This window comes from Pseudomonas sp. yb_9 (genome assembly GCF_043103635.1).
Lineage (GTDB): Bacteria > Pseudomonadota > Gammaproteobacteria > Pseudomonadales > Pseudomonadaceae > Aquipseudomonas > Aquipseudomonas monteilii.
Window position 1 is genome coordinate 1 of record NZ_JBICKA010000098.1, and the last position, 55,991, is coordinate 55,991.

Genomic DNA, 55,991 nt, shown 5'->3' on the forward strand with positions numbered 1-55,991 from the left:
TCAGATTGCTCCTCTGGGGGTACCTGACCCTCGGGCCAATCAGGAGCCTCAGTTTCAGGTTGCGGGACAGGCTCTCCAGGGTTGTGCGGTATTGGATCAACATAGGGATCAAGGGGAAGATCGGTGGTTTCCTTTGGTTCAGCCATGGTTCTTACCTCATTAGCCATGCGGCGACTGCTTAAGGTATTGAGCTGCTGAACCACACTCCCGTTCATTATTCTTCTGCCGAAGAGGGCTAGTCAGGCTGCTCGGGTCTCATCGAAGTTGAGAAGCGCAGCGTTGGCTTGCCGCACTAGGTGAATCCATTGTCGACGACTGATCATCCCGGATAACTCCAGATCTTCAGCGCTACGGCACGCACTCTCGTATTCATCCTCCCTGAGTGAACCTGCCCTCAAAAAACGGTTACGCCAAGCCAATATTGCGGCAGCGGCAATGTTGCAGCATTCCACGTTCAGCGACTCCTGAAACTAGGTAGGGAGGGGGATGGGTGGAAAAAACGGCGGCAGATTACACCATTCCATGAGTAAGAAAATTGGAAGGCGATAATCGGCAAGGGCCAGCAAAATGGCATTGCGAACACAGCGCTGAGCATGCTCAAAGCCGCTTGAAAATCGTATTGCTGAGGCAGTTGATGGCAGTCGACTCGAGACTGGCTGCCAGGATGGCGAGTTCCTAACATCCGATCAGCGGCGTTGAAACGTATGGCCGGTCTGCCTTACTCAGATTTCACCCTATGGAGACAGCGATGAGAACCAGAGGCCAGACATACTTGAATTGGGTGGACACCCAGTTGCATTGCCGAACTCACAATGAGGTACTGGATTCCGGGCTCACAATTGATGTTCAGGTGCGCCTTTCTCGAGTCGGAGCTACCCAGTTGTTTATCGGCCTCTATGGACAAACTGGGTTACCCATCCATGAGGAGGCGTACCAGACGCGTCCCGGACAATCCATGACGACGGCGCTTCTGTGGGGCGTTTCTCGGGCGCGGGATGTTGCCGCGTCTCAGTCATTTCCTGGTGCCGCATCCGGGAGATAGCGCGACCGGCGGTAACAACTCTAGTCGAACGAGGACTTCAGCGGATCATCCAAAAGGTGTGGTATCACGCATTTCTTCCGAGGTATGCAGTAATGAGCACCGATCCGAGAAAGCAAGGTGACTTGAATCGCGATGGCCCCACACCGCCTGACCCTGTGGAAAACGATCCGCTCATGGATGATGATTCAGAGGACGATGAGAAAAGCAAAAAGCAAGAAAACCCTGATGAAGGGATGGGCACCCCAAGAGAGTGATATCTTGATTGACTAGGTTACGCCAAGCCCAGTTGGATCTGGGCTTGGGTGGTGTAAGCGAGTTACGGGTGAAAGAGCTGCCTTACGCGTTTGAGCAGTTCCAAATTGGTGGGTTTGACCACTACGTGCTGCAGCTCCTCTAAGGTGAACCAGCGACACTCAATGATTTCATCCGATGGCGTTGGGCGCATGGAGACGGTGACCGGCATGCGGTAAAGGTAGTGCTCCTCGCTTTCAAAGGCGAAGTGTCCCAGGAACTGTTCACCTCCCAGGGGCAGTGTCGTTTCTTCCCGCAACTCTCGGCGGGCTGCCTCTAATGGTTGCTCGCCCGGCTCAATCTTGCCGCCTGGCAGAGACCATTCGGGTGCTTGCTTGCGCACGAACAGCAACTTTCCATCCCGCAGGCAGATGACGGTGGAATGCATTTCTTTCATGTGGCTCATGATTTTGCCCTCCCTCTGAACAAAGGGCACTTGGGGACGCAATAAGTTCAGGCGGAGCGTCCGTTTGACGCTGTAAGTTAAGCATATTGCTAACCCACCTTGCAGCCCGGGCATATCAATTGCATGGGTAGCGGGCGTGGTTTAATTAAAATTAAAGGGCAGGTTTCTAGTGAGGCCGAGCACCACCGGTACGGGGGAAACTGACGCAGAAGGATGTGCCATTTTCGTTTGTAGAGTCGACGGCCACATCGCCGCCATGGGCCTTAGCTATTTCTCGTACTATGAAGAGCCCGAGACCTACGCTTCTCAGATCGGTGTCCAACTCGCTCACTCTCGTCATCGGCTCGAAAAGGTTACCCAGCGAAGATTCGGGTATGGCTGTACCTTCGTTATGAACCGATAGGATGGCCATCTCTCCCCGCAGGGCAGATGTGACCGTAATGGGCTGACCAGGATCCCCGTAGGCCACACTGTTAGCCACCAGATTTCCAACGATCTGATGGATCCTGTCAGCGTCAACCTCTGCCATACCTGCGCCAACCTGGGTATGGATCATTCTTGCTTGCGGGAAGGCAATACGTAGCTCGCTTACGCTTCTCTCGATGACCAGGTGCAGGTCAACCGTACTTCGTGTGATGCCGATTCCACGACCAACTCTGGCCAAGGCAAAGTCCAGAAGATCTGCGATCATCCGCTGAGCACGCTCGGAGGACTGATTGATGTGGTGAAGTAGTTCTCTGTCTCTTGGTGTGCGTTCGCCTCGTGCCAGCAGTTCTCCAGCCATCTTGATCGCGGTTAGAGGATTCTTGAGATCATGGCTTGCAATAGCCACCATTTGCTCAGCAAATAAAGCTCGCTGTTGGGATTTTTCATACGCAAGATCTAGCTCCACATTTGCCTGCTGTAGCGCTGCTTCTGCGCTGGTTTTCTCCCATAACAGCTGTTCGGCACGCTGGCGTGCCTCCACAATCTCGCGCTCATACCTGTCCCGATCAGTGGTCCCGAACAACGCCATTTCGTAATAAACGCTATCGGCATGAACACGCCTTACGCCATTGAGCAGCATGGTGACTGTCTGCCCACTGGCGTTTTTGAGGTCAAGTTTCACCTCCGCGACGGAACCCTGCATGCGCATGAGGGGCGCCCAATGGGTCTGATGAAAGATCCTCCCGCCCATTGTCAGGAGATCCTGAAATCGACGCTGGGCAAGATCCGCTTGGCTGATGCCCATCCAGATGCTGAATATCCGATTGCTGCGCAGGATCGTGCCATTTTCGTCGGTGACAACAAGCCCGCACGGGGCACCATCGAAAAGATCTTCGAACACTGGCAGTAATGGCTGATCAACCGACATTTTCGCCTACCCAAGGCTGAAGGAAATCGTCCATTGCTTTGGCACACGCTTCTGGAGCGCTCATGTGCGGGCAATGTCCCACGTTATCAACGAGATGAAGAACACTATAGGGCAAGGTTGCATGCATGTAGCGGCCCACTTCCATCGGAGCAATTAGGTCATCGGTGGATTGCAGGATGAGCGTTGGGGTAGCCAGACCGGCGATGTCTTCGCGATTATCGGATAAGAAGGTCACGCGTGCGAACTGCTTTGCGATCTCCGGATCTGTGCGGCAGAAACTATTGGTAAGTTCATCGCCCAGTGCTGGCTGCCCTGGCGAACCCATGATGGTAGGAGCCATTGCGCTCGACCATCCCAAATAGTTGCTGTCCAAAGTGTGGAGGAGCGAGTGAATGTCTTCGAGCTTGAATCCTCCCACATAGCCATCGGAATCGATGTAGCACGGAGAGGGCCCGACCATGACATGAGCGGCTATGCGATTTGGGGAAAGACGGTCGGCCAGCGCTCCGATCATCGCACTCACCGAATGACCGACAACGATCACGGGGCCGTGCCCAAAGTGATCAATGACTTCATTCAGGTCTCGAGCATAACCGGTCAGTGAGCTGTATTTTCCGCTTTGATACGCATCCCGATCCGATCTACCTGCGCCGACCAAGTCATACAACACTACGCGAAAGCGGCTGGTGAAGTGCTGGAACAGGTAATGCCACATGGTCTGATCGCAACCGAAGCCATGAGAGAAGACCAGAGTTGAAGTGCCTTCGCCATGGACTCTGACGTTGTTCCGGCGCTGAATGTCCATGCATCACTCCTTTTAGCCAAGCGGGTTTGGCTGTAGGAATGGATAGTGCCGCTGAGGCAATCGAAGGGCAAGATTTGCGATGCGATGCTGACATTCTGTAGGGATAGGTAGGCGCTGTAGCTGATAGCCGCTCGCCTGTCCCGTTTCACCATAACTCACAATTCGTCATATTGATTGGCCATTATCCGCTCGGCGGCGCTGTGGTTTCCGCTTCGCTGCGCTATGGTAGAGGCACCCCACATATAAGACTAAAGTCGTAGGAGGGCGGCATGCGGATTCGCGGTGATGTGTTTTGGAAATGGGCTGATCCATCGCTCCACCATAGAACTCACGATGAAACTCTTGACGACGGCACAAGCATGGATACCCAGGTGCGGCTGTCGCGGACGGGCCATACGCAGTTGTTCATTGGCGTCTATGCCGGCTCAGGAATGGCCCTTCACGAAGAGGCTTACGACTCTCGCCCGGGAGAGTCGATGACACGCGCATTGGCATGGGGGGTAGGCCGCGCAAGATGCTTGGCGACCGAGCAGCGCCCTGTCGAGAAACATGTAGCGTAGAGGCCTATTCAACGGATGGGTGGTCGCTGGCAGTAGTATCAGCGACCCCCACCGTGATGAATCCACTGTGCATATGCTGACTTCAACGCTTGGGGAAGTTGAGGGTATTCCGGCTTCAATTCTGCGTATCCGTCAGGGCCTCACACGCACTCCGTTAGCCACGCGATCAGCAATGGCCGAGTAACAGGGCAGATACCTACCTTCTCCGAAAACCGCGGTGAAGCGCATTCCATTACACATCGAACGCTTACCATTGGGCCCGTTTAATAGCAGGCAAGCGGACGGGCTTGGCCCCCGCCCGATCTACAGTACTTTGTCGAGCGTGATCGGGAACTCCCTCACACGCTTGCCCGTGGCATGGTAAACCGCGTTGGCCACCGCGGCTGCCACCCCGACGACGCCGATTTCGCCCACGCCCTTGGACCCCAGTTCGTTCACAATGTCGTCGTGCTCTTCGACGAATATCACGTCGATATCCCCGCTGTCTGCGTTCACCGGGATGTGGTACTCCGCCAAGTTGTGATTGACGATGCGGCCCAACCGATGGTCAGTCAACGCCGCTTCGTGCAGGGCCATGCCCACCCCCCACACCACGCCGCCCAGGATCTGACTGCGCGCGGTTTTTGGGTTGACCACCCCTCCTGCCGCCACAGCGCTGACCACCCGAGCTACCTTGATCGTCCCAAGGTCCTCATCAACGTGGACTTCCACGAACACCGCCGAATGGGTGGCGGTGGAGAACGGTTGGCGCCTGGCGCCTGGCTCGGCGTCGATCTGCACTTCGAACGCACCTGCGGGGGCGCTGGCGACGATGTCCGCCAATGCCAGGCGATGGCTGCCCGCGTGCAGATAGCCGTCGGCGAAAACGATCTGCTGCCGGGCAGTGCTGGCCACCTGGGGGTACAGGTTACGCGCGTGTTCCAGCACCTTGGCGCGCAGTACCCGGCACGCCTGGCGCACGGCCGAGCCCACCGACGACACCGTGAACGAGCCGCCCTGAAGCGGAGCGGTGGGGAGTGAGGAGTCACCCAACATGAAGGTGACATCCTGCACCCTGACGCCCGCTGCGTCGGCGGCGATCTGAGTCATGACGGTATAAGTGCCGGTCCCGATATCGGTGGTGGCACTGCTGACGGTAAGGTGGCCCTGGGCATCAATGCGCGCCTTGGCGCTGGCCTTCATCTGCAGGGCTTCCCAGACGCCGCCGGCCATCCCCCAGCCGACCAGTTGGTTGCCATTGCGCATGCTGCGCGGTTGGGGAGTGCGGTTATGCCAGCCAAAACGTTCGGCACCTTGCTGGTAGCACGCCAGCAACTCCTTGCTGGAGTAGGGCTTGCCCTCGTTGCCATTGTTGGCGGCGAAATTGCGCCGGCGCAGGTCTACCGGGTCGATCTGCGCAGCACAGGCGAGCTCATCCATGGCGCATTCCAGCGCAATCACCCCGGACGCGGCCCCAGGCGCTCGCATGTCCAGCGGGGTGTACACATCGAGCGGGGCCAGGCGATAGCTGAGCGCAACGTTGTCGCACTGGTAGAGCATACCGCTCCATTCCACCAGGTGCTCGGTGAAGTCCTCGAAGCGGGAGGTCTGGCCAAGCGCATCGTGACCGATCGCCAGCAAGCGCCCGTTTGCGTCTGCACCCAGGCGCAAGCGTTGCTCGGTGCGGGGTCGGTAGCCAAAGGTGAACATCTGCTGGCGGGTCAGGGTAACGCGCACCGAACGCTTCAGGTGCAACGCCGCCATCACTGCCAGCGGCAACTGGTACTGCGGGCGCAAGCCCGAGCCGAAGGCGCCGCCGACGAACGCCGCACGCACACGAATGTTTGCCTTGGGCAGGCCGAACACCTTGTGCAGGTAGTCTTGGCAGTTCTGCGTGCCTTGGGTCTTGTCGTGGATTTCCAGGGTGCCATCGGCCTTGTAGTGCACGGTCGATGCGTGGGGCTCCATGGGGTTGTGGTGCTCGTTGGCTGTTAGGTAGGTGGCATCCACCTGCACTGGCGCCCCGGCAAACTGCCCGGCGAAGTCGCCACGTGGCGCCGGTGTTTCAGCGGGTGCCGCATGCGACTGTTGGCATGCGCCCAGGTCTGTCTGGTGAGCCTCCTCGGCATAATCGATTCTGATCAGCGAGCCTGCATACCGGGCCAGTTCGAGGGTTTCGGCGATCACCAGTGCCAACGGTTGCCCGCTGTACAGCACTCGCTCATTGAACAAGGGCCGAAACGGCGAGCCCTCGGCAGCGTCGGCATCGCTGTAGTCGTCGTCATAACTGGATATATGCGGACGATGGCCATGGTCGAGCACGGCGATTACCCCGGGCACGCGCATGGCCTGCGTACTGTCGATGTCGAGTACCCGACCGCGGGCGATGGTACTGGACACAACGCTGCCGTGTAGCAGGCCCGCCTCGGGGTATTCGCCCGCATAGCGCGCCTGCCCAGTGACCTTCGCCACACCGTCCACGCGGTCCAGGGGTGTGCCGACTATTGGTGTGCCGTTGATCATGGTCGCGGCCCTCTGTCAGCGGCGCCGCGCGCCGCGTCATCCAATGCACGCACAATTGCCCGCTGGGAGAGCGTTACCTTGAAACCGTTATGGCTCAGAGGTTGTGCACCTTGCAGCAACGTTTGCGCGGCGCGGGTGAAGAGTGCTTGGCAGGGCACCTGGCCGGCCAGCATGCGCTCCACCACCGGGTCCCGCCACGGCTTGTGGGCAACGCCGCCCAGCGCTAGGCGCGCTTGCTGGATCACCTCGCCATCGAAGCTCAAGGCGGCAGCGACGGACACCAGCGCGAACGCGTAGGAGGCGCGGTCGCGTATTTTCAGATATCGATAATGGTGTTCGAACACCGGGGGTGGCAGCTCGATGCCAGTTACCAGCTCAGCGACTGCCAGTTGATTGTCGCGTTCGGGAGTGTCCCCGGGCAGACGATGGAAATCCGCAAAGGGTATCTGCCGTTCACCGGACGGCCCCTGTACGTGCACCACGGCTTCGAGCGCTGCCAATGCCACGCACATGTCCGAGGGATGGGTCGCGACACAGGCGTCGCTGGCACCAAGAATGGCATGGATGCGGTTCATGCCTGTACGCGCAGGGCATCCGCTGCCCGGCTCGCGTTTGTTGCACGGGGTGCCGGTGTCGTAGAAGTAATAGCAGCGGGTACGTTGCAGCAAGTTGCCACCGGTACTGGCCATATTCCTCAACTGCGGCGATGCCCCCGCCAGGATCGCGTCTGACAGCAGTGGATAATGCTGCTCGATCATCGGGTGCCAGGCCAGGTCGGCATTGCTCACCCGTGCACCGATCAGTACGCCGCCGCCGGGGGTGGAGTGAATACCGTTCAGCCCAAGGCCGGAGATGTCGATCAGGCGCTCGGGGCGCACCACGTTTTCCTTCATCAGGTCGACCAGGTTGGTGCCCCCGGCGATGAAGTGTGAGCAGGCGTCAGCCAGGTTCACCGCTTCGCTGACCGAGGCGGGCTTGTGGTAGCTGAAGGGCGTCATGGGTTCTGCCCTCGTTGGGGCTGGGCCCCGTCCGTCATCAACGGTAAGGCTTCTTCCACCGCTGCGACGATGTTGCCGTAGGCACCGCAGCGGCAAAGATTGCCGCTCATCTGCTCGCGAATGGCCTCGCGGGTGTTGGCACGTCCCTCGTGAACCAGCCCGACCGCAGAGCAGATCTGCCCCGGTGTGCAGTAGCCGCACTGGAACGCATCGTGGGTGATGAAGGCGCGCTGCATGGGGTGCAGGACGTCGCCGCTGGCCAACCCTTCGATGGTCACCAGGTCGGCCCCGTCGCACATGATGGCCAAGGTCAGGCAGGCATTGACGCGCTTGCCATCGCGCAGCACCGTGCAGGCGCCGCACTGGCCATGGTCGCAACCTTTCTTGGTGCCGACCAGGTCCAATTGCTCACGCAGCAGGTCGAGCAAGGTGACCCAAGGATGCACCTGCAGTGTTCGGGGCTGACCATTGAGGGTCAGACAGATGGGGTGCTCTGCAGCCCCGTTGGAAGCGATCGCGCTCATGGTAGGTCCTCACGGTCAGGGTTCGCGCAGTCTGCTGCGTCTCTGTTGTGCGACCGGGCCGGCTGATCAAACGTTCAGCCGGCTCGCCGAGGTGCCGATCACTTCTTGCCAGGCAGCACCGAGCTGAGCACCTGCTTGGCTGTCTGCACGATGATGCCCGCCTGGTCGGGGTCGCTCTTTAGCAAGGTACTGGCAAACTTCTTCGCCTGCTCCAGCTTGATGTGGGGTGGCAGGGGCGGCACGTTCGGGTCGGTCTTGAATTCGATCAGTACTGGCCGATCAGCAGCCAGCGCGCGCTCCCACGCAGCGGCAACGTCCTCTTCGCGATCTACGTAGATACCTTGCAGGCCAATGGAAATGGCGAACAGATGGTAGGGCACGTCAGGGATCGACTGCGAAGCTTCGAACTTGGGGTCGCCCTCCATGACCCGTTGCTCCCAAGTCACCTGGTTGAGGTCCTCGTTGTTGAACACGGCACAGATCCATTGCGGGTTGCCCCACTGCTGCCAGTATTTGGCCACGGTGATCAGTTCGGCGAGGTTGTTCATCTGCATCGCCCCATCGCCCACCAAAGCAACTACCGCCCGTTGCGGGTGGGCGAATTTGGCTGCGATCGCATAGGGCACGGCTGCGCCCATGCAAGCCAGGCCGCCGGACAGCGAACACTGCATACCCTGGCGGATCTGCAGGTCGCGGGCAAACCAGTTGGCACAGGAGCCGGAGTCGCTGGTGATGATGGCGTGGTCGGGCAGGCGAGGGGACAGCTCATGGACCACGCGTTGCGGGTTGATCGGGTCAGCCTTGACCAGGGCACGCTTGGCCACGGTCTTGTCCCACTGCGCACGCCACGTCTCTACCTTGTCGCGCCAGCGCCGGTCGGTCTTGTGCTCAAGCAGCGGCAACAGTGCACGTAATGTTTCGCTGGCGTCGCCGACCAGGTTGACCTCCATCGGGTAGCGCAGGCTGAGCATGTCGGGTTGCAGGTCGATCTGCACGCCACGCGCCTGGCCTTCCTTGGGCAAAAACTCAGAGTACGGAAAGCCGGAGCCGATCATCAGCAAGGTGTCGCACTCGGTCATCAGCTGATAACTGGGTTCGGTGCCGAGCAGGCCGATCGACCCGGTGACCCAGGGGAGGTCGTCCGGCAGCACAGCCTTGCCCAGCAGCGCTTTGGCCACCCCGGCGCCGAGTTTTTCGGCAATTGCAATGACCTGCTCTGTCGCCTGCAGTGCGCCGGCACCCACCAGTATCGCCACCTTGTGCCCGGCATTGAGCACCTCGGCGGCGCGCTGCAGGTCTTCGTCGAACGGCAACACCCTGGGCTTGCTGTAGCCGATGCCGGAATGCACCGTACCGTGGGCCCTCGGCGGTTCGTTGTAGGGCAGGTCCTGCAGGTCGTTGGGCAGGATGACGGCGGTGACGCGGCGTTCGCCGACGGCCGTACGCACCGCACGGTCGAGCAGGTGGCGCACCTGCTCCGGTGTCGATGCCTGCTGGACGAACGCACCGGCGACGTCCTTGAACATCGACAGCAGGTCCAGCTCCTGCTGGTAGTGCCCGCCCAGTGCCGCACGGGCCTGTTGACCGACAATGGCCAGCACCGGCTGGTGGTCCATGCGTGCATCGTACAGGCCGGTGAGCAGGTGCGAGGCGCCCGGGCCGGAGGTGGCCATGCAAACCCCGAGCTCGCCGGTGAACTTGGCATGCGCGCTGGCCATGAAGGCGGCCATTTCCTCATGGCGGGCCTGGATGAATTCAATCTTGCCGTTGGCCCGGCTCAGCGCGCCGAACACCCCATTGATGCCGTCGCCGGGGTAACCGAAGATGCGCCGTACGCCCCATTGATACAAACGCTCCACCAGAAAGTCGCCTACCGTGCCGGTCATTGCCTGCTCCCGTTCTGTTATCGATAGGTGTCTGGACTTGGCACGTTCGGGGAAAGTTTCAACGGCATGCGCACCGGTCTGCTGGCTGGAACCTGGAAACAGCCGGGTGTTCAAAGGTGAACCGATAACCGCTCAGGGTGCGCATCATGACGCTCATGAATACACAAGATGCCAGCGTGCAGGCCTTGTACTTCGAAGACGACGGCACCACGCCAAACAGCCGCTTTCCCGTACTGCTCTACCGGTTGAGGTTCGATCCGTCAGGGGACGATGCCAGCGCATTCGAAACGCTGTTTGCGGCTCACCAATGGACCCCGCTGTGGCGCGACGGAATCTTCGATTATCACCACTTTCACCCTAACGCTCATGAAGCGCTGGGCATTACCTGTGGGCAGGCGCGATTGACGCTTGGCGGGGAATCAGGGTACAGCGTTAGCGTGGAGCGGGGCGATGTGCTGGTGCTGCCAGCGGGTACGGGCCACCGCTGCATCGCGTGCAGCGATGACTTCCTGGTGGTCGGCGCCTATCCCCATGGGCAGGAAGACTACGATATCCAGCGGCCCGACAGCGCAGCGCACCCGCGTGCCGTTGCACGCATCGCCAAAGTACCGCTGCCACAGCAAGACCCGGTAAGCGGCATTCAGGGTGCGTTGATGACGCACTGGCGTTGAGTACCCGGTCAGTGGGCCTTGCGCTGCGCCGATCCTCTCCCGTCATCCCCGTTTTTGCAAGGCTTCAACCAGCTGGGACTTGTTCATGGTCGAGCGCCCCTTGATGCCTTTGCTGCGCGCCTCTTGCATGAGGCTTTCCTTGCTTTGCGAGCTCAACGACTCCTGCGAAGTGCGCGAATGACCCTGGCGAGATTCAGCGGAGCGTTTGGCCGAATCCGAGCGTGCAGTCTTCTTCTCGCGCGACGGAGTCCTGCTCCCCGAGCCTCCCGGCTTTTCACCGCCCCCGGATTGTTTGTTGACGGTGGCCCAGGCGCGCGCTTCGGCTTCGTCCTTGCCCACGCCCTTGTCCTCGTAAGTTTGCTCGATGTGCTCGGCCTTGCGTTTCTGTTTTTCCGTGTACTTGTCCTTATCCCCGCGTGGCATGGCATTTACTCCTGCGTGGGTGCATGAACTGTTAAAACCATGGGAGAACCGACGAACCGGGCGTTGGACGAGTGATTCATTGCCGTCAGCCATTTCAACTGCCGGCTGAGCCACTACTACCATTACCCGAGCCTGTCCCGCTACCATCAGAGCCATTACCGCTGGTTCCTGGGCCGCTGTTGGTACCGTCACCTCCGGTATTATCCGTCCTATTGTCTTCAGTGCCTCCATCGCCTGTACCCATGCCGTCGCCTGGTATTCCTGAGCCCGTCGCATCGCCTTGGCCGTTCATTTGGCCATTGTCGTGCGGCTGCACGCCAGGGGCGCGTTGACCGTTCAGGTCTGTGGCGGCCAATGCAAGTGGGGCAGCGAAGCCCAGGCACAGTGCAAGCAGTACCATAGAAGGTTTAGCTAGTTTCATGATGAAACTCCTATCGGGTTGTTCACCTTCTATTCGGCCTGCCGTTGGCGTGGGGGTGCCCGCTAAGCGACGTAAGGCTCTGCTGCAAGCTGACAGTGGTTGCCATGAGCGGTCGCCTTACGGGAAGCGCTGTTAGCTTCCTGGTGCCAGAACAGGCCGTCGCTCAGGATCTGCAACGTCTGCTATCGATCCGGGCTGTGTCAAAACCCGAACGGATCTCCAAAGAGCGCGACCGCATGTACATTCCGCAAAGGCTTGACTTATCAAAACCATAATTCGAGTAGAAGCGTGAAATACTGATCGTTTTCTAACCTGTCGGATGGCGCGGAAGGTTTTCAAACAGATAGGGACATTTCCCTGTCACGTGGGTTCGAATTCCTACGCTTCCGCCACTATTTTTCATTAAAGCCCTGATTTTTCGGGGTTTTTTTGTGTCTGGGTTTTTTTGGTCCCCCATCTGGTCCCCCATTTCTCTATTGGATTTCCCGAGCGCTCTGCGGATTTCGGTGCGCTCGAAATGTCTTTCCAGAGGCGGTCAGCTTCGTCAGTGGAGAGACTGCGGGCGGGTCAAGCCTACCCTCTTTGTCATCCCATCTAAAGTGACTTAAGGCATTTGCTATCCTGCTCCCTGCAAAGTGGAGGAGGGTCATACTTGTCAAAATTCTGAGGCAGAGCTTGAGCGCCTCCGTCTAAAGGTTGATAACCGATTTCGGAGGTTAGGTAGACGTCAGCCTCATACCCGGAGGGTCTTCGGGACGCTAGATCTGGGCCCCCACCTTTGCCCTGGGGAAAGTTGCCTCCGTCGATACGACAAATGTGATCGTGGACGTGGAGAATGTCGACCAGCTCAAGAGGCTGCAGGTTAACCACCTGGCGGTACTCCAAAGCAGCCGGCCCGGCCAACATCTCATCGGTCTCATCACCCAGGTGACCCGCAAACGCGGCATTGAAGGCTTGGTGAATGAAGGGATCAATGACCAGCCTTCAGAATTGAATCTGTGCCGCATCGCCCTGATCGGAACCATGCTGGATCGAGACGGCGCAAAAGAAAACGTGTTCCGCCGCACTCTCGAAAGCGTTCCTGAAATCGACGCAAACTGCTTCTCGCTCGAAGGTGACAATCTCACGGGCTTCATGCGCACGCTCTCCAGCGTCTCTGCTGACGGAAACGCACTGACGCTAGGCAAGTACACGCTCGACGAGCATGCCGTTGCCTACCTCAACGGCAACAAGTTCTTCCAGCGTCACGCTTTCATTGGTGGCAGTACTGGCTCGGGCAAGTCCTGGACGACTGCCAAGATCATCGAGCAGATGTCGAGGCTCTCCACGGCGAATGCCATCGTCTTCGACCTCCACGGCGAATACGCACCATTGGTAGGGAACGGCATTCAACACTTCAAGGTGGCTGGTCCCGCAGACGTTGAAGCGAAAAAAACCATCGGCGACGGTGTGCTCTACCTGCCTTACTGGCTGCTGTCCTATGAGGCGCTAGTGTCGATGTTCGTGGATCGCAGCGACCAGAATGCGCCCAACCAAGCCATGATCATGGCGCGCGAGATCAACCAGGCAAAACGAAAGTACCTGGAAGATGGTGGCCAGCAAGACGTACTGAAGCACTTCACGGTCGACAGTCCGGTTCCTTTCAGTCTTGATGTCCTCATGAGCCGGTTGAACGAGATCAACGTCGAGATGGTTCCCGGCGCTCGCGGTGACAAACAAGGCGACTTCAACGGAAAGCTGTCCCGGATGATTTCCCGGCTGGAGAACAAAATTTCTGATCGACGCCTGGGATTCATGTTCAGCGGCGGCGGAGACGTGCTCGATTTTTCCTGGCTTGAGAAATTCACCACGGCCGTGCTCGGCAGCACTGGTGAGAACAGCAAAGCTGGTATCAAAATCATCAACTTTTCCGAAGTGCCTTCAGACGTTCTACCGCTAATCGTCTCCCTCGTTGCGCGGGTCACGTTCTCGGTCCAGCAATGGACGCCTTCAGAGTTGCGCCATCCAATTGCGCTTTTGTGTGACGAAGCGCATCTCTACATGCCTCAGCGCAACATGGCGGAATCTGCCGATGATATATCCCTAGACATCTTCGAGCGCATAGCGAAGGAAGGCCGCAAATACGGCGTCAGCCTGGTGGTGATCAGCCAACGTCCGTCTGAGGTGAACAAGACCATGCTCAGCCAGTGCAGCAACTTCGTGTCCATGAGGCTCACGAACGCAGAGGATCAGGGTGTCATCAAACGACTGCTGCCTGATAGCCTCGGTGGGTTCAGCGATATCCTGCCGACCCTCGATACCGGCGAGGCCTTGGTTGTCGGTGACGCAAGCCTTCTGCCAAGCCGGATCAGGATCGACGAGCCTCTAAACAAACCGAAAAGCGGTACGGTCAATTTCTGGGATGAGTGGCAAAAGCCCGTCAATGATAAGCGCCTGTCGATTGCCGTCGATAACTGGCGCAAGCAAAACATCCAGTAACCTTGCGACTCGCAAACCACAAAGGCTTCATGCCCTTGTGGTTTCTTCAGCCACGCTTCCAGGGCACGTATGAATGATTGCCCCAAGCTTTGCTATATTCGGCCCACACATGTGCGTCCTTCCAGAGGATTATCCCAGTGTCACAATTGGCTGAATTTTGTGCCGCTGAACGCGCAACGCAAGAGCTGCTTGCTCAACTCGAAGCGAGAAATACTTTGTGTCTCCAGCAGATCCAGCAAAACTATCAGCGGCACCAGTTCTGATTGCCACATCTCACACGGTTCGAAAATGAACGAATAGATAGTTGAGATATTCAAGGCATCAAAGTCAAAAACGGATTATTGTTGGGAAGCTCACCCGAAATTGACCTGGCATCGCGTAGCAAGTAGCCATTCAGCGAACTGGCGCTGCGAGAGCCTCTAACTGTGCATGTCCAAATGTTAAGGCCATTGGGCGTCTTCTTATGTAGATTCAGCTTCTCAAAGTGACGTTGAATACGACGCCATGGTTCGATCTTGTCGTCCCTTCCGGCATGCTCTGGATGCTCCGCGGCGTAGCGTTGGAAAATGCCCGGTGTGACCAGGAAGAAAGTACCGTCCACCGTATGGACCTTGGCCTTGCTGTCATTGATCACTAAGCGATGACTGTGAACTCCCTCGCGCAGCCACTCGAGAAAGGCCAGCCCCACGGCATCCTGTGTTGGAGCAGTGGCGGATTGCGTCTGCTCAACGGCTGATCCACTCTCGCGTTCGCCCGGCACTTGCAATATGTCCATGAGGTCGTCAAGGTAGTCGAACTCCTTATCTCGCAGCACGGCGACGGCTTGATTGACTTCTGGTGCCGCTGGATGCCGATCCGGAGACGGCTCATTGATTTCACCAGCCGGCAGGGAACCTTCTATTATCGGCTCAACCTTGCCCCTAAAGCAGGTTGGTCGCGGCGCATCTGCCCAAATAAGGCTCGGTTGCAGGCGGAGAAAAGTAAAGCGATGTTGCCAGTCATCGTCTGTTACGTTGGCATTCCATACCGCTTTGCCCCCAGGTGTCGCGTCTACCAAGCCATGTGATTGCAATTCATCGAACAAGGCGATGTTGGAGGAGGGGATGCCCTCCACCGCCTGAGCGAGGAGGTAGGCGCGCAGTTTGTCGGTGGCGGTCTTGCTGACCAACCAGAGATGGTCCTGGGTGAGCCAGCCGGCCGCACCGGGCTGGTTGAGCTTGAACTCATTTTTGACCAGGTGGCGCAGGCCCGTGAGCAGATGATGCTGCAGGGAGTGTTTGGGTGCCTGCAGTGCCTTGGTGGGGTTGGCACCGATGTTCTGCGCGGTGGATACACGGTCGGCTTGCAGCACCAGTTCACCGAGGGTGCCGGCATGCTCGTAGTGGTCGGTCAGCAGGAAGAGCAGGTGGCTCCACAAGACCGGATAGTTGCTGAGCCAGTCGAGCTGGAGAGGCGTCAAAATCTGTGTGTACAGCAGCCCCGTGGCGGCGCCGTGCAGCTTGTAGTCGCGGCCGGCCAGATAGCGAAAACGATAGGGCTGGGCCAAAGGACCGTGCCACGGGTGCCACACCTCGCCATTCTGATACTCCACCTGCAGGTCCACGGCAATCTTGCCAATGTCATGGAGCAGGGCGCCATAGGCAATCGCCGCGCTCCAGGCGTCGGCCTGCGCGACCTGGTCTTCCGGCGCCGCGCCGCTGGGGAGCAGGTACGATTGGCGCAGCTTCAGGCTGCAGGCCACCAGTTCCAGTCCATGGTCCAGCATGCCGCCCGGATAGGCATGGTGGTGGCTTTCGCTGGCGGGGAGTTGCTGTACAAAGGCGGTGTAACGGCGGATCGGATCAAGGTAGAGCTGTTCAAACTGAGTCTCGGAGAGCGCCGTGAATTGCCAGATGCGCTCCAGCAGCTTTTTCCGGTGGTCGGCACAGAGCAGGGATTCTGCGGGTAGTGGGAGGAAGAATCCCTCGGGCGCTGGAGCGAGTGCGGGCGCCGCGGCATTGCCTTTTTCATGCTTGAACCACCAGCGCTTCATCGCGTTACCTGCTTTACATTCAGAAGGTCCTTTTGCCTTTTCGGATAGGCCTCTTACCCTTGTGCCCCCTTACCATTGCCGCCGTTACCCTTTAACGCCTTGAGCCTTTTCGCGAACGCGAAAATTCGAAGCCTGGCGCATCGGGTTACCTGCGGGACCGGAATGGCCTGTCCTTTCCTCGGGAGGTAGACTGTCCGACATTATTTCGAGGAATGTGGCCTGATGACGTTGAGCGATGCCATTTTGATCGTGCTACTGGCTGACCGAATTCATGGGACGGATGCTGCCATTCGATCGGCCGCCACGCGTTGCGCGAAAAAGCTGCCACGCAGTCAGCGCTGCATGCTGTTCAAGATCAGCAACAGTGCTGCACCTCGTGAACTAGTGGGCCACCTTTGCCAGTTCTTGCCGGACTGATTAATCACATAGAACTGTGCACATGTTGAAGGATGAAAAGTTAGCTGAAGAGCGAATTAACGCTCGGCGAGTAGTTGTGCCTCAGGTAATATCGCCACACATGCCCCAACCCTAGGAAAGATTTCACATGTCCAAACTTGCCGAATTCAAAGCACTGGAAGCTCAACTGGCTGCTCAACTTCAACAGCTGGACGCGATGAAAAACGATTCCGGCCTGAAGCAGGAAATCGAGTTTGAACAAAAGCTCAAGGCCTTGCTGGATGAGTACGGCATGAACCTGCGCCAGGTCATCACCATTCTCGACCCGTCCAAGGGCGTAAGCCTGACTACTTCCAGCGCCTCCACCGGCGCTCAGCGCAAGCCGCGTGAGGTCAAGCGCTACAAGCACCCGCATAGCGGCGAGATCGTCGAAACCAAGGGCGGTAATCACAAGATCCTCAAGCAGTGGAAGCAGGAGCACGGCTCGGATACCGTCGAGAGCTGGCTGCAGTAATTGCTTGCTCAATTGCAGCGGCCGATGCTCGGCGTTGCAGGCAAAACAAAGGCCCCGGTTGGGGCCTTTGTGCTTGAGGTGAAAAGTCACGCCGTGAGCCGTTCGGTCGTCTCGCTGGACTGATCCGACTGCAGTGCCACCAGGTACTCGGACGCCTCACGCGCCTGTCCACTGGCGCGGAAGATGGCCCGCTTGTCTTCCTTGAGGATCTTCAACCAGGATGCCAGGTACTCTTCGTGGCGCAGCTCGCCCTGGGTGCCGGTGAGGGCGCAGAGAAATGCCGCACCCATCTCCGCGACCAATTCCTCGAAGGCGTAGGCTGCAGAGCCAAACGCGTGCCCGCCTGTGATGCCTTCCCGGTTGAGGCGGGCGTGGTGACCCGACCAGTGCGTCAGCTCATGCAGCGCGGTCGCGTAGTAGCTGCCGACGTCCACGAACTGGGCCTTGGTGGGTAATTGAATGAGATCCCGTATCGGTAGATAGAACGCGTCATCCCCGTAGCGATGGTCGATGCGTGCGCCGCTGGCGGCCAACAGTCGCTCGGCAGGTGCATGATCGATGAACGCCACCGGATCTTCACTCTCATCGTGGTGCTGCTCGTCGTTGGGTAGTCCCTCGGTCTGCTCGATGTTGAACAGGCAATGCGTCCGCAGCAGCGCGAATTGCACCATCTTGACGTTGCCTTGCTCATCACGGACGACCTGGCCGTCTTCGTCGTGTGCTTCCTTGCTCATGGGTTTGTACAGCACCGCGAGGGTCGATTGCTCGCCCTTGCGTACGTGACCACCAGCTTTGCGAGCCTGGTTGTAGGTGAGCCAGCGATCCTGGCGGTATCCGCGCAGACGTGCTTCGGCCCATAGCAGTGGAATGTTGATGCCGGCATAGGGGCGCCGGGTGATTGCGTTAATGGGGAAAGGTGCGTCAGCACTGGAGCCTGAAGTGCTCCAGGGTTTGATCCAGGGGATGACCCCTTGGCTCAGGGCACTGACAATCTTGTTGGTGACGTCCAGGTAGATATCGGACATGACGTTCTCCAGTCAAAGAAGGGGAACGCTGCCCGGCCGGGAAGGGTTCCCGGTGGGGTAAGTGGACAGTGGTAGGGTGGGCGTTCAGGCCGATGAGATGTCCACACCGATCTCATGTGGCAACCTGATGTGAAGAAAAACAGGGCCGGTCGCTGGCGTGATGTGAGTTACCAGTAGCTGAGGGGCAGCCGTCGATGGGGGGGAGTCGCTCTTGGAGGTGTGACCGAGCAGCAACTCGAGCGGCTGGCGCAAGTGGCGACGGTCTAACGATGAAAGGGCAATGCCCAATACGGCTTGCAGGCGCTTCCCTGATTGCACGACTGCGTCAGTAGCCGTACCGACCTCAGCGATGAATTGCCAAACCCCTGGGCTCAGGACAATGGCGGGTAAGGAGCGGTTCTTCCTGGACACTGGTGCCTCCCGGGAGCTGATCCGGCGATGGCTTCACGAACAACTCGTGGGAAGTCCCATCGCCACAACTCACACTGTGAACTGGGCGTGTCTAGGCATTAAAACGCGCTTGTCTGTGGGGTCAATACCTGATAAAGGGCACCGACCAGGGCAAGTTTCCACCCGCTTCCAGCAAAGGCTTTCCACTCGAAAGGTCCAGATGAACGGCTGCTGTCGGCGTAAAGATTGAAGTGGGCGATATCCCAGAGAGGCACTAGCGCGTGCATCCCTGGGACATCGCGGGTGTTGCGAGAGCATTCAGGATTTCCCAGAGAGGGCAATCTCGGCAGCGATGTACAGGTGCGTGGATGTGGCTTCAACTACCAGCGACCCGTTGGTGCCGCGTAGGCTTTCCAGAACCGGATCATCAAAGTCGAAGTACTCGGCAAAATCGTCGCCACCGAATTCACCGCGTGCGCGATTCCACCAAGCGTCGAAGTCGTCGACGTCAGGGTTGCAGCCCATGGCGTAGGCAATGTGTTTGCGGCTACCTCCGTCGGGTTTGCTTTCACCAAACTCGGACATGAGGTAGACACCGTGGTCTTTGACCAAGACGACTCGACAGCCGATGACGGCCGCCTCGGTCAAGACAGCGTGAAGTTCAGTTCCTGTGAAGCGCAACATGGTGAGTTCCTCCAGGCAGTGCGGAGGAATGCCACCCATGCGGGAAGAATTCCCAGCACGGAAATGGAAAAGGAGCTTCAACGGAGCAGGGCTCCGTGAGGCAGATGTGAAAGAGCGCTCATCACCGCGGGAGCGGTAACCGGGCGAGCCACCGAACGCTTATCGCCCTTGGGACAACCGTCACGGGAGTGACGTGGCCTTGAAGGTTGAGGCCACCTGGGGTGCTGGAATTCCAGCGCTTGCATGTCCGGTTTATCAAGCGGGTTGGCATTGCGTCAATGGTGATTTTTAGAAGGGTGCACTGCGTCAATCCATGCAGTTCCACTGGCGATCAACAGCGCAAACCAGGTGATCAACGGTCATGGAAATCCGCAGGAGAGGAGTAAGCTAAGGCTTGGATCCAAATTGTTTAAAGCGGTTTTACCGCACGTGCGGTGAAGTAAACGGAGGTACGAAAATGACGACCCCAGCGTCTTCAAACCCCGGCCGTACGCCTTTTGGCAAGTACTTGATTAGTGCCGCAACTCGCGCGGGTCGATTGGTGAATCAGCTAGAAGCCAGCGTGTTGCATTCACCGATTTGGGCGAGCGTGCCGTTTGGGTATCGGCGGGTCGGCATGCAGGTACTCAAGTTGATGCTTTTGCTCGCTATTGCATCAGGCGCATTCCTTTTAGCGATTGGGATGGTCGCTCTGTGGATCATTGCGGCGTTGTCTATCAGTACTGTCAGGCAACCAAGGATGCATGAAATGAGTCATCCTCGGCATCATCTCAGATACCCAGAAATGTACGATGACAATGGTGCGCCGAGATAATCGATTACTTTGATTTCCGAGCTGCCGACATCAGTTGGGATGTTCCTTTCTCGGCGTGGCCTTGGGCTCCTTCCGTTGCGCGGGTCAATAGTGTCTGGACACCACTGCCCACGTTGTAACCCGTCCAGCTCATCACGCTGAGAAAAAACATCGGCAACACTACAAACATTGCCCCCATGACGTACTCGATCACCTGCGCGGTGACCGTCCCATCCATGAACCCTGCCGTTGGCAATGTTAAAAGCGCCTGGTCCGTGACAGAGACCTGGTGGTACAGCGTGTCCAGCATACTCGAGTCGATCCAGCGGGCGAGCTCCCACCAGAACGTCAGCATGTGCAGCGTGAACAGTGCGAAGGTGATCGTCATCAGCGCTTTGAGCTGATACGTGCTGATCAGCAGCACCAGCGGCAGGCTTATGATCGTACCCATGATCAGAAAGGCCTGCACCATTGGCAGTGCAGCGCGCAGCGCATTCATCGCCGGGAAGTTGCTGAACGAGCCTAGGGCCAGGCCGGTGTTGGTCGCCAGATTGTTGAGCCCCTGGGTCAATGAGCCGCCTCGGGCGCTGCTGCCGTAGTCTTGGAACACCTGACCAGGCGCCATGTTCAGTGACTGCTGGCGCGGGCTCACCAGTTCACGGAGGGTGGCGTCTTCGATTTCGGCAGAGCTCCGCCCGGTCAACCAGCCGCGTAACTGCGTGAGCAGATTAGGATCGACCTCGGCGACCAGACGGTCGCGCAAGCCGACCGTGGCATCGCTCCACCACTGCTTGCAGGTTGGGTAGCCCGCACCGTTGTCCAACCGGGGCAGGGAGGTGTCCCGTGTCTCGTCATATGGCCAATCAACCCGGGGCGTGCGCGAGCGATCCGTGTCGTAGTAGCCCGGGGTGTCGAGCAGATACGTCGAACCAATCCAGGACGCATCGTAGCTCTGCGACTCGTCCAGCTCAGGGCGGTTGGTAAACAGCCGCGAGCGCGAATAGCCATAGCAGTCGCGGGTGAAATCGGCGACTTCCTGCAGCAGCACCTGGTCATTGATCCGCGAGCTGTCGATCTCCATGCGCATCGCGCGAATGTCGGGCGCGCAGGGTATCGATGCCGTCGCTGCGGCGGTGATGCCCTTGCTCATGGCATGCACCAGGTACCACCACACCGGCACGTTGGCGGATTTCTCGCCAATGGTGTTGAAGGTCATGCCCCAGGCCGTGTCGGCGGGCTTGGCCATCGACACCCCACAGCGCTGGCTCGCCGCGTCGTCGAAGGTCACCGAGGAAAGGTTCAATGGGAAAAACGGCATACAGCCAAACAGGATGACGACGTAGCTCATCCACAGCCGGTTCTCGACGCGGGGGATCGACAGCAAGCCCTTATTGCCCTCATCGGCCCCCTGTTGGCGGGCCGACAACCATTCCTGCAGGATGATCGCGCCAAAAGGCGCGGCGAACAGCCCGGTGTCTGCCAGCGTGTTCCAAATACCGTTGTTGATGATCCATGCCAGCAGCGACAGGTAGTATTCGAGGTAGCTGTTGGTGCTCATGTTCATGGCTGCACCTCACACACGTGACAGTTCGACCAGGACAATCGAGCCGAAGCCGATTAGGCCCAGGCGTAACAACCGTTGCTGGTCTTCAGGGGGATGCCGCAAGCGGAGTGCTGCGGTCCAGCCGGCGAAGATCAGGACGTACAACAGGGCGCGCCAGCAGGCGAAATAGGGCGTATGCCGGTGGGCTTCCTTGAACCAATCCAGCTGGGGGCCGCTCAGCTGCAGCGCCGTCCAGGCAATCAGCAACGTGGCCACCATGGCGCCGAGGATCATCAGGACTCGGAGGGTAATGCTCCTCGCAGAAAACGGCATCATGGTGCGCTCCTTCCTTGTTCCGCACGGTGTAGGCGGTCGGGCTGCGGATCGCGCTGGTCGATGCTGCGTGAGGCATCGGCGCCGCCGGCGTGACGATCGAGGACCAGACTGGCGGTGTTGGTGGCCAGGGCTTGGCGCACTTGCAACTCGGTTTGCAACAAGCGGATCTCGCGTTCCAGTGTTTCGACATTGCTGTTGAGGGCGGTGGTGGCGGGCTGTGCCGACGCCACGTTGGGTTCGTGGCTGCCGGCCAGCAGCGTGCGCTGCAGCAGCATCGCTTTGTAGATCACGCTCGAAAGCGCGGTCTCGCTGGCTAGGCGCCGGGCCAGCAGGTTCTGGTCGGGGTCATCGCGCAGGCCCTCAATGACGCCACGTGAGACGTGCAGCAGCGGGCTGGAGACTTTGCCCAGGTTCTCTGGGGTAGGTTCCTCCGCGCCCGACAGCATGCGCTGCAAACCCTCGAGGTGCTCGGTGTAGGTTTCCTGGATTAATGGCGTGAGACCGGCACCCGCGCTGACGCGCAGCGTCTCGCAGTCATCACAGGTCTCCACCTCGGTTTCACCGAGTACCCGTGTGGCCCACGCAGCCGCTTCCTCGGGGTTCGACCAGGCCTGGCAGATCGCGCCATTCTGACAACCCGAGCCAACCGCCGAGGTGTCCTCTACCGAGCGGTTGTGCAGCAAGTTGTAACCCGCTTTGACCACGTCCGAGGTCACCCGGATCGGCGCCTGGCCATGGCCGCCGGCTTTCTGCCCGCCGACCCAGCTGACGCCGTTGTTGCCGTTGTTCGATTCGGTGTCCTTTACCGCAGTCACGGCATCACCGTCGGATTGCTCCAGGTTGTGCTGCATTTCCTGGTTCTGCGCCAGTGCTCCCCAACCCGCCTGATCCACTTTGTCAGCCATCTTCGCCGCCATCGCCTGGCAGGTGAGTTTGGAGCGGTCGAAGTCGATGCGCCCCTGGAGCACGCCGTTGCTCAGCAGCTCATACAGCCCGGGGTTGGCGCGCTGGATGATCATCGCTGGCAGCGACATCACCGCCTGGGTGGCGTTCTGGATGACGTTGCCCATGATCTGCTGGAAACCCTGGGTGGCACCGTTGAGCTGGTTCTGCAGGGTGTTGGAGAGGTTCATGTTTCCGCACATCATGTTCGCACGCCAGGACAGGCCGACGCCGAGTCCGCTAGGGCGGTAGAGCGAGGAGGGCGCGCCAGCCGCCGATCCGCCACCGATGGTGTACATAACGCGGTCGTCCAACACCTGTGCCTGGTCGCCCAGGTGGTAGCCACTCTCGGCGGCGTGGCCAGCGGCGCACACGAAAAGACATACCAACCCGAGCGAGAGGGTGTTCATCACTGGCCTCCATCAAAGTCGATGCTGAACAGGAAGGTCTGGCCCATGCGTTGGCAGCACCTGTACGGGCGCCACAGCGACCAGGCGTAGGCGCCCTCGGCACTTTGGATCGTTGGGCTGGGGAAGATGGCGCAGGTGCTCTGCACCATCGGTGCGAGTAACTGCCAGCGGTGGTTGTTGATGTTGTTCTCCATCACCGGCTGCGGTGGCCAGTAGCCTGGCGCTGGCATCGGCTGCAGCGGTAGATACACATGCGGCTGGCCAGCGCGGGTGATGAAGTCACTAGCGCGCTGTGCCATCACCGCGGCGGCCTTGAAGTCGTCTGGCTGTATCAGGAAACCCTGCCGTGGGTAGACGTTGCCCCACATGTTACCGAGGGCTTGGCTACCGATCTCGCGCATGCCCGGAATGAGCGCCTGCGGGTACATGGACTCGGGGATGGCGTGGCGCCAGGCCATCGGATCGAGCGTACTGAGGTAGTAGGGCGCAAGCGGCACCGCCCCGCTCGGACACGCATACCCGAAACTGTGGGCCAGGGCCGTCAGGGCAGCGCCGCCGGGATGCCCGATGCCGTCGACATTTTTGAAGCGGGGAAGGTTGTCGCGCTGCGACGAGGGCGTGATCAGGTTGCCCCCGCCTTGCGACAGGGGTGTCGGCGCCGACAGGGCAGACATCTCGCCCCAGGGGTTGCTGCCGGTATCGGAATAGCTCGACACCACTAGCTCGGGAATGAAGTGGCGAACCTTGGGCGAGGTTCGCACCGTACAGCCGAAGGGCGTACACAGTAGCCAATAGCAGATACCGACGACACGGTACTCCAAGCACTGCAGTGAGTTAATCGAACTGATGATATTTGGGGTCGTCAACGCTAAGGATTGTTCAGCCACTGCCACTAAAGCTGCTATCGCTACCGACCGATAGCGGTATCGCGCACTCCGACACGGTCTTGATCTTGCCGACGTAACCGGAAGCGTTAATTTGGGGACTAATGCATTCATGGATTGAGCTCAGCAGTATCCAGCGGTGTGCATCCATTGCATGAGCGTCAATCATCGTTGAGTCACCCACGATTTCCGGCTGAGAAACTGAGTGAGGCGGAATCGATTTAGGGCAGAACCGGGTAGGTGATGAGATTTCTTGATGGAGTACAAATGTTCTCTTTGTGGGCGAGGTTTTTGTCGAAGTGGCGCTGGTTAGGTAAGGCAATGCCAACTGGTTTGAGCCATCTTCATCGTTTCGGTGAAACTGATTTCACGTGATGCCGGTTTAATCGTCAGCGAGGTATGGCCAAGCTGGCCTTTTCCGCTTTGGATTAGCCGTCATGCTGAATACGATTACTGTTGTTGCGCACATCACCGCTAAGCCTGAATGGGCTGTGCAAATACATGACGCTTTGCTTCAGGCGGTAAAGGCAACCCGGCTGGAGGAGGGATGCCTCCACTACGTCCTGTATGCAAACATGGAGTCGCAGCACCAATGGACGATGCTGGAGCAGTGGCGAGATGCGGACGCATTGGCGCAACATATCGCCGGTGCAGCATTCGGCGCGCTCAGTACTACGCTCAATGGCAGGGCTTTAATTGAGGTTTCGAGGCTCCAACCGGCCTCATCTGGTGCTGCTGTAGAAGACGTTTACGAGCCGACATTCTGGACGGGTAATGGTCTTCCTTGAGCTGTCGCTTTGCGTTGCCCTGCGCCCGGATCACTTAAGAAAATTTCAATTCTCCTATGAGGTTGCGAAAGATTACGGTTGGATCACGCGCGCAAACGCCTCCCTTTTCGCTAACGTAACTCGTTTTACGCACAGAGCGCCCAATTGAAGAAAATCCCCCGGCTCGACGACCTCCAGATCTTTGTGACGACCACTGAGGTGGGAAGTTTTTCAGCGGCTGCCAGGTTGATGGACATCTCGCCTGCGCTGGCCAGCGGAGCCGTCCAACGGCTGGAGGGTTGCCTGGGGGTACGCCTGTTCATTCGCTCCACGCGCCGGTTGCGCCTGTCGGACGACGGAGAGCGATATCTTCCCCATGCGCGCCAGGCCCTTGAAACACTCAAATTGGGTGAGGTGGCGCTGACGGAGGGGCGGGATGAAATTGCTGGATTACTTCGCTTGTCCATGCCTTCGGACTTGGGGCGCAATGTCCTGTTGCCCTGGCTCGATGAATTCCAGCAGTTACACCCCAAGGTGCTTCTACAACTGCGAGTCAGTGACCAGGTTGCTGACCTGTTTGGCGAGCAACTGGATGCGAGCATCCGTTACGGCCTGCTCGCAGATTCCAGTCTGGTGTCGCTGACGCTGTGCCCGTCCAACCGAAGAACGGTGTGTGCATCACCCGATTACATCGCCCGCTACGGCCAGCCAGAAACCCTTGAAGCATTGAACCGCCATAACTGTCTGCGCTATGTCATGGGCGAGCAAACATACGAGCGCTGGCATTTTCATACGCCCGACGGGGTAAAAATCATTCAGGTAAGTGGCAACCGTACCAGCGATGATGCCGATGTTGTCAGGCGCTGGGCGGTCGCTGGGTTGGGTGTGGTCTACAAATCAAAGCTCGATGTAATGGACGACATTCGCGGTGGTCGTCTGGTAGAAATCTTTCCGGACGACTATGGCCAGCCGGCGCCTCTGCAGCTGGTGTGCGCGCACCGTACTTCGCTCACGCCAGCGTTACAGGTATTGCGGGCCTTTTTGTCAGAGCGCTGTGAGCGCTATTTCAAACAGCCCGCATTACCTCAGGCTTAATGTGTGTCAGCCGGTTTGGCGTCGATCCTCACGCGCATCAGGCTGTAGGGTTTCTGGCGCTTGTCCTGGCCGTCGTTGAAGTTAGGTGAGCGGTGCAGTTGGTTGGCGGTGAAGTACAGATAGCCGTCAGGTCCTATGGACAAGGTGTCCGGCCACAGCATGCGCGGGTCTTGGGCAAGGGTTTGCCAGTGACCGTCAGCAGCGCGCTTAACGATTGCGTTGTGTTCATAGTCGCCGGCGTAGACCGTGCCGTCCGCATCCGCTTCAAGGCCATCGGAGGCGCCTTTTTCGCCCAGGTCGACCACGGCGGCTTCCAGCTCGGCTTCACTCACGTTCTGGTCCCGCAGTAGAGCCGTCGGCACCGAGTAGAGGTGCCTGCTCGACAATGGGCAGAAGTACAGCGTCTTGCCGTCATTCGACAACGCGATACCGTCGGATGCCACCTGCAGCAGCGCCGCTTCACCGTTGGCGTTTTTCGTGATGAGTGCAGGCTTGCCTTCGATGACCGGGATGAAGGTGGAGTCGACCGATGTGGCTTGTGCGCCACTCAGGCGGCGGGTCGCTTGGCCAGTGGCCAGGTCCATCACGATGATGCCACCCGGGCCGCTGACCGAAGAGTCGGTGACGTAGGCCACGCCTTGCTTGCCGACGCGAAAATCAAATCGAACATCGTTTACGTAGGTGCTGGGCAGAATCACGTCACGCGGAAATACTAAGGTCTTGACGATTGTGTTGGTCGCCAGGTCGATGGCCACCAATTTGGCGCCGCCTGGGATCGGGGGGGAGAACTTGGGTGCTGCGGTATCGAGCACCCAAACACGGCCTTGCCCGTCGGCAACCACGCTCTGGACGCTGATGAAACCTTCCTCAGGGTCATCAGGCACCGCCGAGTTGGTTTTCAGGTCCGGGTAGGGGACCAGTTGGCCATGGGCGATTTCCGCAACCGTGAAGGGCACGTCATCGCCCCAGCGGGGGAAATTGATGAAGATCCTGCCCGTCTCGCTCACGGTAACGCCTGTGGGCATCGCGCCGTTGAAAGTGTAAACCTGCTCGATGTTGCTAATAGGCTGGGGGGCTTGGTTAGCGAACGTGAGTCCACTGGTGCAGACGGCAAGCGCAAGGCTTGCCACTTTGAAGAATGCATTCATGTTCGGATCCTTGAAGTGATCGGCGCGATCAGAAGCCTTCCAACACGATCTTGCCTTTGGCTTTACCACTTTCGATCAGCGCATGCGCACGCTTGAGATTGTCTGCGCTGATGGTGCCGAAGTGTTCGCCGAGGGTCGTTTTCAACACGCCATCGTCGATCAACTGGGCCACCCGTTCGAGCAAATGGTGCTGTTTGATCATGTCGTCGGTGTGGTACAGCGAACGGGTGAACATCAGCTCCCAATGCAACGACAGCGATTTGCGCTTCAGTGGCACCACGTCCAGTTGCGCTGGATCATCGATCAGCGCGAGCTTGCCCTGCGGACGCAGCACTTCGACGATTTGGGCAAGGTAGGTATCGGTGTGCGTCAGGCTGATCACATAGTCGACCGGGTTGAGCTTTTGCGTTTCCAATTGAAGGGGGATTGAAACCGAATGGTCGATCACGTGATGAGCTCCTGCTTCGAGCACCCACTGTTGTGTTTCGGGTCGCGATGCGGTGCCGATCACGGTCAACTGCGTGAGCTGGCGGGCCAACTGCACGAGGATCGAACCCACGCCACCCGCGGCGCCGATCACCAGCAGGCTTTGCCCCTTGCCACCGTTTTCCTCTACACCCAAACGGTCGAACAGCAACTCCCAAGCGGTGATGGAGGTGAGCGGCAGGGCGGCGGCGCTGGCGTTGTCCAGGCTGCGTGGCTTATGCCCGACGATACGCTCGTCCACCCGGTGATACTCGCTGTAGCTGCCGGGCCGGTCGATAGCGCCGGCGTAGAAGACTTCATCACCTGGCTGAAATAGTGAGACCTCAGGGCCGACCTCGCGCACGATACCGACCGTATCCCAGCCCAGTACCTGCGGGCCCTGGCTGCTGCTGCGTGCCCGCACTTTGGTATCCACCGGGTTGACTGCGATGGCCTTGACCTCCACCAACAGGTCGCGGGGGCCGGGCGTTGGGTGGGGCAGGTCGGTTTCGAACAGCGATTGTGGATCTTGAATCGGCAAACCGGGTTGGTTGAAAACGATGGCTTTCATGGGTTTTTCCTTAACAGGTTCGGAGGTGACGACAGGCTATCCGTGCTGGGTTCACGCAAAAACAGGCGAATCAGAAGAAGACTTTCGTCATTTCAGTGAAAGTCCAAGGAGCACCTGCGGGGTCGCCACAGGTGCTTCTGCACTCACTTGGCTTGCGGCGGAAAGTCGATAGTGGTTTGGGCCACATTGTTGAGGTAGTTGGTCAGGGTCAGCAGCGCCACTTGGGCGATGACGTCTACGACCTTGGCCTCATCCAACCCGGCCTCCCGCGCAGCGAACAGTTGCTCGTCACTGACTTGGCCACGGCTGAGCGTCACGGCCCGCGCTAATGCAGCTACGCCATCGAGTGTGCCGGCACGTGCTGCCAGCAGGTCGTTGGCATCCAACCCGAGCTTGCCGGCAAAGTAGCTGTGGGCCGCCACGCAGTAATCGCAACCGTTCACTTCCGAGGCTGCCAAGGCAGCGATCTCGCGCTCGGAAGGTGTGAGACTGTTCTTGCCCAATGCCTGAGCCAAGGCGAGGTAACCGGACAGGGCAGCGGGAGAATGGGCAAGGGTGGCGAACGCGTTCGGGATAAAGCCCAGGCCTTTCTCGATGCCTTGCAGCGCGGTGCGAGAAGCAGCAGGTGCCTGGTCAATGGACAGTGCGTTGATACGGGTCATGGTGTGTCTCCTGGAAGTTTCAATTGGTGTGATAGCGCGGTGCGAGCTGGTGATTCGAAAGGTGAGGGAGCAACGCTTGTCGGCTGGCTTCGAATGCTTCGTACTGCTCCAGGTCATGTACCGATGGCATGGAAATCAGCACCCCGTTGTCGAAGTCCTGCAAGGCCCCGTCGACCAAGTCGCTGGCTGACATCACGATGGTCGGGTCGAGGTTTTCGACCGGCAGGCCGCCGGTTGCCCAGAAGTCGGTAGCAGTTGCCCCTGGCAAAACGGCCTGGACGCTGATGCCCTGGGCAGAGAGTTCTTTATGCAAGGACTGCGTGAACGCCGTGACGTAGGCTTTGCTGGCGCCATACACGCCATTGAGCAGTTCAGGTGCCAGGCTGACGATGGAGGAGATATTGATGACCGCACCCTGCTGACGGGCGCTGAAGCCGGGCACCGCTGCGTAGGTCAGGCGTGTGAGGGCGGTAACGTTGAGGCTGATCATTTCGGCCATCCGCTCGACGTCGCTGTCCAGCAGGGTGGTGTGGGTACCGATGCCTGCATTGTTCAGCAGCAAGGTAATACTGGCGTCTTCGCGCAGCTTGCGTTCTACCTGGGACAGGCCTGCTGGGTTGGCCAAGTCGGCCTGCAGCACTTCTACATTCTGTTGGGTTTCAGTGGTGAGTCGGCTGGCAAGTGTATTGAGGCGCTCACGGTTGCGTGCCACCAGAATCAGGTCGTATCCGCGGCGCGCGAGACGCTCGGCGTAGAGGGCGCCGATACCGCTGGATGCGCCGGTGATCAATGCCGTGCCTCTGTGTTCTTTGTTCATGTTATTGCTCCAGTGCTTGAGAACTGGAGCCATGATGCGATGAGTCGTGCTCGACTTAAATGACCTATATAGTAGTGTTTTAGGACATCCAGGAAGGAAGGTGATCATGCATAGAGTCGGGTACTTGGTGACCGAAGGTTTTCAGGTCATGTCGTTGGCTACGCAGGCAGTATTCGAGCTGGCTAACTTCGTTGCAGGTGAGCGCGTTTACAGCGTGCAGAACTTCTCGCAGGCTGGCGGCACGGTGCGCTCTTCACTTGGCATGTTCGTCGACACCCAGCCACTGGTCACGCCTGGTCTAGCCGACAGTTGGATAGTGGTCGGCACCCTGACGCCGCTGACACCGCCTTGCGAGGAGGTTCTCAACTGTGTTCGTGCGATGGCTGACAATGCACGGCGTACGGCGGGTGTCTGTACCGGCGGATTCATCCTGGCTGCGGCCGGGGTACTCGACAATCGTCGTGCAACCACCCATTGGGCGTTCGCCAGTGCGCTGCAATCGCATTACCCGGATGTGCAGGTCGAGGAAGACCGCATTTTCATCGTCGATGGCCCGTTCTGGACCTCGGCCGGTATGACCGCTGGGTTGGACATGGCATTGGGTATGGTGGAAAAAGACCTGGGCGCGGAGCTTGCACGCTCTGTGGCCCACAGATTGGTCATGCATCAACGCCGCTCAGGTGGGCAGTCGCAGCACTCGGAAATGCTCTCGCTAGCGCCCAAATCGGACCGTATTCAAAATGCTTTGGAGTATGCGCGAAAGCACCTGAGTCGGCCGCTTAGTGTCGAGGAGTTGGCCGAGGCGGTACACCTCAGCCCAAGGCAGTTCACCCGCGTGTTCACGGCTGAAACCGGACAGTCTCCGGCCAAGGCGGTCGAAAGCTTGAGGCTGGAGGCCGCGAGGCTGATGATCGAGCAGAGTCGGCACAGCCTGGACGTCGTGGCCAAGGAAACAGGTTTCAGGGACCGGCGACACATGCGCGAGGTGTTCATTCGAGGTTTCGGCGTGCCGCCGCAAGCGGTACGCCGGGATGCCAGGCGGGTGGGGTGAATCTTCAAGAACCACCCTAACAGAGCAGTTCTTGAAGTGTGCGTGGTTGAACAGTTACTCGGCGATGAAGGCCGCGATATGTCGTGCGGCTGCTACGGGATATTGCATGTGCGGCCCATGCCCTGCGCTCGGGAACGTCACCACGTGCAGCGTGGGCAATTGCGCGCTCAGTGCATACCAATTTTCCACCGGGAACACGATATCGTGATCGGCGCCGAGGTGAAGAATCGGTACATTCGTGGACTTGAGGATGTTCAGCACGGCCTCGACCGGGAACACCGCATCCTTGGGACCATCGCCCAGTTGCTGAGCCGCCCATTCCACCGGCACTTCGGGGCTGCGATCCTGTGTACGTGAAGCCAACCGCGTCCAGGCCTGTTCGGCGGCGGCACGGCTGCGGGGGGAAGTAGGCTCGAAGAACAGGCTGATGAAGTCTTCGAAGTCATTCGGGCGTTTCGCCAGTTCATAGAACAGCGGCTCGCCTGGTTTGGCCAATTGCCCGGGAGGCGTGGTACCGAGCAGTACGACGTGGCTGACCAATTGTGGAACTTGCGCCAGAACCACCTGCGCCGCGATGCCACCCAGCGACCAGCCGCCTACAACGACACGGCCAAGCCCAAGTGCCTGTACGAGTTCGATCGCGTCCTTGGCCAGGGATGCTGGGTTGTAGCTCGGTTCGCCTGTTGACTGCCCCAGTCCGCTGTAATCGAACACCGTGACTTGAAAGCCATGGCCTGCCAAATTGTCGAGGAACAGCGGATCCCAGTCATCCATGGTACCGCGGTAACGCACCAGCAGTACCAATGGCTGGCCGCTGCCGAATGTCCGGTAGGCGAGACGGCGACTACCCAACTCGACGAACTGCGTTTGGGCCTGGATGCTCAGCGATGAAGTGGTCATTTGCGCTATTTCCTTAGTGGGCGACAGGTGTAATCCTGCCTCGCACGTGCACTGAATCAAACGACATTAAAGGGTGTGATTCAGGACGGAGGAAAGGCACAAGTTCTGACAGCACACGAGTGTAAATGCAGTGCGCACGGCTATGGGGGGGGGGAGTCACATGCCGCGTAGGTGATCGATTTCCGCCGCAATCCGAAGCGCGGCCTCCAGCTCGGACAGCTGATGCGCTTCCATCAACCGCCAGCGTTGAGCCTTTTCCTCGGGCTCGGTCATGGCCAGGGCGAGGTACAGGCTTGGGGGCACGGCGCGAAACAGCGTCTCCAACTGCTTCGACAGGACCACGCCCTCGGTGTACTTGCCCGAGGCCTTGCTCGCTGACAGCAGCAGGGTCTTCTGTGCCGGCGTGAGCTTCTTGAAACGCGCGATCTCTTCGATCTCTGCCGGCGGCATGTTCAGGCAGATCCACCACTCGATCATGTTGAGCATGGTCTGCGCCGCATCGGGGAAGTCGGCCAGGTTCTGTGTCGCCAGCCAGAACCAGGCACCGAGCTTGCGCCACATCTTGGTGCCCTTGACTACGAAGGGCGCCAGCAGCGGGTTTTTGGTGATGATGTGGCCTTCGTCCGTGACCATGATGATCGGTCGACCGAGGTACTGGTCGCGTTCGGCAAGGTTGTTCACCGTGTTCATCAGGCTGATGTAGCTGATCGACATCTGCGCTTCATAGCCCTCGCGGGCATAGGTGGCGAGGTCGACGATCGTGACATCGCTTTCCGGCCAGGGTGTGCCTGGTCGGTCAAACAGCGCACCCTCAAAGCCTTGACAGAACAGGTCGATGGACTCGGCCATTTCCTGCGCCCGCTCGCGACGCTTGTCGGGCAGATGGGCGTCGCTGGCCACCGTGCGAAGCGCATCCCGCACATGGCGCGTCATGACCTGCTGGTCATTGGCCGCACAATGCCTGGCCGCGTCGAGGATGCATTCGCGGATCAGGCTGCGGTCTGCCCGGGTGAGGCGCGCTTCTTCCTTGGCTTCGCCGCCGGTGATCATCAAGCGGGCGGTGATCTCCAGTTCGCCCAGCACATCGCGTTGCTCGTCACTGTTCGAAGATTCTTCATCCAAGTCCTCGGTCGAGAGACTGGCGACCTGATCGGGCCGCTCGATCAGTCGGCGCGCATCGGCGAAGGGGGCCAGGCTCAAGCCGCTGCCCGGTTTCAGCTGGACTTTGTTGACGGTCAAGCCGAGGGTGGCGAAGTAGTCGCCCTGCAGGCCAAAGGAGTTGCCGGCTTCGACGATGAACAGTCGCGGTCGGTACACGGCCATGACTTGCATCAGGATAGACACCAGGGTGGCCGACTTGCCGGCGCCAGTCGGGCCGAACAACAGCAGGTGACCATTCATGGAACGGTCGAAGCGTGACAGGGGATCGAAGGACAGCGGCGCGCCACCTCGGTTGAAAAAGGTGATGCCCGGGTTACCGGTACCGATGCTGCGTCCCCACAGCGGCAGCAGGTTGGTGACATGCTGGGCAAACAACAGCCGTGTGTACCAGTTGCGCGTGTCGCGCGCAGGGTTATAGACCATCGGCAGCCAGCGCAGGTAGCTGTTGCACGCGGCCACTTCATCGCCTTCGCGCACTGGCTGTAGGCCGGCGCCGAGCAGCACATTGGCGGCCTGAATCGAGCGCTGGCGCAATTGCTGTTCATCGGCGCCGCGCAGGTACAAGGCCAAAGTACCGCGGTACAGCTTGTGCTGGCGACCGATCAGCGCTCGGGCCTCTTCCACGTCCTGGCGAGTCTGGGTCGAGGCGAGGTTTTCACCGATGGCCTTGCGCGCCAGGCGGTTGAGCTGCTCCTCGAGCACATCCTGGGGGGTGATGACCAAGGTCAGGCTCAGGACGGCCTGCTCGGGGAGTTGGTCGAACAAGGCGTTGAGCGCCTCGCCCTTGCGGGTTTCGCCGGTCAGCTGGCCGATATGGGGTGGTCTGCGCAGTTTGTCGACCACCATCACCGCGTGCGGCTGCTGATCGAAGTACCACAGTCCTTGCTCGCTGTCCGAGCGCGGCTCCTGGAAGAACAGCCGTTCGGCAAAATCGTGGTCGAACGGCAGCGACAGACTATCGCCGTCGTCGGCCTCCGGGTAGGGCACGCGTCGATAGAACGCCGCCGGTGATTCGCCAGTGAGGGTCGGGGCCGGGTTGAACCAAGGTAGCAACCAGGCGTAGAAATCCCGCCCCGTCAGTCGGCGAGGATTGACGCCGCAGGCCTGCAACGAGGCCATCAGGCGATCACAGGTTCTTTCCAGCAGCTGAGTTGGTTTTTGCCCGTCGTCGTCGGCCTGGTCACCGAGCCAGCGATAGACCACCAGCCGAATTCGTCGATTGCTGCCGCGCCAGGGCAGGTGCGATACGACATGGTCGTCGAACAAGCCGCCTGGCTTGGCAATGGCATCGAGGTGTTGTTGCATCGACGCGAGGAAAGCGGCGCTGAAGGGGGTGCCTGTCGCCCGTGGCGCGACGTACTGCGCCAGGCGCTCCAGGTACGGGGAAAAATCACTGTCGTCCTGGCAGAAGAACTGCACCACCCAGGGTGCCTGGTCGAGCTCGTCGAAGCTGTCCTGCAGCGCATCTTCCAACGCATCGCGCGCCGTCATCAGCCATTCGGGCTCACGGCCCTCGGTGCCGATCGGCTGCAGCTCGAACACGGCGCCCACCGAGCGGTTGTCATCGAGCAGAAAACACTGCTCCTCCTCAAGGTATTCGACCCAGGGCAAGTGGTCGGTGAAGCTGGGGTTGTGTGCGTACTGGGCGGCCTCATCCGCACACGTGGCGCGCCGACGCTGTGCTGCGCGCCAGGGCTGCCAGCGCGGTGGGGCGCGATCGTCATCATCAGCCATCACAGATCGTCCAGGCGTTCGCCGGGCAACGCGTACTGGACTTTCTCGTACAGCGGGAACACGGTCGAGTAGCCGGGCACGGGTGCCTGTTGAGTACCGGCCAGGTGCGGGTAGACGTACATCACCAGATCAGGATTTGGCAGGCGTGGGAACTGGGCGCGGATCTCGTTGGCGGCTGTGCGGGTGTAGGCGCTCTGGTCCTTGATCAGGCGCTCGGGATCAAGCACTGGCCGGCGCAGCTCACCGCGGGCCTCCTGCAACTGCTGCTGCGTACCGACCGCGCCGCCGCTGTTCCAGATATCCAGCATGGTGTGGTCACCGTGAGGAAGCATTTCGTCCTTGCTGGTGGTGCAGCCTGCCAGGTGCAGGCACAGCAGCAGGCTAATCCAGGTCCAGTACCGAAACGGATGGGCGTTCATGATTCACTCTCCGGCCTTTGGGTTCGTAGTCGATGCTGATTTCGTGATCCAGGTGCAAGGCCACCTTGGCCCCTGGCGGGACGTAGATGGCGGCAAAGGCTTCACCGTAGAGCTTGTTGATCCAGTCACGAATGTCGTCGATGCCACCGCTGATGACCGAGTTCAGCGCGCTGTTGCCACTGTTCTGCGAGAGCCCCAGGCTGCCGCTGGCCGAGTTGATGAATGAGGTATTGGTCTGTTCGCTGCCCAGCGCTGCTGCAAATCCAGCACCGGCAGTGGTGATCAGGCTTTGGCTGCCGAGGTACTGCTGGGCGTTGGAGCGACGCTCACCGGCGATGCAGGGAATGCCGTAAGGGTCGGAGATGTAGCCTAAGCCGCTGCGGATCTTCTCGGTGTCCGAAGTCTGGGTACTGCTACGGTTGCGGCTGACCACCTTCTGTGGCTGTGGCACCGTGCGGACGGTGCCATCGCTGAAGACAAAGGTGATCGACTCGACCTGGCCGCGCACGCAGGACAAGGTCCAGTCACCCGCCGCAGTCCCGCTCATGACCGCGCCGACCACCTCTGGCAGATCAATGCCGTTGGCGGTGAGGTTGTCCGGCCCCACCAGCACCTTGAACGGGTAGGGATCATTCACCGTGCCGTCCACCGGCACGCGACCAATCAGCGCGGTCATGGCGATCGAGCCCATCAGGGTTGAGTTTTCCGGGAGGGTGTAGACCGGCTTGGCCTGAGTGTTTTCCAGGTCACGCTCGCCCTTGGCCACGGCGCGTAGGTGGTCTTGGCCGCGGTCGATCTCGTTGTTGTCCAGGCCATGCAGATCCTTGAATTTCGAGGTCAGCGACGACAACGGCCCCTCGGTTTTGCTGGCCCCATCCGGAACCGCTCGTGCATTGGACGGCTCGATCCACTGCACAGCATCCGCCGGCGGTTGGGCCCCGGAGAATTGTTGCTCGTCACCCGGCTCGAGACCAAAGCCCACAGGTACGTCGGACTTCGCGGCCGGCTTGTTGGTGAGTTGGTCCTTGAGCCGGGACAGCAAACCTTGGGTCTCTCGGTGCTGTTGCTCGGCCTTCTGCCGGGCATCGTTGGCCTGCTGGCGCTGCTCGGTGACCTGCTGGGTAACACTGCTTAGCGTGCTCTGAATGCGGCTGTCGATGTTGCCCTCGCGCGTGCGCAGCCGGTTGTTTTCGGTCTGCAGCGTCTCGTTGCCTTTCTTCAGCGACAGCATCTCGCTACGCATTGCCTTGACCTGACCAATCAGCGTGGCCACGGTATCGCGCGGCGTGTCGCCAGCAATGCCGAGGGCCTTGGCCTGTTCCGGACTGAGGGCAGCGTTTTCGGGATCATGAGCAGGTTGAACGTCTGGCGTCGCCACCCAGGATTTGCCGATGATCAGCACGATCCCCAGCAGGACCGCCGGTACCAGCCATTTCAGCAAACCGTTAGCTTTCATGATCGGCAGCCTCCGGCGCTGGCGGTGGCAGCAACAGTGCGTGCTTCAGGTCGCCGCCTCGGGTGACGAGGTACGCCACGGTGGTGTCTTCAGGTGTACCGGCTTGCCCCAGGTACTCGTGCTGGAAGGTGGCGGTATACAGCGTGGCCTGCAAGTGACGCGGGTCTAGCTTGACCTTGGCCGACCCACGGTTGACGATCTTCACCGCCGTCACCCAATAATCACCCAGCCGCCAGGCGGCGAGCCCCTTGATGGCCACGTGTTCGGTCGGCAGCAATGTGCTGAATCCTGAGGAGTCGCCCAGCGGGACCCGACGCACCCCGGGCAAGGGCGTCACGGTGCGCAGTGGCGCATAAAGGTTCTGCGCCGCATAGCGAGTCAGCACCACCGGTACTGGCGTCGCTGCAGGGGCTGCGTCCTGCTTGGTGTCCACGTCTGGCGCCTGCGCCTGGGCCACGATCTTGACCGGCTCAAGTACCTCGCTGCCCTCAAGCGCTTCGATGTCGACCAAGATGATGTCCCCCGACTTCACAGACTGCAGTTGCAGCCGGGTAGGGGAGATGGCTTCCGACGCACGCAGGTACACCGTCCCGCCTACCGATTGCACGCGCAGCTTGTTGGAGATCGCGCTGGGTAGCCCGACGCGGATATCCTCATCCAACATCAGGAGACGTTCCTGGCCTACCGTCAGCGGCACGGCCAGCGGCAGGCGGTCCCAGTACTTGACCTCAACGGCGGCTGCGGCTGAACACCACCCGGCCACCGACACCAGAATCAGGATCAAGACACGCATCATCACGCACCTCCAGGCAGCGTCAGCTTCTGCGGTGTGCCTTCGTAGCAGTCCAGGGCCAGGCCCCATTTGTTGTGCTCGGGATCGACGTCGAAGCGCACCACGCGCAGGGGGTAGCGCACGACCACGCGCTTCACTGGCTCGGCGGCGTAGTATTCGTCGGCATTGAGGTCGAGCTTGACCAGCCAACTGTGCTTATCCAGCTGCTTCACTCGAAGGTCGGGATCATCGCTGTAGCCTCGGCCCAGCACTTCATACACGCCGCGCACCCGGCCGCGCAGTTCGCCGGCGGCCTTGCGGTACTCGAAGTCACCGTCGAAGAAGGTCTTGCACGCCGGTGTTAGATAGGGCTGAAGGGCGAAGATGGCGCGGTGGTAGTCGACTTCGCCATTGGTGGGCCAACGATTGAGCTGGCCGAAGATGTACAGGGCAAAGGCATAGACATTCTCGGGTGGCACGTCCCACCATTTACGCGTGCTGCCTGAGCGCAGATCCGGTGGTACGTGAATGGTCAGTTCGGAGGGGGCGGACTGCCAGCCGTACCAGAGTCCGGTGCACAGCAGCGCCAGAACGGCCACGGCCAGGCGCAGGCTGAAAATGTGTGCCTGCTGCGCATCCACCTTGTTCCGGAAGCGACTCATGGGGTGGTCCTCGCAGCCCGGCGCGTGCGTCGGACTGTCCATGGGCCGGAATGCAAGATCAGTGACTTAGTGCCGATGCCCCAGTGCACCGCCAGTTGCCACTGCAGACGTCGGTACAACCAGGTTTCGGGACGAGCACGCTTGGCTCGACGCAGCAGCTTGCCGCCGCCGAGCAGCACCAACGCCATGCACAGGAACATGCAGGTGGGCAGGGTGGCGATGGAGGCGGTGGCCACCGCCAGCGGCCCGCCGAGGACCACACCCAGCACTGCGCCGACAATCAGCGCGACCCACATCTCGTCATTGGTGAGGCCGCGCAGGACGGCTGGATCGCGGTTCAGGCGTTCCGGCAGGAAGGTCAGCGTGCCGTCAGGCAGGGTGGCGGGGACGTCGGACATGGCTGCCTCACAGAATAGTCGCGGCTTTGGTCAGGAACCACAGGATCACCACCACCAACAGTGCGCCGACGCCGACCACGGCGCCGAGGTCTTTCCAGGTCTTGCGCTGGTTTTGCACATCGGCGTAGACCGTGAGCGAATGCCAAGCCACTCCCAAGAAGGCGAGGGTAGCTATCAACAGGCCGAGCAGGATGCCGCCGTCGTAGGCGTAGTTCTTGATGGTGTCGATCAGGCCTGAGCCCTCGCCGCGGGACGGTGCTTCCATGGTCGGAAGATCAGCCCTGGCCAGCGTCGAGCTCAGCAGTACCAAGCCGCTGAACAGGGCTTTTGTATAGGTAGCTCGCAGCCGGAGCAGCGGAAGGAGGCAGCGACGGGAGAGGTTCATGGCAAGGTCTCCTGATTACGACAGCATGAAAAACATCAGCACGATCAGGGCGAGGGCCAGACGCAGCGTGCTGCCGCCGAGCGCGCCGAAGTTGAGGTTGCCGGCCGCCCATCCGCGGTAGCCGGTCCACAGGGCCCAGGTGCACCAGAGCAACGCCAACACCAGCACCGATGAGCGCCACAGCACTGAGCTCAGCTGCGGGGTAAACCCGGCCACGGCCGAGAATGCGTTGAGTTGGGCGTCAGTCATGCTCATGGGAGGGTCTCGCGACGGACGCTTCAGTGCGGTAATCACCGATCAGATCAACCATGTCAGCTGGCTGCGCGCGCGACGGCGACAGGTACTTGTGGATGCCCTGACGTATGCGCTCGAGATCCGCAGTGAGCATCGGATAGTCGAAGCGATAGCGCGATCCAGCTGCATCGTCTGAGCTGTTTTCCGCGCGCTCGGTCAACTGTTCGATGACAATGAACTGTCGTTGCACGAGTCCCAGATCCGAGCGCTTGCGACTTTCTAGTGCAACAGCTGGAAGTGTTGTTAGACAAATCACAAGCAATGGGAAGGCGTACGTCCTCATGGCGTGCTCCAGAGCAATCTCTGGTCGTCACCATCGGTGCGCGGGCGAGTTCATGCACGAATTAAAAGGATTCTCGGCCTTTCACTTTCTGGCGAGTTTGGGCAGAAGTGGGTGAGCCTGGAGTGAGGCATTTGAGGGGGACACGAACTTGGTGGCGCTGCAGGTTTACTACGAGCGCTGCAGCGAGCGTCTGAAAGCCTAGCCAGCCATCAGTCGGAGAATGACAGTTCCGCCTGAAGAGCGCTCGGAGTACGCAGGGGCATTTTCCTTCGGGGATTGCGTGAGCTGGCTGGCCAAGGAGTGGCAGCTAAATCGTCCCCCAGTGTGGCTTGCAGTCCTGGAATTCGACCCTCCGACTCAAGTGCTCGAATCTCATTCCTGGTCCTGACGAGCAATTCATCTGCCGTCAGCCCCGTATCCTCGCTCAGCGTCAACGCCACCAGCGTCAAAGGGCTCACTTCCAATCGCTCGCTAAGCTGCTCGAGTTTGTCCAGCGTGAGGCTAGATCTACCCGTTTCGAGCTTGGACAAGTAGGTGCGGCTGGTCGTGTCGGCAAATCCACGTTGGGTGATGTTGCGATGACAGCGTAGTACTCGAAGCACAGTGGCGAACGACGACTTCAATGTCATGAAATTACCTGAGGAATGGAACGGATAGGTGCATTTGGCGACCACATTAGCTGGGAAGGCAGACTGCTCATGCCTCCAGTTTCACTCTACCATAATCCCTCAAATCAAGTCCTGATGTGCCCGCGACCAGTTCGTGATCGTCGATTTTCGACGTAAGCGGCTCACGAACTCACATTGAGTTTTGTGGCAAAAGGCTAGCCACCAAAGAGGGCGGTTACGATTAGCGTCCCAGCATAGGTCAAGGTGATCAAGGGCTCATACTTAGATTGCGATCCCCACAGTGCACCAAAAGCTATCAATGCAAGGATGAAGTCGAGTATGCCAAAAGATGAGAAAATCGGAACTTTCCAAAGCAGCCAATTGTAGGGAATGCACAAAAGATTAAAAACCATGACAAAAATCAGTGTCCATCGACCATCTCTAATGAACTCTTCCTTCAGGTTGGCTCCTTCCGGTAGCTCTTGCTGGGGCAGCACCAGTGCGCCAGCCAAAAACAAAACCAGTACAAATCCCAGCAAGATTAGGGCTCGGGGAAAATCCCATGTCTGCATCTTGTCGCTGAGATTATGTAGATCCCAAGATATGTCTAACATGAAATAGAAAATGCAGAGCGTCCACACAAAGGGTATCCAATGTAGCTTGGCTCGGTGGCGACTTCGGAAAATGGCAACGCTGCTGTTTACTACCCGCGTCATACCGAGCGCCAGAATCATCCCCACGGTAGCAGCGATCCAGTTGTAGTTACTCATAGCTGTCCTCTGGCGAAAGCCCTAGACAGATAGCTAAGCACATAACCGGCCAGAACCTATTCTTTAAGTACGGGCAACCAGCTATGGGGTAGCAGGTCTCCTATCTCACTTGCCCTGTGGGTGGGCAGTCGCTCCAACACATCCTTGAGATAGGCGTACGGATCATGCCCATTCATCCGCGCCGACTGGATCAAGCTCATGATCGCAGCCGCGCGCTTGCCACTGCGCAGTGATCCTGCAAACAACCAATTGGCACGTCCAAGTGCCCACGGTCGTATTTGGTTCTCGACGTGGTTATTGTCGATGGGCAAGGCGCCGTCATCCAGGTAGCGCGTCAGCGCTACCCAGCGATTCAAGCTGTAATCCAGAGCTTTGGCGATGGCCGAGCCTTCGGGCACCACCTCACGCTGGGTCAGCATCCAGTCATGCAATTTTTCAGCGATGGGAACCGCATCCCGCTGGCGTATTCGCCGGCGGTCTTTTTCGCTCATGTCCTTGGTCTGTCGTTCGACCTCGTAGAGCGCACCAATCGTTAGAAGCGCCTGCTCGGCCAACTGACTCTTGTTCGCCGCATGCAAGTCAAAGAACTTGCGGCGCGCATGGGCCATGCAGCCAACCTCTACAATGCCTTGTTGGAAACTGGCCTTGTAGCCGGCAAAGTCGTCGCACACCAACTTGCCGCGCCAGTCGCCTAGGAAGTTACGCGCGTGCTCGCCGGCACGGCTCGGGCTGAAGTCGTAGACCACGGATTTCAGCTCTGCGTAAGCAGTGCTGCTGTAGGCCCACACATAACTTCAATGGGTTTTCTTTTCGCCCGGTGCCAGCATCTGTACCGGCGTTTCATCGGCGTGGATGACCGGTTGCGCCAGCACTGCTTCACGCAGAGCATCGACGAGCGGTTGAAGCTGCACGCCGGTTTGCCCAACCCAACGTGCCAGTGTCGAACGGGGAATGGCCAAGCCGGCACGGACAAAGATCTTTTCCTGCCGGTACAGCGGCAGATGGTCAGCGAACTTGGCCACCATCACATGGGCCAGCAGGCCTGCTGTAGGGATGCCTTTGTCGATGACTTGTGCCGGAACCGGTGCTTGGATCAAGGTTTCGCAAGCTCGGCAAGTCCACTTTCCACGTACATGCTGCTCAACGGTGAACATACCCGGCGTGTAATCGAGCTTTTCGCTGACATCTTCACCGATGCGCTGAAGGTCGCAGCCACAGGCGCATTGGGTGTTGTCGGGTTCATGGCGGATAACCGTACGCGGAAGCTGTGCTGGCAGTGGTGCGCGCTTGGGCTTCTGGCTTGGCTCTTTTGGGGCCGGCTCTGGATGAAGTGCGTTCAGCTCAGCTTCGATGGCCTCAAGGTCGACGTTGAGCAAATCATCGAGCAAGCGGCCTTGCTCCGGGCTGATCTGCTCGCTGCGCTTGGCGTACTTGTGGCGTTTTAGAACGGCGATCTCGTGCGTGAGCTGCTCGATGATGATCTTGTCGTTCTGGATCTTGCGACTCATCGCCTCGACTTGAGACTGCAATGTCAGCGTCTGCTCAAGCAGCGCACGCAGCTCTGCTGGGGTCAGTTGGTCGAGGTCGGGTAAGGAAGTCATGCCGCCAATCGTGCCAGAGCAACGTACTGACGGCGATTGGCGGTTATGCCAATGGCAAGCACTAAAGCCGTGTGATGGTGCTGTTGGCGCCCATGCGCTGCCAAGGTAACCCCACGATAAGTGCCTGAAGTTGCTCGCTGTCCAGTTCCAGCTGCAATCCGTGACGAATGCCCGGCCAGTGGAATTTGCCTTGGTTGAGTCGGCGTGCCGCCAGCCACACGCCGACGCCGTCATGTACCAGCACCTTAATCCGGTTGGCGCTACGGTTGGTGAAGAGATAAGCGCAGTGCGGCTTCGCCGCACCGAAGACTGCGACAACACGGGCCAAGGCCGTTTCGGTGCCGGCGCGCATGTCCATGGGCTCGGTGGCCAGCCATATGGTATCGATGCGGATCATTTGACGAGACCGCGAATGAAGCGTGCGCAACCATCGGGATCGACGGAGGGCCAGGTCACTGTGAGCGTATGCTGTTTGAACGGAATTTCGATACACGCCAGTTTTGGTTGCGCAGGCTCAGATTGGGGGCTCATTGCCAGTGGGACGAATGCTGGTAACGCTTCAGGTTGAAGGTCGCGATAGAGCGGAATCCATTTGCGCACCAGGTTGGCATTGATGCCATGGCCCAGCGCGATGCTGGCAATCGACACGCCAGGTTGCAGGCATTCCTGGACGACTTGGGCTTTGAACGGTTTTGGATAAGAGGTGCGCTGGCGCATGGTGATCCTTGCGATAAGGGCGATGGTGTCCACGTATTTTTAGGTGGACACCATCGCCCTCAATGCTGGGATTCTGAAGGTGTGTTGGCTGGCCGCTTACTTTTCGACTTGAAGCCGATGCTAATGAACAGCTACCTCTGGCCAGAATGTGCCTACTAATGATGTTTGCCGAGAGTGGGTGCAATTCAAGCCACTACCTCAGATACCCAGCAACCATCACCTCGCGGAGACTTTTTTCTCACCCAATTTTCACCTTTTTCATGCCAGGTCTGAGCATATACACTACCCTCTGAGCATGACGGCGGAGGTCAATCAGATGGATGTAAAAGATAATCTCATGTATCTATGTGTCGTAGCTGTCATCATTGCAGCGGCTCTATTTGCCTGGTTTGCCTATGACTCCTCCAGTATGAAATTCATATGGGCAATCATCAGTTACCAATACACGGAATGACTCGCTCAATTAAGGCTTGTGCCCTGCGTGAGAGTCCATTGGATAGCTTGGCTTTCAAGGTGTTGAGCTCGTTAGTCTGTGATTAGATGTCCTTGCTGGATCCAGAGCGGAATGTTCGTGGGTTTTTAAAGGGCAGTTAGCTTCCCTGTATTTGAGCTCATGTGAAGGCTGGCCGCGACTACAATTGCGATCTTTCGTTATGGTCAAGATTTTCCGTCGCAATTTATCAATATTTGAACTCGTCGAGTCAGGGAAAAGTCGAAAATTAAACTCCGGGGTGGGCGCTCGTAGATCTCTGATGCAGTAGCTTGCTACCATGGTTAGAATCGCCTTTTGTTGCATTTATTATGTCTGGCTAGAAAGCGCGAAGCACGTGGGCGCCCATGCACTGCGAAGGGTGAACATATTATATTTCGAGTTAGTGCGAACTTTGAAAAATGGCGTGTGGATGTTGATCAAGGTTTTTCAATGGCTGCAGGCCGTGCAACAGACGGAGGACAATCTGACCGGCTGGATCCTGTTAAATGGATTTTTCGATGATTTGCTTGGCCAGTGCGTGGTAGAGAGAGACGGGTGAGATCCAGCCGGATACGGCTGTCGCCATCACCGTGGTTGCCAGCATGGGGATAGCCAGATCAGGACTGTGTGTAAGCTCCAGAACAATGACTGAAGCTGTCAGGGGTGAGCGTGTCACACCGGCCAGGTATGCCCCCATGCCGAGTAGTGCGCAGACCTGCGGATCGGCGTTCGGTAAAAGGCTTAATAGAGGCGCAAAGGCCGCCCCAATGCTAAGCGAGGGTGAAAACAGCCCACCCGGGATTCCAGAAAGGTAGGAGACCACATTGGCCAGAAACTTCCATATCAAAAAGGTCGAATTCGTGACGGGTTGTCCTTCGAGCAAAGCGCGGGTCTCTTCATAGCCCGTACCGTATATATGATTGCCGGAAATCAGTCCCAGCGCTGCCAGCAACAGTCCACACGTCGCTGCGAATCGAATCGGGTAGCTTGCGCGCAATGCGCACAATCGGCCTAAGGCGCCTTTGTCCGTTGGCAGTACCAGTTTGGCATAGAGTCCTCCCAGCACGCCCCCAAGCACGGCGCAAGCCGGGACCACGCTCCAACCCCAACCTTCGGGCATGCGGCCACTGATCTCGCCAAAGTAAGCGTAGTGCCCCATCAGCCCAAGCGTAACGACACCCCCAATGAGCACCGCTGTCAACACCAGGCCACTGAAGCGTTGCTCGAACGTGCGGCTGAGTTCCTCAATGGCGAACACCACCCCGGCTAGAGGTGTATTGAACGCAGCGGCTATTCCGGCAGCACCACCCGCCAGGATCAACCCCGCAATGGTGCGCCGGCCCTGCAATCCCAAACGTCGACCGAACGTATAGAGCACTGCAGCGCCGATGTGCACGGTTGGTCCTTCTCGACCAACCGATCCTCCGACCAGCAGGGCGCCTAGTGTCAGGCTCATACGGGCGGCGGCCACCGGGAGAGAAAGCAATCGAGCACGTAAGCGTCGAGAGGGCATTTCTAACGCGGCAATCACCTGTGGAATGCCGCTGCCCTTGGCATTCCCGAACCAGCGTTGGGTCAAATATGCCAAGAGTGCAAAGCCTATCGGGGTGATGAGGACAGGTATCCAGGGCGAGTAGTCCAAAAGGCGCTTGAAGGTGGCAAATGCGGCATCGGCCAGCCATGCAAATAACAGTGCCACCAGTCCCACCAGCAGCGCCCCCACCCAAAATGCCAGGCGTTGGCGCCATTCGCGCCAGAATGAATGGCGAAAGGGGGAAGCGGAGCGAGTAGAGTCGGTCATCGCACATACAGTATTGGGGAAAAGAAGAGTATGGCTTGATTTCCCGAGCCGGCACACCCGACCGAGGTTGTACTCGATAATGGCTGCCAGACACTTGACTGGCGGTTGCGAGACATTATCAGCTTGTTTATGACGTCGATCGTACTGCGTCGCTTGAAGATCGTTTACGCATACCCAGTACTCCCCAGGTCAAACCTACGACGGCGGCGATCACCGAAGCGCCAAGAACGCCTAGCTTTGCTGCGCCTAGCGATGCAGCATCAGTGAAAGCGAGATTGGCGATGAAGATCGACATGGTGAAGCCTATGCCTGCCAGCAAGCCGATCAAGGTTATGCTGCGCCAGTTGACCTCAGCAGGCAGGGCACACCAGCCTAAACGGACCATCAACCAACTGACGCTGACAATGCCCAATGGTTTGCCAGCAACCAATGCAGTAGTGACGGCGATCATTACCCACATTGGTGCTTCGGCGGAAAGGTCGGCACCGGAAAGACTCACGCCGGCATTGGCCAAGGCGAACAGCGGCATGATGCCGAACGCTACCCAAGGGTGCAGCGTGCCTTGTATGCGCACCACGGGGGGGACCAGTTCGCGCTGAGCCAGGCGCAGGCGTTTCAATGGGTCCATCAAGTCGCTTGCATCCTGCTCGGGAGCCTTGGCACGACCCAGCAATTCGCCGGTGAAGCGTGTGATTGCATCCAGAGGGCGTTCGCGCATTGGCATTGCAGCCACGGGTGTCATGAGGCCCAATACGACGCCGGCAAGCGTAGGGTGCGCGCCGGTCATCAACACACCCAGCCAGGTAATGACGCCAGGTACAATGTACGCATACGCGGTGCCAACACCGATCTTCTGCAGCCCGACTACCATCAACAGGCCGATCGCAGAAACCGCGAACCCGCTGTAATCCAGTCCTCCAGAGTAGAAAAAGGCGATGATCAATACCGCGATGATGTCGTCGATGATCGCCAGTGCCAGCAGGAAGATTCGAACATTTGAAGGGATCGACTTGCCAAGCAACGCCAGTACCCCGACGGCAAAGGCAATATCGGTAGCGGTGGGGACCGCCCAGCCTTGTTGTTCCGCCGCTGCATGAGCAAAACTCAGGTAGATCAGTGCGGGTACGGCGACGCCGCCGATTGCTGCCGCCATGGGTAAAGCCGCTTGGCGCAAGCTGGAAAGTGCTCCTTCATGAATCTCGCGGCGAATCTCCATCCCAACCACCAGGAAGAAGATGGTCATCAAGCCGTCATTGATCCAAAAGTGCAGAGACTGCGAGTAGACCCGCTCACCGAGCCCGAAGGTAAGCGGGGTGTGCCAAAGCTTTTCATAGCTTTCGGCAGCTGGAGAGTTCGCCCAGATCAGCGCGGCAACAGCCGCGAGCAGTAATACAACGCCGCTGACGGCTTCGATGTGCAGAAAGCGTTCAAGGTTGGCGAAGGCCCGCTCGGCCAGTTCCTGGGCGCGAGGCAATTCTTTTTTTCGCATAGGCGCAGAGACTCCCGCATGGCGGCCCGACCTGCGCTGTTCTTTAACCTGCCTCACTGCACCGTGCAGCTAGCACCCGCCGGTAGTCTACAGAACAACGGGGACCAGATGAATGGCCACCTCTTGAGACGCAATGTCGAACAGGTCGTGCTGGGCGATCGTTTGAGATTTTGATCGAAGAACGTTACGGTCTATCCCCATTTCGAGCATGGAAGGTTCGGTGACCAGGCATTTGCCTGGCTGCTAGTCTTTGAGCAGGTCGTCCTGTCGGCGACCTTGTGCTCATCGTCCCACGAAGGAGAACTGCCGCAATGACTGCAGCCCCGAAACCCAGGAGCACCCTCAACCCACCTGTCTTCTATACCAGCGCAATATTGATCTTTCTGCTGGTGGTATATGCCACGGCATTTCAGGAACACGCCCAATCGCTATTCGAGCAGGTTCAGCACTGGATTATCACGAACGCCAGCTGGTTCTACATTCTTACCGTGGCGCTGGTGCTGATCAGCGTGGTGTTCTTGGCGGTCAGCCGCTACGGCGACATCAAATTGGGGCCGGACCACAGCGAGCCCGACTATCCCAAGAGCAGCTGGTTCGCCATGCTTTTCTCGGCAGGGATGGGTATCGGGCTGATGTTCTTCGGCGTAGCAGAGCCGGTCATGCATTTCACCACGCCGCCGGTAGGTGACCCAGGAACCGTGGCCGCGGCCCGTGAAGCGATGAAGATCACCTTCTTTCACTGGGGGCTTCACGCCTGGGCGATCTATGCCATCGTTGCGCTGATTCTGGCCTACTTCAGTTTCCGCAACGGTTTGCCACTGACCTTGCGCTCTGCGTTGTATCCATTGATTGGTGAGCGTATCTACGGGCCTATCGGCCATGCCGTGGATGTCTTTGCCATTCTGGGTACGGTATTTGGCGTGGCCACTTCGCTGGGCTATGGCGTGCTGCAGATCAACAGTGGTTTTCACCATGTGTTCGGCCTGCCGGTAAATGCCACGGTGCAGGTGATACTCATCGCCGCCACCTGTGCCTTGGCGACGCTGTCGGTGGCCAGTGGCCTGGACAAAGGCATCCGCATCCTGTCGGAGCTTAACTTGGGGCTGGCGGTCGTGCTGATGGTGTTCGTGCTGTTGCTCGGGCCCACGGTGTTTCTGCTGCAGACCTATATCCAGAATACCGGCGCCTATCTCTCGGACATCGTCAACAAGACGTTCAACCTCTATGCCTATGAACCGACCGACTGGATTGGTGGCTGGACCCTGTTGTACTGGGGTTGGTGGTTGTCCTGGTCGCCCTTCGTGGGGCTGTTCATCGCTCGCATTTCCCGGGGTCGAACGATTCGTGAGTTCGTCTGCGGCGTGCTGTTCGTACCGGCAGGGTTCACACTGTTGTGGATGACGGTGTTCGGTGACTCTGCGATTCACATGATTCTCAATGATGGCGTGAAAGACTTGGCGGCAGTGGTCGACCAGGACAGTTCGCTGGCGTTGTTCGCGTTTCTTGAACACTTCCCGTTTTCCAGCGTGGTGTCACTGATCGCAGTATTGATGGTGGTGGTGTTCTTCGTGACCTCGGCGGATTCGGGAGCGCTTGTGGTAGACATGCTGGCGTCTTCCGGAAAAGGCCATTCACCCCTATGGCAACGCATCTTCTGGTCGGTGAGCATCGGCGCTGTAGCGATCGCCTTGTTGTTGGCCAATGGGCTCAAAGCCCTGCAGACAGCGACCATTGCCAGTGCCTTGCCCTTTGCGGTCATCCTTCTGGTTGCCATCTGGGGTTTGTTCAAAGCCCTCAGCTTGGATGCCACGCGCCGCGGTTTGCGCAACCAGGCATTGCCTGGCCCTCGACATACCCGGCACCCGCACGGCGGTTGGCAACGCCGTTTGCGTAATATCGCCATGATGCCGCGCCGATCGCATGTCAATCGTTTCATCGCCGAGGTGGTTCAGCCTGCCTGTGAAGAGGTCGCCCTCGAACTGCGCAAGCAAGGTTATGAAGTGACGGTGAGTGAGCGGGAGGACGGGCGCGTGACCCTTGAGCTTTCTCATGCCGGCGAGGGGCGTTTCCTCTATGAAGTGCGGCCGCGCGCATTCAATACCCCCAGCTTCATCATGCGTGATACCGAGGACGGCGCCGATGCCCGCAAGTACTTCCGTGCCGAAGTGCACCTGCGCGAGGGTGGCCAGGACTATGACATCATGGGGTGGAGCCGCGATGATGTGATCGGGGATATCCTGGACCAATACGAGCGCCACCTTCACTACTTGCATGTGGTGAGCTGAGGGCCTGTTTGCATTGCTCTGATCAGAGGGTCAGGGCAATGCCGCGCGCTGTGCCGTGCCTGAGGGCAGTTCGCAGGCCCAGAAATCCACGGCGGCGACGTCCTTGCTGGGCGGCCCCAGCCAGTAGGAAAGCGGCCGACACCCATCGGCAGTACACACTTCATAGTCACCGGCTTCAGGGGTGCGTCCAGCGTGCAAGGGTTGCAGTGGCGGTAACGGGCGATGATAAACCCACGCGCCATCGCGAAGTTGGGCATCGTCCGGGATCTCCATGCCAGCACCGTTGCCGTGAACCCGTGCCTCCATCAGTATTAGGCCCGCGGGCGTCAGCCGATAGTCTTCTTCCCAGCGAATCTTCTCGATGCTGTGCTGCCAGGCCAGGGTGAAGTCATGTAACGGCAAGCTCACCCACGCCCCGCCTGCAAGCCCGAGACAAAGGCCGATCATGCCATCTGTCCGGCGCCTGGCCGGTGACGCCAGGCATGCCAGCCGAGCACCGCCAAACCAAGGACGAAGCCCACCTCATCGCTGATGGGCAAGGCAAGAATCAGTGAAACACCGGCAAGGAACGCCAAGAGACGCTCCCACCACCGCATCGGCGCGCGGAAATGACCGATCGACGCGCATCCCCAGAGTGCCACGGCGAACACCGCCTTGATCAGCATGTACAACGTGGCACCCACACTGTCGCCTTGCATCATCAGCGCGGGGTCATACACAGCCATGAAGGGCACCACAAACCCTGCCAGTGCGATGCGTACCGCCCAGAAACTGATCAACAGCCCTTTCTCCTTGGCGATGGGGGCGGCGGCAAAGCAGGCCAGCGCCACCGGCGGCGTCAGGTCGGCGAGGATTCCGAAATAGAACACGAACATGTGCGAGACAATCAGCGGTACCCCGAGCTCTAACAGTGCCGGGGCAGCGATGGAACTGGTGATGATGTAGTTGGGGATGGTCGGGATGCCCATGCCCAGCACCAGGCAGGTCAGCATGGTCAAGATCAGTGAGAGGAATAGATTGTCCCTTCCCAGATCAAGTATGTAGCCAGCGAACGTCGTGGCCAGGCCGGTCAGGGAGATGACGCCGATGATGACCCCGACCAGCGCGCAGGCAATGCCTACTGGTACGGCATGTCGGGCGCCTTCGACCAAGGCCAGGACACAGGCACGCAGCGTGGCGCGACCGCCCTGAACGAGGGCACACGCCAAGGCAAGGACCGCAATCACCAGCAAGATGACGCCAATCCCCATGTGGAAAAAGCCTGAACACAGCAGCCCCAGCGCTATCCAGAAAGCGGCACGCAGCCAGGTATTGCTGGCTCGCAGGATGATGGCCGAACCGAGAATGACGATGGCTGTCAGGGCCAGGCCAACCATGCCGGAATACAGTGGCGTACGCCCAGAGAACAGCAACGCCACCAGCACCAACAGCGGTATCAGCAAGAACCAGCGTTGACGCAGAGCGTCCCAGGCGCTTGGGCACTGCTCGCGGGGCAAGCCATGCAATTGACTGCGACGCGCTTCCAGATGAACCATCCAGTAAACTGAACCGAAGTACAGCAGTGCCGGAATGAGAGCGGCTTTTGCCACTTCGGCGTAAGGCACATTGATCGTTTCGGCCATGATGAAAGCCACCGCGCCCATCACTGGCGGCATCAACTGGCTTCCCATGCTGGAAGTCGCCTCGACGCCACCGGCAAACGCGGGCTTGTATCCAAAGCGTTTCATCAATGGAATGGTGAATTGCCCAGTGGTAACCACGTTGGCCACCCCTGATCCGGTAATGGTGCCCATCAACGCCGATGAAAATACCGAAACCTTGGCGGGGCCACCACTGCGATGCCCGAACAGCCCCATGGCAAAATCGGTGAACAGGCGAATCATGCCTGCTTGCTCGAGGAAGGCGCCAAACAGGATGAACAAGTAGATATAGGTCGCCGAGACGTACGTCGGTGTGCCGTACAGCCCCTCGGTACCGAACGCCAGTTGATTGACGATCTGGTCTAGGCCGTAGCCGCGATGCGCGAGTTCACCTGGCAGGTACTGACCGAGCAGGCCATAGGCCAGAAACAATGCACAGATGATCGGCAGTGCAATGCCCATGACACGTCGCGCCGCTTCGAACACCAGGCCGATCAAGACCAGGCCCACTGCTAGGTCTTCCGGTGTCAGCTCACCAGAGCGCTGGATCAGTTCGCCTTCGAAGTACCACTGGTAGGCGGCAGTAGCCATGCCCGCAAGGCCTAACACCCAGGCCAGTGGCTGCCACGGACGGCGATTACCAACGAACGAATAGCTCAGGTACACAACCATGAGCAAGAATCCCACATGGACCGCCCGCAACACTTGGGTGGAGATCAGCGGGAAAGCCGCCGTGGCAATCTGGAAGATTGAAAAGGCCAATGCCACGGCAAAAAGCGTGGCCGGCCAACGATCGGTACTGGCTTGCAGGCCTTGCGATGCATCACTCATACGCTGCTCCCTCATCGCGTGGATTGGCAGTCAGGGCAGCAGGTTTTTCTCCTTGTAGTACCGCTCAGCGCCCGGATGCAGGGGAATGGGAAGGTTTCTGGCTGCGTTTTGTGCCTGAATGTCTTTGGCTGCGGCATGGGCAGTGACCAGCCGTGGCAGGTTTTCGAATATCAGCTTGGTCATTTGGTAAGCCAGGTCATCGCTGATATCCGCACGGGTGACCAGAACATTGTTGATGGCGACGGTCGGCACGTCGGTATCCTGGCCATCGTAGGTTTTGGCGGGAATGGTGGCTTGTTGATAGGCGGTGTTGCCGATTTTGCTCACGACGTCTGCAGGGACAGGTACGAACACCACCGGCAGGGTGGCGGCCAGATCACGAATGGCCGCCTGGCCGAGTCCCGAGGATTGGAGTGTGGCATCGAGTTGGCGGTTCTTGATCAACTCCACCGATTCGGAGTAGGGCAGGTATTCGACTTTGCCCATGTCCTGATAGCTCAAACCTGCAGCCTTGAAAATCGCTCTGGCGTTCAGTTCAGTACCGGACTTTGGCGCCCCCACCGAGATGCGCTTGCCTTTCAGGTCCTCCAGGGATGTAATCCCCGACTGCTTGCTGGCGACGATCTGGATGTAGTTGGGGTACGTCCCGGCAATGGCGCGCAGTTTCTTCAAAGGCGTTTTGAAACCGGCCTCAGCATCCCCGTTCCAGGCGTCTGCTACCGAATCGGCGAGTGCGAACGCCAATTCACCGCGGCCCGCTTGCAGAAGATTGAGGTTCTCCACTGACGCCTTGGTCGCTTGTACCGAGGTTTTGCTCCCTTCGATGCCATGGCTGTAGAGCTGCGATATCCCCACGCCAACGGGGTAATAGACGCCGCTGGTGCCCCCCGTGAGGATGTTGATGAACGTTGGAGCGGCTTGCGAGGCTGTGCTAACGGCCAGGGCCGCGCTGGCCAATGCCAGGCGAAGGACTCGATTCATGACGACGCTCTCCACTTATTGTTGTTATTCCTAAGCCAGTAAACCTAGAACGAATATGCATGGCCTGCCCAATTTTGTGACTCATGGGATGCCTGGCGATCAATCTGCAACCGCAAGCTGAAATCCGATCGACCTCCTATGGCCTGCGAGCGTCAGAGAGAAAGGAAAGTGGATCATCCGAGGACAATGAGGAGGCTAGCGACCTATGAACGATCGCATCATCGACGTATTAACAGGCACCACGCTATTCGGTATCTCCGTACTCAACGTGCTTTTGGCCTTCGGCGCGGCCGCTCTCACATTTTTGGGGACCCGCGCCGCCATTGGTTTTTTGTTGCGTCGAGTTCGACATGACGGGGCGCTGAGCCAGGTGCTGGCTAAGGTGTTGGCGGGCACCAGCAATCTTTTGCTACTGCTTGCTTCCTTGCTGGTTGGGCTGAGCATGCTTGACCTGCCCGAGCGCTGGTTAAGCCGTGTCAGTAGCCTATGGTTCGTGGTGGCCGCGCTGCAGATTGGGTTGTGGCTGCATCGTGCAATTGCCTTGGGCCTGGCTCGGTATTTCGCTCGCAACAGCGGAGATGGCCTGTACCAAGGTAGCGCGCTGGCCACATTGTCGGCCTGGGGCGCGCGCGTTTTACTCTGGTCGATGGTTCTGTTGGCCATGCTCTCCAACCTGGGCGTCAACATCACTGCATTCGTTGCAAGCCTGGGCGTGGGGGGTATCGCGGTGGCGCTCGCCGTGCAGAATATTCTCGGTGACCTGTTTGCCTCGTTGTCGATTGCCGTGGACAAGCCCTTCGAAGTGGGCGATTTCATTGTTATCGGCCCACTGGCTGGTACGGTAGAGCACGTAGGGCTCAAGACCACGCGCATTCGCAGCCTGGGCGGTGAACAGATTGTCATGGCCAATGCCAGCATGATCAGCAGCACCATTCAGAACTACAAGCGCCTGCAGGAACGGCGTATTGTCTTCGAATTCGGCCTGTCCTACGACACGCCGACCGAAGCGGTAAAGAAAGCGCCAGCCATTGTCGAGGATGCGATTAGGTCGCAGGACCAGGCACGTTTTGATCGTGCCCATTTGCGCGGGTTCGGTAAGGAGGCACTGGAGTTTGAGTGCGTTTACATCGTCAAGGACCCTGGCTATAACCTGTATATGGATATACAGCAAGCCATCAACTTCCGCTTGCTTGAGCGTTTCTCCAGAATTGGGGCCAAGTTCGCTGTTCCCGTGCGTGCAATCAAGGTCACGGCATTGCCTCAGCAAGCCACTCCAGGCGGTGAGCGTGTTGGCGTTGGAGGGGCATGAGAGACGACTGGCTAGTCGTCCGGTTGATTCGCACCGTGGTCAACGGCGAGCAGTCGCTTTGAGGTAAGGCACATGATGGCACGTTGGCGTTGGTTGGTCAGTCAACTCACGAAACGACTCTGGTTCAGAGCGAGCCTATTCTCGCTATTGGGGGTCGCCACGGCACTGCTTGCTGTGGTGTTCAAGGACTTCATACCTGAGTCCTTGCCCGCACGAATAGGGGCAGACGCGGTGGACAACATACTTGGAATCATTGCCTCGAGCATGTTGGCCGTTACAACCTTCTCACTGAGCACCATGGTCACCGCTTACGGTGCAGCGAGTAGCGGGGTGACGCCGCGCGCCACGACCTTGGTGATAGAGGACACAACCACTCAAAATGCCCTTGCTACCTTTATCGGCTCCTTCCTGTTCAGTGTGGTTGGCATCATTGCCTTGAGTACCGGTGCCTACGGCAACCAAGGGAGGGTGCTGTTGTTCGCGGTGACGATAGCTGTCGTGATCCTGATCGTTTATACATTGCTACGATGGATTGACCACCTGTCCAAGTTGGGGCGGGTTGGCGAAACCATCGATCGCGTTGAGAACGCGGCAACAGAGGCTATCGAGCACCGCGTTCAATGGCCCTACATGGGGGGATCTGCTTATCCGCCAGGTCTCGTTTTCCCCCACTTCGTACGCTCGTTGTCCAGTCATCGAACAGGATATGTCCAGCACATTGATGTGCAAGCATTGGGGGTAATCGCCAAACAGCAAGAAATCCGGATCTATCTGGAGGTGCTGCCTGGGGCGTTTGTTCACCTCGGGCAGGACATCGTACGCATCGTGTCCGAGGTCGGTGAGCGCGTCGGTCTGGAGGCCGCCAGCGAAGAAAAGATTCTGGCGGCCCTGACAATTGGCGTTCGTAGGACGTTTGAGCACGACCCACGTTTCGGTTTGTCCGTGCTTTCAGAAATTGCGTCCCGTGCACTGTCGCCCGCGATCAATGATCCTGGCACGGCCATTGATGTTATTGGGCGGGGCGTCAGAACCCTGTCGTACTGGGGGCGGCCCCGACAATTGGCATCAGGACCGCACGACGATTGCGCGTTGGTTCACCTGCGAGGGATATCTGTCGATGATCTGTTTGACGACTTTTTCGGGCCCATCACCAGGGACGGCGCCGCTTTGCAGGAGGTGAATCTTCGCGTGCTCAAAGCGCTGATCAGCTTGGCCCAGATGAATCGGGCAATGTTTGAGGGCGCATCCGCCAGGCATGCTGAGCGTTTACTTCATCACGCACAGACAGCGTTGAGGTTGCAAGAAGAGAAAGTCGAACTCGCTATGCTGGCAGAGAAAATTAAGCCAGAACGTTAGGGGCGCCGACCAACCGTTTCATACTGGTCACATGCAGAGACTCGCCATTCTTGCAGGAAAGTGATCAATGCTGCGGAGAAGCATGTGGGTTAGTGCCTTCGGTGGCTAGTTGTCTTGCACGGTCTACACCCCAAGCCAACGCTCGGGTCATCGACTCACCAGGCCTCGAGTCAAAAGCCTCTTCATGTAGAGCTAGGCCAGTTTCGGCGTACACGCCGATAAACATTTGGGTGTTACCTGTACGAGACAAGCGCACCTGCACATCGATGGCGATGCCATTGCCCATGGTTTCATCATGTGTTCGGTGGTGAAGTGTCAGGTCAGCCCAGGCCAAATAAACGTTTCCGCGTACACGCATGCAGACACCTACCGAGTGTTGTGCTTCTGTTTTTCAACGTAGCGCAAAGAGAAGATTTCGCAACGTTATCTTCCCTAACGGTCGCGTTGGTAGCAGTGGAAAGCTACACCGTTCTTCAATGGAGCTTTATAAGTATTTCTTGAAAGAGGCGGCAGTGATAGAAACCATGAAACCGAGTACTGCTGCGCTGGGTAGGAGCACCCAGTTAGGATTAGCGGACCAAGGTAGGGTGAGATAGATCATCCACGGACTTATCATAAGCGGTATCAAAGTTCGCTTCGCGCGATGATAAACAAAGCTGCTTTCCCGGTCCGCTCGAAACTTGCGCAGGTCGCGTCGCATCAAACCGTCGACGGCACCGGTTATGACCGCGAGCAGGAACAGAGGCATGGCCAGCGTGAGTACGGTTACGCGTACCACAAA

At 58.9% G+C, this 55,991-nt stretch carries 52 protein-coding genes and 1 pseudogene (1 of these 53 running past the window's edge); 12 read left to right on the forward strand and 41 right to left on the reverse strand.

What is annotated here, in order from left to right:
- The first annotated feature begins 1,134 nt into the window (after nt 1-1,134).
- The gene (locus ACF8MI_RS24570; protein ID WP_392517935.1) at nt 1,135-1,296 is read left to right on the forward strand and encodes a hypothetical protein; all 162 of its coding nucleotides are present in this window, start codon (nt 1,135-1,137) and stop codon (nt 1,294-1,296) included.
- A 62-nt stretch (nt 1,297-1,358) separates the two neighbouring features.
- On the opposite strand, the gene ACF8MI_RS24575 is transcribed toward ACF8MI_RS24570, so the two are convergent.
- From ACF8MI_RS24575 to ACF8MI_RS24585, 3 genes are all read right to left on the reverse strand, one after another.
- Nucleotides 1,359-1,739 (reverse strand): NUDIX domain-containing protein, encoded by a 381-nt coding sequence (locus tag ACF8MI_RS24575; protein ID WP_392517937.1) that lies wholly within the window; start codon nt 1,737-1,739, stop codon nt 1,359-1,361.
- A 166-nt stretch (nt 1,740-1,905) separates the two neighbouring features.
- A complete protein-coding gene (locus ACF8MI_RS24580; RefSeq protein WP_392517938.1) occupies nt 1,906-3,093 on the reverse strand; it encodes an ATP-binding protein in 1,188 nt (395 codons plus the stop codon).
- A complete protein-coding gene (locus ACF8MI_RS24585) occupies nt 3,083-3,898 on the reverse strand; it encodes an alpha/beta fold hydrolase (protein WP_392517939.1) in 816 nt (271 codons plus the stop codon). Before ACF8MI_RS24585 ends, ACF8MI_RS24580 begins: the two co-directional genes overlap by 11 nt.
- Nucleotides 3,899-4,167: 269 nt before the next feature.
- Between ACF8MI_RS24585 and ACF8MI_RS24590 the strand changes: the two genes are divergently transcribed.
- On the forward strand, nt 4,168-4,458 hold the full coding sequence (locus ACF8MI_RS24590; RefSeq protein ID WP_392517940.1) for a hypothetical protein: 291 nt from the start codon (nt 4,168-4,170) through the stop codon (nt 4,456-4,458).
- A 303-nt stretch (nt 4,459-4,761) separates the two neighbouring features.
- Here ACF8MI_RS24590 and ACF8MI_RS24595 read toward each other — a convergent pair whose 3' ends face one another.
- The 4 genes from ACF8MI_RS24595 to ACF8MI_RS24610 form a co-directional block, all read right to left on the reverse strand.
- Entirely contained in the window at nt 4,762-6,960 is a 2,199-nt protein-coding gene (locus ACF8MI_RS24595; protein ID WP_392517941.1) for a xanthine dehydrogenase family protein molybdopterin-binding subunit, read from the reverse strand.
- Nucleotides 6,957-7,958, reverse strand: coding sequence for an FAD binding domain-containing protein (locus ACF8MI_RS24600; RefSeq protein ID WP_392517942.1), 1,002 nt, complete (start codon nt 7,956-7,958; stop codon nt 6,957-6,959). Before ACF8MI_RS24600 ends, ACF8MI_RS24595 begins: the two co-directional genes overlap by 4 nt.
- Nucleotides 7,955-8,482, reverse strand: a complete 528-nt coding sequence (locus ACF8MI_RS24605; protein ID WP_392517943.1) for a (2Fe-2S)-binding protein — start codon at nt 8,480-8,482, stop codon at nt 7,955-7,957. The genes ACF8MI_RS24600 and ACF8MI_RS24605 overlap by 4 nt, the downstream gene beginning before the upstream one ends.
- A 98-nt stretch (nt 8,483-8,580) precedes the next feature.
- Nucleotides 8,581-10,368: a thiamine pyrophosphate-requiring protein gene (locus ACF8MI_RS24610; RefSeq protein ID WP_392517944.1), complete on the reverse strand. Its 1,788-nt coding sequence runs from the start codon at nt 10,366-10,368 to the stop codon at nt 8,581-8,583.
- Between the two features lie 146 nt (nt 10,369-10,514).
- Here ACF8MI_RS24610 and ACF8MI_RS24615 point away from each other — a divergent pair, with 146 nt between their 5' ends.
- Nucleotides 10,515-11,039: a cupin domain-containing protein gene (locus tag ACF8MI_RS24615; protein WP_392517945.1), complete on the forward strand. Its 525-nt coding sequence runs from the start codon at nt 10,515-10,517 to the stop codon at nt 11,037-11,039.
- Nucleotides 11,040-11,081: 42 nt separating this feature from the next.
- Here ACF8MI_RS24615 and ACF8MI_RS24620 read toward each other — a convergent pair whose 3' ends face one another.
- The gene (locus ACF8MI_RS24620; RefSeq protein WP_392518021.1) at nt 11,082-11,462 is read right to left on the reverse strand and encodes a termination factor Rho; all 381 of its coding nucleotides are present in this window, start codon (nt 11,460-11,462) and stop codon (nt 11,082-11,084) included.
- A 1,249-nt stretch (nt 11,463-12,711) separates the two neighbouring features.
- On the opposite strand from ACF8MI_RS24620, the gene ACF8MI_RS24625 reads away from it, so the two are divergent.
- A complete protein-coding gene (locus ACF8MI_RS24625) occupies nt 12,712-14,361 on the forward strand; it encodes an ATP-binding protein (RefSeq protein WP_392517946.1) in 1,650 nt (549 codons plus the stop codon).
- 313 nt (nt 14,362-14,674) lie between these two features.
- On the opposite strand, the gene mobH is transcribed toward ACF8MI_RS24625, so the two are convergent.
- Nucleotides 14,675-16,393 (reverse strand): MobH family relaxase, encoded by a 1,719-nt coding sequence (mobH, locus tag ACF8MI_RS24630; protein WP_392517947.1) that lies wholly within the window; start codon nt 16,391-16,393, stop codon nt 14,675-14,677.
- A gap of 222 nt (nt 16,394-16,615) precedes the next feature.
- Between mobH and ACF8MI_RS24635 the strand changes: the two genes are divergently transcribed.
- Nucleotides 16,616-16,810 (forward strand): hypothetical protein, encoded by a 195-nt coding sequence (locus ACF8MI_RS24635; RefSeq protein ID WP_392517948.1) that lies wholly within the window; start codon nt 16,616-16,618, stop codon nt 16,808-16,810.
- A gap of 127 nt (nt 16,811-16,937) precedes the next feature.
- Complete coding sequence (locus ACF8MI_RS24640; RefSeq protein WP_392517949.1) at nt 16,938-17,303, forward strand: histone-like nucleoid-structuring protein, MvaT/MvaU family; 366 nt, start codon at nt 16,938-16,940, stop codon at nt 17,301-17,303.
- Between the two features lie 86 nt (nt 17,304-17,389).
- Here ACF8MI_RS24640 and ACF8MI_RS24645 read toward each other — a convergent pair whose 3' ends face one another.
- The 6 genes from ACF8MI_RS24645 to ACF8MI_RS24670 form a co-directional block, all read right to left on the reverse strand.
- Nucleotides 17,390-18,328 carry an ArdC family protein gene (locus ACF8MI_RS24645; RefSeq protein WP_392517950.1) on the reverse strand — a complete coding sequence of 313 codons (939 nt, stop codon included), beginning with the start codon at nt 18,326-18,328 and terminating at the stop codon, nt 17,390-17,392.
- 708 nt (nt 18,329-19,036) lie between these two features.
- On the reverse strand, nt 19,037-19,402 hold the full coding sequence (locus ACF8MI_RS24650; RefSeq protein ID WP_392517951.1) for a DUF3085 domain-containing protein: 366 nt from the start codon (nt 19,400-19,402) through the stop codon (nt 19,037-19,039).
- An 818-nt stretch (nt 19,403-20,220) separates the two neighbouring features.
- A complete protein-coding gene (locus ACF8MI_RS24655) occupies nt 20,221-21,759 on the reverse strand; it encodes a conjugal transfer protein TraG N-terminal domain-containing protein (RefSeq protein ID WP_392517952.1) in 1,539 nt (512 codons plus the stop codon).
- 9 nt (nt 21,760-21,768) lie between these two features.
- Nucleotides 21,769-22,074: a hypothetical protein gene (locus tag ACF8MI_RS24660; RefSeq protein WP_392517953.1), complete on the reverse strand. Its 306-nt coding sequence runs from the start codon at nt 22,072-22,074 to the stop codon at nt 21,769-21,771.
- Nucleotides 22,071-23,426, reverse strand: a complete 1,356-nt coding sequence (locus ACF8MI_RS24665; RefSeq protein WP_392517954.1) for an integrating conjugative element protein — start codon at nt 23,424-23,426, stop codon at nt 22,071-22,073. Before ACF8MI_RS24665 ends, ACF8MI_RS24660 begins: the two co-directional genes overlap by 4 nt.
- On the reverse strand, nt 23,426-24,424 hold the full coding sequence (locus ACF8MI_RS24670) for a TIGR03756 family integrating conjugative element protein (RefSeq protein ID WP_392517955.1): 999 nt from the start codon (nt 24,422-24,424) through the stop codon (nt 23,426-23,428). The genes ACF8MI_RS24665 and ACF8MI_RS24670 overlap by 1 nt, the downstream gene beginning before the upstream one ends.
- A 323-nt stretch (nt 24,425-24,747) precedes the next feature.
- Between ACF8MI_RS24670 and ACF8MI_RS24675 the strand changes: the two genes are divergently transcribed.
- Complete coding sequence (locus ACF8MI_RS24675; RefSeq protein ID WP_392517956.1) at nt 24,748-25,098, forward strand: putative quinol monooxygenase; 351 nt, start codon at nt 24,748-24,750, stop codon at nt 25,096-25,098.
- 153 nt (nt 25,099-25,251) lie between these two features.
- Nucleotides 25,252-26,172, forward strand: a complete 921-nt coding sequence (locus ACF8MI_RS24680) for a LysR family transcriptional regulator (RefSeq protein WP_392518022.1) — start codon at nt 25,252-25,254, stop codon at nt 26,170-26,172.
- Here ACF8MI_RS24680 and ACF8MI_RS24685 read toward each other — a convergent pair.
- From ACF8MI_RS24685 to ACF8MI_RS24700, 4 genes are all read right to left on the reverse strand, one after another.
- A complete protein-coding gene (locus tag ACF8MI_RS24685) occupies nt 26,169-27,320 on the reverse strand; it encodes an L-dopachrome tautomerase-related protein (protein ID WP_392517957.1) in 1,152 nt (383 codons plus the stop codon). The two genes, ACF8MI_RS24680 and ACF8MI_RS24685, sit on opposite strands and share 4 nt — an antisense overlap.
- Before the next feature lie 28 nt (nt 27,321-27,348).
- Complete coding sequence (locus tag ACF8MI_RS24690; RefSeq protein ID WP_392517958.1) at nt 27,349-28,356, reverse strand: zinc-binding alcohol dehydrogenase family protein; 1,008 nt, start codon at nt 28,354-28,356, stop codon at nt 27,349-27,351.
- Nucleotides 28,357-28,499: 143 nt separating this feature from the next.
- Nucleotides 28,500-29,018 carry a carboxymuconolactone decarboxylase family protein gene (locus ACF8MI_RS24695; RefSeq protein ID WP_392517959.1) on the reverse strand — a complete coding sequence of 173 codons (519 nt, stop codon included), beginning with the start codon at nt 29,016-29,018 and terminating at the stop codon, nt 28,500-28,502.
- Nucleotides 29,019-29,037: 19 nt separating this feature from the next.
- Nucleotides 29,038-29,835, reverse strand: a complete 798-nt coding sequence (locus ACF8MI_RS24700) for an SDR family NAD(P)-dependent oxidoreductase (protein WP_392517960.1) — start codon at nt 29,833-29,835, stop codon at nt 29,038-29,040.
- 106 nt (nt 29,836-29,941) lie between these two features.
- Here ACF8MI_RS24700 and ACF8MI_RS24705 point away from each other — a divergent pair, with 106 nt between their 5' ends.
- Entirely contained in the window at nt 29,942-30,886 is a 945-nt protein-coding gene (locus ACF8MI_RS24705) for a GlxA family transcriptional regulator (protein WP_392518024.1), read from the forward strand.
- 54 nt (nt 30,887-30,940) lie between these two features.
- Here the strand turns inward: ACF8MI_RS24705 and ACF8MI_RS24710 are convergent, their stop codons facing one another.
- The 17 genes and pseudogenes from ACF8MI_RS24710 to nhaA all read right to left on the reverse strand — a co-directional run bounded on the left by ACF8MI_RS24710 (nt 30,941) and on the right by nhaA (nt 46,808).
- Nucleotides 30,941-31,786 (reverse strand): alpha/beta fold hydrolase, encoded by an 846-nt coding sequence (locus ACF8MI_RS24710; RefSeq protein WP_392517961.1) that lies wholly within the window; start codon nt 31,784-31,786, stop codon nt 30,941-30,943.
- Nucleotides 31,787-31,942: 156 nt separating this feature from the next.
- Nucleotides 31,943-34,681, reverse strand: a complete 2,739-nt coding sequence (locus tag ACF8MI_RS24715) for a conjugative transfer ATPase (RefSeq protein ID WP_392517963.1) — start codon at nt 34,679-34,681, stop codon at nt 31,943-31,945.
- Nucleotides 34,681-35,100: a TIGR03751 family conjugal transfer lipoprotein gene (locus ACF8MI_RS24720; protein ID WP_013972285.1), complete on the reverse strand. Its 420-nt coding sequence runs from the start codon at nt 35,098-35,100 to the stop codon at nt 34,681-34,683. Before ACF8MI_RS24720 ends, ACF8MI_RS24715 begins: the two co-directional genes overlap by 1 nt.
- Nucleotides 35,063-36,556, reverse strand: coding sequence for a TIGR03752 family integrating conjugative element protein (locus tag ACF8MI_RS24725; RefSeq protein WP_392517964.1), 1,494 nt, complete (start codon nt 36,554-36,556; stop codon nt 35,063-35,065). The genes ACF8MI_RS24720 and ACF8MI_RS24725 overlap by 38 nt, the downstream gene beginning before the upstream one ends.
- Nucleotides 36,546-37,352: a TIGR03749 family integrating conjugative element protein gene (locus tag ACF8MI_RS24730; protein ID WP_392517965.1), complete on the reverse strand. Its 807-nt coding sequence runs from the start codon at nt 37,350-37,352 to the stop codon at nt 36,546-36,548. The genes ACF8MI_RS24725 and ACF8MI_RS24730 overlap by 11 nt, the downstream gene beginning before the upstream one ends.
- Entirely contained in the window at nt 37,352-37,990 is a 639-nt protein-coding gene (locus ACF8MI_RS24735; RefSeq protein ID WP_392517967.1) for a PFL_4703 family integrating conjugative element protein, read from the reverse strand. The genes ACF8MI_RS24730 and ACF8MI_RS24735 overlap by 1 nt, the downstream gene beginning before the upstream one ends.
- Complete coding sequence (locus ACF8MI_RS24740; RefSeq protein ID WP_392517969.1) at nt 37,987-38,388, reverse strand: TIGR03750 family conjugal transfer protein; 402 nt, start codon at nt 38,386-38,388, stop codon at nt 37,987-37,989. The genes ACF8MI_RS24735 and ACF8MI_RS24740 overlap by 4 nt, the downstream gene beginning before the upstream one ends.
- 7 nt (nt 38,389-38,395) lie before the next feature.
- Nucleotides 38,396-38,773 carry a TIGR03745 family integrating conjugative element membrane protein gene (locus tag ACF8MI_RS24745; protein ID WP_103436872.1) on the reverse strand — a complete coding sequence of 126 codons (378 nt, stop codon included), beginning with the start codon at nt 38,771-38,773 and terminating at the stop codon, nt 38,396-38,398.
- Between the two features lie 15 nt (nt 38,774-38,788).
- A complete protein-coding gene (locus ACF8MI_RS24750) occupies nt 38,789-39,028 on the reverse strand; it encodes a TIGR03758 family integrating conjugative element protein (protein ID WP_103436873.1) in 240 nt (79 codons plus the stop codon).
- The gene (locus ACF8MI_RS24755; RefSeq protein WP_392517971.1) at nt 39,015-39,350 is read right to left on the reverse strand and encodes an RAQPRD family integrative conjugative element protein; all 336 of its coding nucleotides are present in this window, start codon (nt 39,348-39,350) and stop codon (nt 39,015-39,017) included. Before ACF8MI_RS24755 ends, ACF8MI_RS24750 begins: the two co-directional genes overlap by 14 nt.
- A gap of 209 nt (nt 39,351-39,559) precedes the next feature.
- Nucleotides 39,560-39,979, reverse strand: coding sequence for a helix-turn-helix domain-containing protein (locus tag ACF8MI_RS24760; protein WP_392517973.1), 420 nt, complete (start codon nt 39,977-39,979; stop codon nt 39,560-39,562).
- A 194-nt stretch (nt 39,980-40,173) separates the two neighbouring features.
- Nucleotides 40,174-40,728 carry a hypothetical protein gene (locus tag ACF8MI_RS24765; RefSeq protein WP_392517975.1) on the reverse strand — a complete coding sequence of 185 codons (555 nt, stop codon included), beginning with the start codon at nt 40,726-40,728 and terminating at the stop codon, nt 40,174-40,176.
- A 56-nt stretch (nt 40,729-40,784) separates the two neighbouring features.
- Nucleotides 40,785-42,329, reverse strand: a pseudogene (gene tnpC, locus ACF8MI_RS24770) (IS66 family transposase).
- A 61-nt stretch (nt 42,330-42,390) separates the two neighbouring features.
- Complete coding sequence (gene tnpB / locus ACF8MI_RS24775) at nt 42,391-42,726, reverse strand: IS66 family insertion sequence element accessory protein TnpB (RefSeq protein ID WP_392517977.1); 336 nt, start codon at nt 42,724-42,726, stop codon at nt 42,391-42,393.
- Nucleotides 42,723-43,046 carry an IS66-like element accessory protein TnpA gene (tnpA, locus tag ACF8MI_RS24780; RefSeq protein ID WP_392517978.1) on the reverse strand — a complete coding sequence of 108 codons (324 nt, stop codon included), beginning with the start codon at nt 43,044-43,046 and terminating at the stop codon, nt 42,723-42,725. Before tnpA ends, tnpB begins: the two co-directional genes overlap by 4 nt.
- Nucleotides 43,047-44,020: 974 nt before the next feature.
- Nucleotides 44,021-45,319, reverse strand: a complete 1,299-nt coding sequence (locus ACF8MI_RS24785) for a chloride channel protein (RefSeq protein ID WP_392517979.1) — start codon at nt 45,317-45,319, stop codon at nt 44,021-44,023.
- Nucleotides 45,320-45,446: 127 nt separating this feature from the next.
- The gene (nhaA, locus tag ACF8MI_RS24790) at nt 45,447-46,808 is read right to left on the reverse strand and encodes a Na+/H+ antiporter NhaA (RefSeq protein ID WP_392517980.1); all 1,362 of its coding nucleotides are present in this window, start codon (nt 46,806-46,808) and stop codon (nt 45,447-45,449) included.
- Nucleotides 46,809-47,119: 311 nt separating this feature from the next.
- Here nhaA and ACF8MI_RS24795 point away from each other — a divergent pair, with 311 nt between their 5' ends.
- Entirely contained in the window at nt 47,120-49,093 is a 1,974-nt protein-coding gene (locus ACF8MI_RS24795) for a BCCT family transporter (protein ID WP_392517982.1), read from the forward strand.
- Between the two features lie 30 nt (nt 49,094-49,123).
- Here ACF8MI_RS24795 and ACF8MI_RS24800 read toward each other — a convergent pair whose 3' ends face one another.
- The 3 genes from ACF8MI_RS24800 to ACF8MI_RS24810 are packed head-to-tail and all read right to left on the reverse strand — an operon-like array spanning nt 49,124 to nt 52,545.
- Nucleotides 49,124-49,540, reverse strand: a complete 417-nt coding sequence (locus ACF8MI_RS24800) for a DUF1850 domain-containing protein (protein WP_392517984.1) — start codon at nt 49,538-49,540, stop codon at nt 49,124-49,126.
- A complete protein-coding gene (locus tag ACF8MI_RS24805) occupies nt 49,537-51,564 on the reverse strand; it encodes a TRAP transporter permease (RefSeq protein ID WP_392517985.1) in 2,028 nt (675 codons plus the stop codon). Before ACF8MI_RS24805 ends, ACF8MI_RS24800 begins: the two co-directional genes overlap by 4 nt.
- Nucleotides 51,565-51,594: 30 nt before the next feature.
- Nucleotides 51,595-52,545 carry a TAXI family TRAP transporter solute-binding subunit gene (locus tag ACF8MI_RS24810; protein ID WP_392517986.1) on the reverse strand — a complete coding sequence of 317 codons (951 nt, stop codon included), beginning with the start codon at nt 52,543-52,545 and terminating at the stop codon, nt 51,595-51,597.
- Nucleotides 52,546-52,750: 205 nt separating this feature from the next.
- Between ACF8MI_RS24810 and ACF8MI_RS24815 the strand changes: the two genes are divergently transcribed.
- Entirely contained in the window at nt 52,751-53,854 is a 1,104-nt protein-coding gene (locus tag ACF8MI_RS24815) for a mechanosensitive ion channel family protein (protein WP_392517988.1), read from the forward strand.
- A gap of 72 nt (nt 53,855-53,926) precedes the next feature.
- Nucleotides 53,927-55,210, forward strand: a complete 1,284-nt coding sequence (locus ACF8MI_RS24820; protein ID WP_392517989.1) for a DUF2254 domain-containing protein — start codon at nt 53,927-53,929, stop codon at nt 55,208-55,210.
- 64 nt (nt 55,211-55,274) lie between these two features.
- On the opposite strand, the gene ACF8MI_RS24825 is transcribed toward ACF8MI_RS24820, so the two are convergent.
- Complete coding sequence (locus ACF8MI_RS24825) at nt 55,275-55,568, reverse strand: hypothetical protein (protein ID WP_392517990.1); 294 nt, start codon at nt 55,566-55,568, stop codon at nt 55,275-55,277.
- Nucleotides 55,569-55,694: 126 nt separating this feature from the next.
- Nucleotides 55,695-55,991, reverse strand: partial view of a TIGR03747 family integrating conjugative element membrane protein gene (locus ACF8MI_RS24830; protein WP_392517991.1) — the 3' portion only. It continues 432 nt past the right edge of the window; the window shows 297 of its 729 coding nt (coding positions 433-729); the start codon falls outside the window, past its right edge; its stop codon occupies nt 55,695-55,697.

What these genes read in the sequence shown, in the direction of transcription:
- ACF8MI_RS24825 (WP_392517990.1), bottom strand. Translation starts at nt 55,568, where the DNA reads ATGCGTGTACGCGGAAACGTTTATTTGGCCTGGGCTGACCTGACACTT.
- ACF8MI_RS24700 (WP_392517960.1), bottom strand. Translation starts at nt 29,835, where the DNA reads ATGAACAAAGAACACAGAGGCACGGCATTGATCACCGGCGCATCCAGC.
- ACF8MI_RS24795 (WP_392517982.1), top strand. Translation starts at nt 47,120, where the DNA reads ATGACTGCAGCCCCGAAACCCAGGAGCACCCTCAACCCACCTGTCTTC.
- ACF8MI_RS24760 (WP_392517973.1), bottom strand. Translation starts at nt 39,979, where the DNA reads ATGACATTGAAGTCGTCGTTCGCCACTGTGCTTCGAGTACTACGCTGT.
- ACF8MI_RS24620 (WP_392518021.1), bottom strand. Translation starts at nt 11,462, where the DNA reads ATGCCACGCGGGGATAAGGACAAGTACACGGAAAAACAGAAACGCAAG.
- ACF8MI_RS24695 (WP_392517959.1), bottom strand. Translation starts at nt 29,018, where the DNA reads ATGACCCGTATCAACGCACTGTCCATTGACCAGGCACCTGCTGCTTCT.
- ACF8MI_RS24800 (WP_392517984.1), bottom strand. Translation starts at nt 49,540, where the DNA reads ATGATCGGCCTTTGTCTCGGGCTTGCAGGCGGGGCGTGGGTGAGCTTG.
- ACF8MI_RS24820 (WP_392517989.1), top strand. Translation starts at nt 53,927, where the DNA reads ATGATGGCACGTTGGCGTTGGTTGGTCAGTCAACTCACGAAACGACTC.
- ACF8MI_RS24665 (WP_392517954.1), bottom strand. Translation starts at nt 23,426, where the DNA reads ATGAACACCCTCTCGCTCGGGTTGGTATGTCTTTTCGTGTGCGCCGCT.
- ACF8MI_RS24575 (WP_392517937.1), bottom strand. Translation starts at nt 1,739, where the DNA reads ATGAGCCACATGAAAGAAATGCATTCCACCGTCATCTGCCTGCGGGAT.
- ACF8MI_RS24720 (WP_013972285.1), bottom strand. Translation starts at nt 35,100, where the DNA reads ATGAACGCCCATCCGTTTCGGTACTGGACCTGGATTAGCCTGCTGCTG.
- ACF8MI_RS24725 (WP_392517964.1), bottom strand. Translation starts at nt 36,556, where the DNA reads ATGAAAGCTAACGGTTTGCTGAAATGGCTGGTACCGGCGGTCCTGCTG.
- ACF8MI_RS24670 (WP_392517955.1), bottom strand. Translation starts at nt 24,424, where the DNA reads ATGAATGCATTAGTCCCCAAATTAACGCTTCCGGTTACGTCGGCAAGA.
- ACF8MI_RS24610 (WP_392517944.1), bottom strand. Translation starts at nt 10,368, where the DNA reads ATGACCGGCACGGTAGGCGACTTTCTGGTGGAGCGTTTGTATCAATGG.
- tnpA (WP_392517978.1), bottom strand. Translation starts at nt 43,046, where the DNA reads ATGCGCCAGCGCACCTCTTATCCAAAACCGTTCAAAGCCCAAGTCGTC.
- ACF8MI_RS24750 (WP_103436873.1), bottom strand. Translation starts at nt 39,028, where the DNA reads ATGAGCATGACTGACGCCCAACTCAACGCATTCTCGGCCGTGGCCGGG.
- ACF8MI_RS24595 (WP_392517941.1), bottom strand. Translation starts at nt 6,960, where the DNA reads ATGATCAACGGCACACCAATAGTCGGCACACCCCTGGACCGCGTGGAC.
- ACF8MI_RS24590 (WP_392517940.1), top strand. Translation starts at nt 4,168, where the DNA reads ATGCGGATTCGCGGTGATGTGTTTTGGAAATGGGCTGATCCATCGCTC.
- ACF8MI_RS24740 (WP_392517969.1), bottom strand. Translation starts at nt 38,388, where the DNA reads ATGTCCGACGTCCCCGCCACCCTGCCTGACGGCACGCTGACCTTCCTG.
- ACF8MI_RS24815 (WP_392517988.1), top strand. Translation starts at nt 52,751, where the DNA reads ATGAACGATCGCATCATCGACGTATTAACAGGCACCACGCTATTCGGT.
- ACF8MI_RS24615 (WP_392517945.1), top strand. Translation starts at nt 10,515, where the DNA reads ATGACGCTCATGAATACACAAGATGCCAGCGTGCAGGCCTTGTACTTC.
- ACF8MI_RS24655 (WP_392517952.1), bottom strand. Translation starts at nt 21,759, where the DNA reads ATGAACATGAGCACCAACAGCTACCTCGAATACTACCTGTCGCTGCTG.
- ACF8MI_RS24605 (WP_392517943.1), bottom strand. Translation starts at nt 8,482, where the DNA reads ATGAGCGCGATCGCTTCCAACGGGGCTGCAGAGCACCCCATCTGTCTG.
- ACF8MI_RS24765 (WP_392517975.1), bottom strand. Translation starts at nt 40,728, where the DNA reads ATGAGTAACTACAACTGGATCGCTGCTACCGTGGGGATGATTCTGGCG.
- ACF8MI_RS24600 (WP_392517942.1), bottom strand. Translation starts at nt 7,958, where the DNA reads ATGACGCCCTTCAGCTACCACAAGCCCGCCTCGGTCAGCGAAGCGGTG.
- ACF8MI_RS24715 (WP_392517963.1), bottom strand. Translation starts at nt 34,681, where the DNA reads ATGGCTGATGATGACGATCGCGCCCCACCGCGCTGGCAGCCCTGGCGC.
- nhaA (WP_392517980.1), bottom strand. Translation starts at nt 46,808, where the DNA reads ATGCGAAAAAAAGAATTGCCTCGCGCCCAGGAACTGGCCGAGCGGGCC.
- mobH (WP_392517947.1), bottom strand. Translation starts at nt 16,393, where the DNA reads ATGAAGCGCTGGTGGTTCAAGCATGAAAAAGGCAATGCCGCGGCGCCC.
- ACF8MI_RS24730 (WP_392517965.1), bottom strand. Translation starts at nt 37,352, where the DNA reads ATGATGCGTGTCTTGATCCTGATTCTGGTGTCGGTGGCCGGGTGGTGT.
- ACF8MI_RS24710 (WP_392517961.1), bottom strand. Translation starts at nt 31,786, where the DNA reads ATGACCACTTCATCGCTGAGCATCCAGGCCCAAACGCAGTTCGTCGAG.
- ACF8MI_RS24735 (WP_392517967.1), bottom strand. Translation starts at nt 37,990, where the DNA reads ATGAGTCGCTTCCGGAACAAGGTGGATGCGCAGCAGGCACACATTTTC.
- ACF8MI_RS24580 (WP_392517938.1), bottom strand. Translation starts at nt 3,093, where the DNA reads ATGTCGGTTGATCAGCCATTACTGCCAGTGTTCGAAGATCTTTTCGAT.
- ACF8MI_RS24585 (WP_392517939.1), bottom strand. Translation starts at nt 3,898, where the DNA reads ATGGACATTCAGCGCCGGAACAACGTCAGAGTCCATGGCGAAGGCACT.
- ACF8MI_RS24755 (WP_392517971.1), bottom strand. Translation starts at nt 39,350, where the DNA reads ATGAGGACGTACGCCTTCCCATTGCTTGTGATTTGTCTAACAACACTT.
- ACF8MI_RS24705 (WP_392518024.1), top strand. Translation starts at nt 29,942, where the DNA reads ATGCATAGAGTCGGGTACTTGGTGACCGAAGGTTTTCAGGTCATGTCG.
- ACF8MI_RS24635 (WP_392517948.1), top strand. Translation starts at nt 16,616, where the DNA reads ATGACGTTGAGCGATGCCATTTTGATCGTGCTACTGGCTGACCGAATT.
- ACF8MI_RS24810 (WP_392517986.1), bottom strand. Translation starts at nt 52,545, where the DNA reads ATGAATCGAGTCCTTCGCCTGGCATTGGCCAGCGCGGCCCTGGCCGTT.
- ACF8MI_RS24785 (WP_392517979.1), bottom strand. Translation starts at nt 45,319, where the DNA reads ATGACCGACTCTACTCGCTCCGCTTCCCCCTTTCGCCATTCATTCTGG.
- ACF8MI_RS24660 (WP_392517953.1), bottom strand. Translation starts at nt 22,074, where the DNA reads ATGATGCCGTTTTCTGCGAGGAGCATTACCCTCCGAGTCCTGATGATC.
- ACF8MI_RS24645 (WP_392517950.1), bottom strand. Translation starts at nt 18,328, where the DNA reads ATGTCCGATATCTACCTGGACGTCACCAACAAGATTGTCAGTGCCCTG.
- ACF8MI_RS24685 (WP_392517957.1), bottom strand. Translation starts at nt 27,320, where the DNA reads ATGAATGCATTCTTCAAAGTGGCAAGCCTTGCGCTTGCCGTCTGCACC.
- ACF8MI_RS24690 (WP_392517958.1), bottom strand. Translation starts at nt 28,356, where the DNA reads ATGAAAGCCATCGTTTTCAACCAACCCGGTTTGCCGATTCAAGATCCA.
- tnpB (WP_392517977.1), bottom strand. Translation starts at nt 42,726, where the DNA reads ATGATCCGCATCGATACCATATGGCTGGCCACCGAGCCCATGGACATG.
- ACF8MI_RS24570 (WP_392517935.1), top strand. Translation starts at nt 1,135, where the DNA reads ATGAGCACCGATCCGAGAAAGCAAGGTGACTTGAATCGCGATGGCCCC.
- ACF8MI_RS24650 (WP_392517951.1), bottom strand. Translation starts at nt 19,402, where the DNA reads ATGTTGCGCTTCACAGGAACTGAACTTCACGCTGTCTTGACCGAGGCG.
- ACF8MI_RS24675 (WP_392517956.1), top strand. Translation starts at nt 24,748, where the DNA reads ATGCTGAATACGATTACTGTTGTTGCGCACATCACCGCTAAGCCTGAA.
- ACF8MI_RS24805 (WP_392517985.1), bottom strand. Translation starts at nt 51,564, where the DNA reads ATGAGTGATGCATCGCAAGGCCTGCAAGCCAGTACCGATCGTTGGCCG.
- ACF8MI_RS24640 (WP_392517949.1), top strand. Translation starts at nt 16,938, where the DNA reads ATGTCCAAACTTGCCGAATTCAAAGCACTGGAAGCTCAACTGGCTGCT.
- ACF8MI_RS24745 (WP_103436872.1), bottom strand. Translation starts at nt 38,773, where the DNA reads ATGAACCTCTCCCGTCGCTGCCTCCTTCCGCTGCTCCGGCTGCGAGCT.